Annotated in this window: 52 protein-coding genes and 2 tRNA genes (2 of these 54 only partly in view); 28 read left to right on the plus strand and 26 right to left on the minus strand. The window is 66.3% G+C overall.

The window, feature by feature from the left end; all coding sequences use genetic code 11:
- From ASD35_RS07285 to ASD35_RS07295, 3 genes are all read right to left on the minus strand, one after another.
- A protein-coding gene (locus ASD35_RS07285; protein WP_056874201.1) for a rhamnogalacturonan lyase crosses the window boundary here: on the minus strand, positions 1-279 show its beginning. The gene continues 1,572 nt to the left of window position 1, outside the view; 279 of the gene's 1,851 nt are visible here — the first part of the coding sequence; its start codon is at positions 277-279; its stop codon lies beyond the left edge, outside the window.
- A 92-nt stretch (positions 280-371) separates the two neighbouring features.
- A complete protein-coding gene (locus tag ASD35_RS07290) occupies positions 372-3,527 on the minus strand; it encodes a TonB-dependent receptor (protein WP_056874202.1) in 3,156 nt (1,051 codons plus the stop codon).
- A 323-nt stretch (positions 3,528-3,850) separates the two neighbouring features.
- On the minus strand, positions 3,851-5,209 hold the full coding sequence (locus ASD35_RS07295; RefSeq protein ID WP_056874203.1) for a PD40 domain-containing protein: 1,359 nt from the start codon (positions 5,207-5,209) through the stop codon (positions 3,851-3,853).
- A 131-nt stretch (positions 5,210-5,340) separates the two neighbouring features.
- On the opposite strand from ASD35_RS07295, the gene ASD35_RS07300 reads away from it, so the two are divergent.
- The 4 genes from ASD35_RS07300 to miaB all read left to right on the plus strand — a co-directional run bounded on the left by ASD35_RS07300 (position 5,341) and on the right by miaB (position 8,954).
- The gene (locus tag ASD35_RS07300) at positions 5,341-6,999 is read left to right on the plus strand and encodes a rhamnogalacturonan acetylesterase (RefSeq protein ID WP_056874204.1); all 1,659 of its coding nucleotides are present in this window, start codon (positions 5,341-5,343) and stop codon (positions 6,997-6,999) included.
- Between the two features lie 54 nt (positions 7,000-7,053).
- Positions 7,054-7,130, plus strand: a tRNA-Met gene (locus ASD35_RS07305).
- Between the two features lie 115 nt (positions 7,131-7,245).
- Positions 7,246-7,599, plus strand: coding sequence for a hypothetical protein (locus ASD35_RS07310; RefSeq protein WP_235538262.1), 354 nt, complete (start codon positions 7,246-7,248; stop codon positions 7,597-7,599).
- Positions 7,596-8,954 carry a tRNA (N6-isopentenyl adenosine(37)-C2)-methylthiotransferase MiaB gene (gene miaB / locus ASD35_RS07315; RefSeq protein ID WP_056874206.1) on the plus strand — a complete coding sequence of 453 codons (1,359 nt, stop codon included), beginning with the start codon at positions 7,596-7,598 and terminating at the stop codon, positions 8,952-8,954. Before ASD35_RS07310 ends, miaB begins: the two co-directional genes overlap by 4 nt.
- On the opposite strand, the gene ASD35_RS07320 is transcribed toward miaB, so the two are convergent.
- Entirely contained in the window at positions 8,944-9,219 is a 276-nt protein-coding gene (locus tag ASD35_RS07320; RefSeq protein ID WP_056874207.1) for a hypothetical protein, read from the minus strand. The genes miaB and ASD35_RS07320 overlap by 11 nt on opposite strands.
- A 55-nt stretch (positions 9,220-9,274) precedes the next feature.
- Here ASD35_RS07320 and hemA point away from each other — a divergent pair, with 55 nt between their 5' ends.
- From hemA to ASD35_RS07355, 7 genes are all read left to right on the plus strand, one after another.
- Positions 9,275-10,540: a glutamyl-tRNA reductase gene (gene hemA / locus ASD35_RS07325; RefSeq protein ID WP_056874208.1), complete on the plus strand. Its 1,266-nt coding sequence runs from the start codon at positions 9,275-9,277 to the stop codon at positions 10,538-10,540.
- A gap of 63 nt (positions 10,541-10,603) precedes the next feature.
- A complete protein-coding gene (prfA, locus tag ASD35_RS07330; RefSeq protein WP_056874209.1) occupies positions 10,604-11,689 on the plus strand; it encodes a peptide chain release factor 1 in 1,086 nt (361 codons plus the stop codon).
- Positions 11,686-12,501 carry a peptide chain release factor N(5)-glutamine methyltransferase gene (prmC, locus tag ASD35_RS07335; RefSeq protein ID WP_235538263.1) on the plus strand — a complete coding sequence of 272 codons (816 nt, stop codon included), beginning with the start codon at positions 11,686-11,688 and terminating at the stop codon, positions 12,499-12,501. Before prfA ends, prmC begins: the two co-directional genes overlap by 4 nt.
- A gap of 134 nt (positions 12,502-12,635) precedes the next feature.
- Positions 12,636-13,214: a hypothetical protein gene (locus ASD35_RS07340; RefSeq protein ID WP_157275420.1), complete on the plus strand. Its 579-nt coding sequence runs from the start codon at positions 12,636-12,638 to the stop codon at positions 13,212-13,214.
- Positions 13,215-13,270: 56 nt separating this feature from the next.
- Positions 13,271-13,585 carry a Grx4 family monothiol glutaredoxin gene (grxD, locus tag ASD35_RS07345; protein ID WP_056874211.1) on the plus strand — a complete coding sequence of 105 codons (315 nt, stop codon included), beginning with the start codon at positions 13,271-13,273 and terminating at the stop codon, positions 13,583-13,585.
- Complete coding sequence (locus ASD35_RS07350) at positions 13,582-14,142, plus strand: UbiX family flavin prenyltransferase (RefSeq protein ID WP_056874212.1); 561 nt, start codon at positions 13,582-13,584, stop codon at positions 14,140-14,142. Before grxD ends, ASD35_RS07350 begins: the two co-directional genes overlap by 4 nt.
- 141 nt (positions 14,143-14,283) lie before the next feature.
- Positions 14,284-14,895 carry an OmpA family protein gene (locus ASD35_RS07355; protein WP_056874213.1) on the plus strand — a complete coding sequence of 204 codons (612 nt, stop codon included), beginning with the start codon at positions 14,284-14,286 and terminating at the stop codon, positions 14,893-14,895.
- A 21-nt stretch (positions 14,896-14,916) separates the two neighbouring features.
- Here ASD35_RS07355 and ASD35_RS07360 read toward each other — a convergent pair whose 3' ends face one another.
- Together ASD35_RS07360 and ASD35_RS07365 are read right to left on the minus strand one after the other, a co-directional pair.
- The gene (locus tag ASD35_RS07360) at positions 14,917-15,519 is read right to left on the minus strand and encodes a lytic transglycosylase domain-containing protein (RefSeq protein ID WP_056874214.1); all 603 of its coding nucleotides are present in this window, start codon (positions 15,517-15,519) and stop codon (positions 14,917-14,919) included.
- Positions 15,516-17,261 (minus strand): proline--tRNA ligase, encoded by a 1,746-nt coding sequence (locus ASD35_RS07365; protein WP_056874215.1) that lies wholly within the window; start codon positions 17,259-17,261, stop codon positions 15,516-15,518. The genes ASD35_RS07360 and ASD35_RS07365 overlap by 4 nt, the downstream gene beginning before the upstream one ends.
- Before the next feature lie 141 nt (positions 17,262-17,402).
- Here ASD35_RS07365 and ASD35_RS07370 point away from each other — a divergent pair, with 141 nt between their 5' ends.
- Positions 17,403-17,993: an RNA pyrophosphohydrolase gene (locus ASD35_RS07370; protein ID WP_056874216.1), complete on the plus strand. Its 591-nt coding sequence runs from the start codon at positions 17,403-17,405 to the stop codon at positions 17,991-17,993.
- Positions 17,994-18,047: 54 nt separating this feature from the next.
- Here ASD35_RS07370 and proB read toward each other — a convergent pair whose 3' ends face one another.
- The 4 genes from proB to rplU form a co-directional block, all read right to left on the minus strand.
- Positions 18,048-19,163, minus strand: a complete 1,116-nt coding sequence (gene proB / locus ASD35_RS07375; RefSeq protein WP_056874217.1) for a glutamate 5-kinase — start codon at positions 19,161-19,163, stop codon at positions 18,048-18,050.
- Positions 19,160-20,236 carry a GTPase ObgE gene (gene obgE, locus ASD35_RS07380; protein WP_056874218.1) on the minus strand — a complete coding sequence of 359 codons (1,077 nt, stop codon included), beginning with the start codon at positions 20,234-20,236 and terminating at the stop codon, positions 19,160-19,162. Before obgE ends, proB begins: the two co-directional genes overlap by 4 nt.
- A gap of 137 nt (positions 20,237-20,373) precedes the next feature.
- Complete coding sequence (gene rpmA / locus ASD35_RS07385) at positions 20,374-20,637, minus strand: 50S ribosomal protein L27 (protein ID WP_056874219.1); 264 nt, start codon at positions 20,635-20,637, stop codon at positions 20,374-20,376.
- Between the two features lie 35 nt (positions 20,638-20,672).
- Positions 20,673-20,984, minus strand: coding sequence for a 50S ribosomal protein L21 (gene rplU / locus ASD35_RS07390; protein WP_025564359.1), 312 nt, complete (start codon positions 20,982-20,984; stop codon positions 20,673-20,675).
- 365 nt (positions 20,985-21,349) lie between these two features.
- On the opposite strand from rplU, the gene ASD35_RS07395 reads away from it, so the two are divergent.
- The 8 genes from ASD35_RS07395 (at position 21,350) to ASD35_RS07430 (ending at position 28,068) form a co-directional block, all read left to right on the plus strand.
- Entirely contained in the window at positions 21,350-22,279 is a 930-nt protein-coding gene (locus ASD35_RS07395; RefSeq protein ID WP_056874220.1) for a polyprenyl synthetase family protein, read from the plus strand.
- A gap of 21 nt (positions 22,280-22,300) precedes the next feature.
- Positions 22,301-22,377 (plus strand) — tRNA-Pro (locus tag ASD35_RS07400).
- A gap of 176 nt (positions 22,378-22,553) precedes the next feature.
- Positions 22,554-24,221 carry a type IV-A pilus assembly ATPase PilB gene (gene pilB / locus ASD35_RS07405; RefSeq protein WP_082579972.1) on the plus strand — a complete coding sequence of 556 codons (1,668 nt, stop codon included), beginning with the start codon at positions 22,554-22,556 and terminating at the stop codon, positions 24,219-24,221.
- Positions 24,222-24,240: 19 nt separating this feature from the next.
- Positions 24,241-25,464 (plus strand): type II secretion system F family protein, encoded by a 1,224-nt coding sequence (locus ASD35_RS07410; RefSeq protein ID WP_056874222.1) that lies wholly within the window; start codon positions 24,241-24,243, stop codon positions 25,462-25,464.
- Positions 25,465-25,534: 70 nt separating this feature from the next.
- Positions 25,535-26,473 (plus strand): A24 family peptidase, encoded by a 939-nt coding sequence (locus ASD35_RS07415; protein WP_056874223.1) that lies wholly within the window; start codon positions 25,535-25,537, stop codon positions 26,471-26,473.
- 7 nt (positions 26,474-26,480) lie between these two features.
- Positions 26,481-27,089, plus strand: coding sequence for a dephospho-CoA kinase (gene coaE / locus ASD35_RS07420; RefSeq protein WP_056874224.1), 609 nt, complete (start codon positions 26,481-26,483; stop codon positions 27,087-27,089).
- Positions 27,090-27,103: 14 nt separating this feature from the next.
- Entirely contained in the window at positions 27,104-27,859 is a 756-nt protein-coding gene (gene zapD, locus ASD35_RS07425) for a cell division protein ZapD (protein WP_056874225.1), read from the plus strand.
- On the plus strand, positions 27,856-28,068 hold the full coding sequence (locus tag ASD35_RS07430; RefSeq protein ID WP_056874226.1) for a DNA gyrase inhibitor YacG: 213 nt from the start codon (positions 27,856-27,858) through the stop codon (positions 28,066-28,068). Before zapD ends, ASD35_RS07430 begins: the two co-directional genes overlap by 4 nt.
- Here the strand turns inward: ASD35_RS07430 and ASD35_RS07435 are convergent.
- The 3 genes from ASD35_RS07435 to tal are packed head-to-tail and all read right to left on the minus strand — an operon-like array spanning position 28,065 to position 31,252.
- Positions 28,065-28,685: an HAD family phosphatase gene (locus ASD35_RS07435; protein ID WP_056874227.1), complete on the minus strand. Its 621-nt coding sequence runs from the start codon at positions 28,683-28,685 to the stop codon at positions 28,065-28,067. The two genes, ASD35_RS07430 and ASD35_RS07435, sit on opposite strands and share 4 nt — an antisense overlap.
- Positions 28,682-30,304 carry a glucose-6-phosphate isomerase gene (pgi, locus tag ASD35_RS07440; protein WP_056874228.1) on the minus strand — a complete coding sequence of 541 codons (1,623 nt, stop codon included), beginning with the start codon at positions 30,302-30,304 and terminating at the stop codon, positions 28,682-28,684. The genes ASD35_RS07435 and pgi overlap by 4 nt, the downstream gene beginning before the upstream one ends.
- A gap of 6 nt (positions 30,305-30,310) precedes the next feature.
- Positions 30,311-31,252, minus strand: coding sequence for a transaldolase (gene tal / locus ASD35_RS07445; protein WP_056874229.1), 942 nt, complete (start codon positions 31,250-31,252; stop codon positions 30,311-30,313).
- A 123-nt stretch (positions 31,253-31,375) separates the two neighbouring features.
- Here tal and zwf point away from each other — a divergent pair, with 123 nt between their 5' ends.
- Complete coding sequence (gene zwf / locus ASD35_RS07450; protein ID WP_056874230.1) at positions 31,376-32,824, plus strand: glucose-6-phosphate dehydrogenase; 1,449 nt, start codon at positions 31,376-31,378, stop codon at positions 32,822-32,824.
- 2 nt (positions 32,825-32,826) lie between these two features.
- Positions 32,827-33,687 (plus strand): MurR/RpiR family transcriptional regulator, encoded by an 861-nt coding sequence (locus ASD35_RS07455; RefSeq protein WP_056874631.1) that lies wholly within the window; start codon positions 32,827-32,829, stop codon positions 33,685-33,687.
- On the opposite strand, the gene ASD35_RS07460 is transcribed toward ASD35_RS07455, so the two are convergent.
- The 6 genes from ASD35_RS07460 to ASD35_RS07485 all read right to left on the minus strand — a co-directional run bounded on the left by ASD35_RS07460 (position 33,688) and on the right by ASD35_RS07485 (position 37,713).
- A complete protein-coding gene (locus tag ASD35_RS07460; RefSeq protein ID WP_056874231.1) occupies positions 33,688-34,005 on the minus strand; it encodes an STAS domain-containing protein in 318 nt (105 codons plus the stop codon).
- 2 nt (positions 34,006-34,007) lie between these two features.
- Complete coding sequence (locus ASD35_RS07465; protein ID WP_056874232.1) at positions 34,008-34,646, minus strand: phospholipid-binding protein MlaC; 639 nt, start codon at positions 34,644-34,646, stop codon at positions 34,008-34,010.
- A gap of 95 nt (positions 34,647-34,741) precedes the next feature.
- Complete coding sequence (locus ASD35_RS07470) at positions 34,742-35,611, minus strand: VacJ family lipoprotein (protein ID WP_056874233.1); 870 nt, start codon at positions 35,609-35,611, stop codon at positions 34,742-34,744.
- Entirely contained in the window at positions 35,611-36,102 is a 492-nt protein-coding gene (mlaD, locus tag ASD35_RS07475) for an outer membrane lipid asymmetry maintenance protein MlaD (RefSeq protein WP_056874234.1), read from the minus strand. The genes ASD35_RS07470 and mlaD overlap by 1 nt, the downstream gene beginning before the upstream one ends.
- A gap of 22 nt (positions 36,103-36,124) precedes the next feature.
- Positions 36,125-36,904: a lipid asymmetry maintenance ABC transporter permease subunit MlaE gene (gene mlaE / locus ASD35_RS07480; RefSeq protein ID WP_056874235.1), complete on the minus strand. Its 780-nt coding sequence runs from the start codon at positions 36,902-36,904 to the stop codon at positions 36,125-36,127.
- Positions 36,901-37,713, minus strand: coding sequence for an ABC transporter ATP-binding protein (locus ASD35_RS07485; RefSeq protein WP_056874236.1), 813 nt, complete (start codon positions 37,711-37,713; stop codon positions 36,901-36,903). The genes mlaE and ASD35_RS07485 overlap by 4 nt, the downstream gene beginning before the upstream one ends.
- 288 nt (positions 37,714-38,001) lie before the next feature.
- Here ASD35_RS07485 and ASD35_RS07490 point away from each other — a divergent pair, with 288 nt between their 5' ends.
- From ASD35_RS07490 to ASD35_RS07515, 6 genes are read left to right on the plus strand one after another with little or no spacing between them, the layout of a single operon-like run.
- Positions 38,002-38,472, plus strand: coding sequence for a type IV pilin protein (locus ASD35_RS07490; RefSeq protein WP_157275422.1), 471 nt, complete (start codon positions 38,002-38,004; stop codon positions 38,470-38,472).
- On the plus strand, positions 38,466-39,071 hold the full coding sequence (locus ASD35_RS07495; protein ID WP_056874237.1) for a GspH/FimT family pseudopilin: 606 nt from the start codon (positions 38,466-38,468) through the stop codon (positions 39,069-39,071). Before ASD35_RS07490 ends, ASD35_RS07495 begins: the two co-directional genes overlap by 7 nt.
- A gap of 8 nt (positions 39,072-39,079) precedes the next feature.
- Entirely contained in the window at positions 39,080-39,484 is a 405-nt protein-coding gene (locus ASD35_RS07500; RefSeq protein ID WP_056874238.1) for a prepilin-type N-terminal cleavage/methylation domain-containing protein, read from the plus strand.
- A 5-nt stretch (positions 39,485-39,489) separates the two neighbouring features.
- Complete coding sequence (locus ASD35_RS07505; protein WP_235538264.1) at positions 39,490-40,644, plus strand: PilW family protein; 1,155 nt, start codon at positions 39,490-39,492, stop codon at positions 40,642-40,644.
- A 5-nt stretch (positions 40,645-40,649) separates the two neighbouring features.
- The gene (locus ASD35_RS07510; RefSeq protein ID WP_056874240.1) at positions 40,650-41,255 is read left to right on the plus strand and encodes a hypothetical protein; all 606 of its coding nucleotides are present in this window, start codon (positions 40,650-40,652) and stop codon (positions 41,253-41,255) included.
- Positions 41,256-41,284: 29 nt separating this feature from the next.
- Entirely contained in the window at positions 41,285-45,109 is a 3,825-nt protein-coding gene (locus tag ASD35_RS07515) for a pilus assembly protein (RefSeq protein WP_056874241.1), read from the plus strand.
- A 65-nt stretch (positions 45,110-45,174) separates the two neighbouring features.
- On the opposite strand, the gene ASD35_RS07520 is transcribed toward ASD35_RS07515, so the two are convergent.
- The 7 genes from ASD35_RS07520 to ASD35_RS07550 form a co-directional block, all read right to left on the minus strand.
- On the minus strand, positions 45,175-46,650 hold the full coding sequence (locus ASD35_RS07520) for a glutamate synthase subunit beta (protein WP_056874242.1): 1,476 nt from the start codon (positions 46,648-46,650) through the stop codon (positions 45,175-45,177).
- A gap of 73 nt (positions 46,651-46,723) precedes the next feature.
- Positions 46,724-51,481: a glutamate synthase-related protein gene (locus tag ASD35_RS07525; protein WP_056874243.1), complete on the minus strand. Its 4,758-nt coding sequence runs from the start codon at positions 51,479-51,481 to the stop codon at positions 46,724-46,726.
- A gap of 134 nt (positions 51,482-51,615) precedes the next feature.
- Complete coding sequence (locus tag ASD35_RS07530; protein WP_056874244.1) at positions 51,616-52,305, minus strand: transposase; 690 nt, start codon at positions 52,303-52,305, stop codon at positions 51,616-51,618.
- Between the two features lie 63 nt (positions 52,306-52,368).
- Positions 52,369-53,505, minus strand: coding sequence for a deoxyguanosinetriphosphate triphosphohydrolase (locus tag ASD35_RS07535; protein ID WP_056874245.1), 1,137 nt, complete (start codon positions 53,503-53,505; stop codon positions 52,369-52,371).
- Positions 53,505-54,599, minus strand: a complete 1,095-nt coding sequence (gene aroB, locus ASD35_RS07540) for a 3-dehydroquinate synthase (protein WP_056874246.1) — start codon at positions 54,597-54,599, stop codon at positions 53,505-53,507. Before aroB ends, ASD35_RS07535 begins: the two co-directional genes overlap by 1 nt.
- A gap of 37 nt (positions 54,600-54,636) precedes the next feature.
- A complete protein-coding gene (locus ASD35_RS07545; protein WP_200956010.1) occupies positions 54,637-55,197 on the minus strand; it encodes a shikimate kinase in 561 nt (186 codons plus the stop codon).
- A 2-nt stretch (positions 55,198-55,199) separates the two neighbouring features.
- Positions 55,200-57,166, minus strand: the 3' portion of a protein-coding gene (locus ASD35_RS07550; protein WP_056874248.1) for an Ig-like domain-containing protein. 1,480 nt of this gene lie beyond the right edge of the window; the window shows 1,967 of its 3,447 coding nt (coding positions 1,481-3,447); its start codon lies beyond the right edge, outside the window — the gene reads right to left on this strand; its stop codon occupies positions 55,200-55,202.

A 57,166-nucleotide genomic window follows, 5' to 3' on the forward strand; every position in this document is an offset into this window, starting at 1 on the left:
CGTGTAGAGGCTGTCGGCGCGGCCTTGCGGGTCCAGCAGGTGGGTCAGCGCCTGCGGCTCGCGGTTCAGGCGCTTGCCGTCGCGATAGACGTTGAATTGCACGCCGGCCGGCTCGCTGCCGAGCAGCCGCCAGCTGACGAAGACGCCCGACGGCACTGCCAGCGCGACGGTGCCGCGGTCGAGTTTTTCCATCTGGCGCCCGTCGGCGTGGGCGGCGACAGCGCTGGCCAGCAGCAGGCTGCAAACCAGGCAGCGGTTGAGCAAGGTCAGTGACGTCATGCAGTACGCGATGCCAAAAAAGCGGCCCCTTGCGAGGCCGGGCGCCCGGGGTCAGGCGCAACAGGATGGGCCGCTCCGGCCAGGCCCGGAGATCAGAGCTTGTAGCCCACGGTGATGTAGTAGCGCCGGCCCGACCAGGCGAGCTCGTTGGGGCGGGCGAGGTCGCCAGCGTAGGTCAGCTCGGCCTGGTTGGTGAGGTTCTTGGCCTCGACGGCGAACGTCAGGTTCTTGGTGGGTTTCCATTGGAACTTGGCATCCAGGTAGCCGGTCTTGTCGCGGAAATTCGGGTTGCCCGACACGTCGTTGCCACCGGTGTAGTACTTGCCGCGGTGGTGGTAGGCCAGACGGGCGTTGAACTCGCCGTCGTCGTACCACAGGCCCAGGTTGTAGGCGTCCTTCGACATGCCCGGATAAGGAAGGATCGAACCATCCAGCGGGCTGATCAACTCACTGCCCTGTGCATAGCGGAAGGCCATGCGCGTGTAGTTCACGTCCGCGCCGAAGCCGCTGAGCCAGCCGGGCAGGAAGGTGAACGCCGTACGGCCTGCCAGTTCGACGCCTTGCGTGCGCGCGCCCTCCCCGTTGATGGACGTGCTCACGTCGTACAGGTGGCCGTTGCCGCGGAAGTCGATGCCCCGCAGGATGCCCGTGCGCACATAGGTGTCGATGTCGGTCCGGAAGACCGCCAGGCTCAGCTGGTTGTTGCGCGTGGGGTAGTACTCCACGCTGATGTCGTACTTCGTCGCGCGGTAGGGCTTGAGGTCGGGGTTGCCCACCGTGCAGTCGTCGGTGCCGTCGCCGCCGAACGCCGGCAGGCCGCTGTTCTCGGTGCAGGTGATGTTGGGCGTGATGAGGTTGATCGCGGGGCGGGCCATGACCTTGGCCCAGCCGGCACGCACCAGCAACTTTTCAGGCAGCACCTGCAGCACCGCGTTCAGGCTGGGCAGCGTGTCGCTGTAGGTGTTGTCGACGCTGCGGATGACGTTGGAGCGGATGCGGTCGGTGTTGCTGGCGACGCGGATCTGGTCGCGGTCCACACCCACGGACTTCACGTTGGTGCGCGTGTAGCGCAGGCCGATGTTGCCGTCCAGCGCCATGCCGAGCAGCTCGGTGCCCCAGTCCAGCCGCACATAGCCGGCCTTGATGCTTTCCTTGATGTCGAACGCCGGAAGCTGCGGATAGGTCTTGCCGTCGCTGCCGATGGTGTCGTAGAGGTACTTGTAGTTGAAGGCGCTGGTGTCGAACGCGCCGGAGCTGGCAGCCGCCGCGAAGTTCGGCGCCGCGAAGCTGCTGGGCACGCCGGAGATGTCTTTGTAGCCGCTGAAGAAGGTGCCGGGCGAGCGGCTCATCAGCGACTTGATGATGTCCTGCATCTTCGCGCCGTTCACATAGGACTGGCGGAAGCCGCTGTTGATGAAGGTCTGCGTGTCGTCCGGGCGTTGCGCGGTACCGGTGTAGAGCGGATCGAAGACGATGGTCTGGTTGACGTTGGCGGTGCGCGTCGTGATGTCGACCGCCTCGTCCGTGTTGGCGAGGTCCCCGCCGTTCTGGACGATGTAGCCGCCGGCGCCGTACTGCCGCGACTTGGACTCGCGCGCCTGCGCACCCCACCACAGACTCTGGAAGAAGCTGTGGTCGAAGTTGTACTGGAAGTCCAGCTTGCCGCCCCGCTCCTTGTTGAACGTGGCGGAGGGCCGGTATTGCAACTGCGCCTGCACGTAGGAGCTGGCATCGTCGGGGCTGTAGCCGCTCGGGAAGGTGAAGTGCGGCAGGTGTGCGCCATCCAGCTTCACAACCAGGCCCGGCGCGTTCTGCGTCAGGACGATGTTGTTGCTCTGGCTGAGGTAGTCCGACTTGGCGTCGTTCAGCAGACCCTCGATGCGCCACTCGTTGTTCTTGAACTTGAAGCCGGCGCTGGTGTACTCCGACTTGATGTCCAGCGCGAAATCACGCGCCGAGGTGCTGAAGGCGCCCTGGCCACCTCGTCCCGCGACGTTCAGGCAGTTGCCGACGGTGTACTGTGTGACGTGGTGGTCTTCGACCACCATGCCTGCCGGCGTCGCGGTGGCGGCCACGTCGGTGCAGGTGCCCGCCGTGGCCACGGTGCCGTTGGCGGCATAGACCGGCGCCTTGTTTGGCGTGGCAAGGCGGTTGATGGCCGTGAAGTCCGTGCCGTAGTTGATGTCGTTGAGCCGCTGCTTCTGGTCGTTCGCCTGGTAGCTGACGTAGGCATCCAGCGCGTCGCTGAACTTGTACTGCGCCGTCACCTCCGCCGAGCTGCGCTTGTGGTCGCGCGTCCAGATGCCGTAGCGGGCGATGCGCGGCGCGTAGTCGAACCACTGCCGCTGGCAGTCCGCTTTGTCGGCCGCCGCGGTCAAGGCGTTGCAACCCAGGACGGTCGACACGGCTGCAGCGGTCGGGTTCACGCTGGTGAGGGTCTTGTCCGCCGACATGTCCCAGTCGCGCAGGAAGGTCCAGGAGGTGTTGCGCGAGAAGTCGCCACGGGTATAGATCTTGTCGTAGACCAGGTTGGCCATCAGACCCAGGCGACCGTCGAGGAACTTGTCGGCCAGCAGCAGCGTGGCGCGCGGCTGCACGCCGCCACGCAGGCTGCCCTGCTCGCCGGACAGCGAACCGGCCACAGTGCGCTTGGTGAAGTCCAGCGGCTTGCGGGTGGTGATGCGCACCGTGCCGCCGATGCCGCCTTCGGTCAGGTCGGCCGTCGAGCCCTTGACCACGTCGATGGACGCGATCAACTCGGAAGCCAGCTCGCGCAGCTCGGCGCCGCGGCCGGCCGTGCCGCTGGTGCCCAGCACCGACATGCCGTTGATCTCGACCCGGTTCAGGTCGGGCTCGACACCACGGATGGACACCTGCGAGCCTTCGCCAAACTCGCGCGACAGCTGCACGCCGGTGATGCGCGACAGTGCCTCGCCGACGTTCTTGTCGGGGAACTGGTCGATGTCTTCCGCCACGATGCTGTCGGTGACGGTGGAAGCATTGCGCTTGCGGTCGATGGCGCTCTGGATGGAGCGGCGGATGCCTGTGACGACGACGGTTTCGAGCTGGTTGCCCTTGTCTGCGGGTTTGGCGGCAGGTGCGGAAGCGGCGTTCGCAGGTGCCGATGCGGCGGCCGCTGGTGCGGCGGCCTGCTGGGCCTGGACCTGGCTGGCCAGCGCGGCCGAGACGGCCAGGGCCAGCGGGCTCCAACGTGAAACCGGCGCGCGGCCGCGATTCGTTTTCAGCATTTCGTCAATCTCCAGGAATATCAAGCGCTGGAGCACGCAAAGGTGCTCTTTCTGTATGCCCCAGCTCAGTCTAGGAGGCTGATTACTGGCTGTCTCCACCGCGCAGGAAAGAATCACGGCGGTGATTGCTTGAGTTGGCAGAAACCCTTAGCCAGCAATATGCGCGGCGCCAAGCGCCGCGCGATCGCAATGGCGACGCGGCACAGCGGCCGCCCTCCCCTCCGCACGGCGGCGGCGCCTTGGCGAATATTGAATATCGGCTTGCAAGAACTTCCGAATATTCAAATTTGCATTTCGAGTTTCACTTTGGAGCGGCTGAAATATCAGCGCTTGCGTGCCAACCAATCCTGCGGCACCGGCACCACGCAGATATTCATCTCGCGCCCGTCGGCCGACAGCAGCGCCGACTGGATCTGGATCTTCTTGCCGTCGGGGCTGAAGGTGGGGTGCGGGTGGTCCCGCGCCGTCGTCTTGTGGCCGGCGCTGAGCAGGATCATTTCGCGGGTGCGGCGGTCAATCAGGTACAGACCGCGCTCGAAATCGTCGCCGACGGCGAAGCGACCGTCATAGGAGCCATGCACATGCCACAGGCCGCTGCCCTTGGGCGTCTGGCCGGCAATCGTCATCTCGCGCGTGCGCAGGTTGACGATGGCCAAGCCTGTGGGCTTCTCGCGCGTGCCGGTGTTGCCCCAGCCGTCTTCCTGACCGGGATTGGCGCCCTCGACGGCCGTGCCCGCCGGCCGGTTGGGGTCGACGACACCCGGGACGGGGCGGTGGCCCATGATGGCCAGTGCCACCTCGTCCTTGCCGATGAAGGCTTCGTGCGTGACCCACTCGTAAGGCGCCTCCGGGTAGAGCGGGCGCAGGCCCGTGCCGTCGCCCTTGACCGTCCAGGTCCGCTGCGGCGACTTGCCGCCGGTCTCCCAGCTGAACACCAGTTCGCCCGGGTTCCAGCTGTTGCTCTGGATGTGGCCGATCTGGAAAGGTACGGACACGACATGCTTGATCTCGCCCGTCTGCACGTTGATCTTGCCGATGGCGTGCGGCCCCGCGCCCATGCCGCGCGGGCCGAAGGGCGGTTCGATCTTGGTGCCGGCCGGCAGCCGGGCTCCCGCGTAAGCCTTGCCCTGGATGCGGAAGTAGAACCACTGGCCGTCGGCGTCCAGCGCGTTGTCGCCATAGGCCTCCAGCTCCGCCGGCAGCGTGGCGAAGACGCGCTGGTAGGCACTGACCGGCTTCATGGCGCCGGTCGCGCTGTCGGCGAACACGCGGTCCAGGTCCACCTCAACGGCCTGCCGGACCTTGTCGTTGCCTGCACCGCCCGGCTCCTTGCGCAGGAAGTAGAGCTTGTTGCCACCCGACTGCGCGAGGTTGAGCATGCCCTCGTAGCCGCCCTCTGTGACCTGCACCAGGTCGCCCGTCGTCTCGTTGACGGCGATGGCCTCGCCCTTGACGCGGTTGGAGCGGAACACCAGCCACTGGCCGTCGGCCGTCCACTGCGGGTGGCTGGGGTAGATCTTGGCGTCGCCGCGCGGCTGCGTCGTCAGGAAGGTCAGCGGCGTGCCGGTCACCGGGTCGGGCACGACGCGCTTCTCGGAGGGAAAGCGCTGGCCGATCTGGGCCCACGCGGGTGCCAGGGCCAGCACGAGGCTCAACAACAGGGAGGTCTTGCGCAACGACATGGATGGGGCTCCGTTTGAGTCGCCGGACTCTAGGCCGCGCTCTGTTGCGCGATGTTGCTGGCCACGAATCGCTCAAGAACTTGCGCCGTCGCCGCCAGCCGAGGCGGCAAAGCGCTCCTAGCATCCGCGCCATGAATGCCCTGACCACCCGCCGCGCCGCCGCCTTGCTGCTCGCCCTGTCGCTGCTCCCAGCCCATGCGCAGGAGTTCACCGCCACCACCGACCCGGCGCGCGCCCAGATCACGCTGCCCGAGCCCGCCAAGCCCGATCTGCCCTCGCTGATCCTCATCGGTGACTCCACCGTGCGCAACGGCCGGGACGACGGCCAGGGCAAGGGCGCCGAAGGCCAGTGGGGCTGGGGCAACCCGATCGCCGCCTACCTCGACCTCAACAAGATCAACGTCGTCAACCGCGCCGTCGGCGGATTGAGCAGCCGCACCTACCGCAGCAGCGGCCATTGGGAGCGCACCAAGCCCTTCATCAAGAAGGGCGACTGGGTCGTCATGCAGTTCGGCCACAACGATGCCAGCCCGGTGAACGACAACAGCCGCGCCCGCGGCGTGCTGCGCGGCACCGGGCCCGAGAAGGAAGACATCAACAACTTGCTGACCGGCAAGCCCGAGACGGTCTACACCTACGGCGCCTACCTGCGCGGCTACATCGCCGAGATCCGCGCGGCCGGCGCCACGCCCGTGGTCTGCTCGCCGGTGATCCGCAAGCGCTGGGAGGCCGACGGCGTGAAGGTCATGCGCGCCGGCGGCAACTTCGCGGCCTGGGCCGCCGAAGTCGCCAAGCAGGAGAACGTGGCCTTCATCGACCTCAACGAATGGGGCGCGCTGCGCTACGAGGCGCTGGGCAAGGAGGCGGTCGAGAAGTTCTTCCCGGCGGACATGCCGCAGGAGACGGTGCACACCAACTGGCTCGGCGCGGCGATCAACGCCCAGCTCGTCATCGCCGGCCTGATCCAGAACAAGGTGCTGCCCGACGCCGTCTACACGCGCCGCTTCGCGCCCGATGGCTCCGACGAGCGGCCCGTGGTCGACGCCCGCAAGGTCAAGGTCGAAGCACCCCGCGACCCCAAGCTGCCCAGCCTCGTGCTGATCGGCGACTCCACCGTGCGCAGCGGCGGGCAGAACGGCGCCTACGGCTGGGGCGAGCGCCTCGCGGCCTTCTTCGACACGCAGCGCATCAACATCGTCAACAACGCCATCGGCGGCCGCAGCAGCCGCACGTTCTTCACCGAAGGCCGCTGGGCCTCGGTGCTGGAGCAGCTCAAGCCCGGCGACACGCTGCTGATCCAGTTCGGCCACAACGACGGCGCCCGCATCGGCGACCCCGCCGGCAAGAACCGCGGCTCAGTCCCCGGCGTCGGCCCCGAAGCGGTGGAGGACACCCGGCCCGACGGCACGAAGGAGATGGTGCAGAGCTTCGGCTGGTACCTCGCGCGCTACATCAACGACGCCAAGGCCAAGGGCGCGAACGCCGTGGTGCTGTCGCCCATCCCGCACAAGGACCGCTGGAAACCCGAGCAGCCGCGTGACTTCGAGAACTACGCCGCCTGGGGCGAGCAGGTCGCCCGCGCCAACGGCGCCCAGTTCATCGACCTGACGATGCTCATCACCGACGCCTACCGCAAGGTGGGCGCCGAGCGCGTCGAGGGCTTCTTCTCCGATGCCCGCACGCACACCAACGACGCCGGCGCCGTCTTCAACGCCACCCAGGTCGTCGAAGGCCTGAAGCGCCTGCCGGGCCAGCCGCTGCAGGGCTTCCTGCGCCCCGCGGCACCTTGATCTGCGCGACACACTTGCCAGGCTCAAAAAACTTCGCTTAGAATGGCGGGCTCAGGCGCTTTAGCTCAGTTGGTTAGAGCGATGGAATCATAATCCACAGGTCCGGGGTTCGAGTCCCTGAAGCGCCACCAAAATCCGGAACGGCCCGAGCATCCCTCGGGCCGTTTTCATTTCCGCAGCAGCTATTCACAAGTGGCTGCCGCCGCAGCCACTGGACATGCCATGTACCGCTGTGTTCTCCCACTGATGCTCGCCGTCAGCAGCCTGCCCGCACAGGCCCAGCAGCACCGCTTCTTTCCCGCGCACGCGCTGCGCGGCGAACTGGTGATCACGCAGTTCCCCGACGCCAAGCTCAACGGCAAGCCGGCCCGCCTGGCGCCGGGCAGCCGCATCAAGGGTGACACCAACCTCTGGATACCGCCCGCAGGCCTCACGGGCCAGAAGCTCACCGTGCACTACACGGTGGAAAGCAGCGGGCTGATCATGGACGTCTGGGTGCTGAACCCCGTCGAGCTGGCCAACAAGCCCTGGCCGACGACACCGGCGGAATCGGCGCGCTGGCAGTTCAACCCCGGCAACCAGACCTGGATCAAGCAATGAGCGGCGACACGACGGGCAAGAAGGTCTACATCAAGACCTTCGGCTGCCAGATGAACGAGTACGACTCGGACAAGATGGCCGACGTGCTGGGCGCCGCCAAGGGCTACACGCCCACCGACGACCCCGAGCAGGCCGACCTCATCCTGTTCAACACCTGCTCGGTGCGCGAGAAGGCGCAGGAGAAGGTCTTCAGCGACCTCGGCCGCGTGAAGCACCTGAAGGCCAAGGGCGTCATGATTGGCGTCGGCGGCTGCGTGGCCTCGCAGGAGGGCGCCGCCATCATCGAGCGCGCGCCGTATGTGGACGTCGTCTTCGGCCCGCAGACGCTGCACCGCCTGCCGGCCATGCTGGAAGCCCGCCGCGAGACGCGCCGCCCGCAGGTGGACATCTCCTTCCCCGAGATCGAGAAGTTCGACCACCTGCCGCCGGCCAAGGTCGAAGGCGCGTCGGCCTTTGTGTCCATCATGGAAGGCTGCTCCAAGTACTGCAGCTACTGCGTGGTGCCCTACACCCGCGGCGAGGAGGTCTCGCGCCCGTTCGACGACGTGCTGACCGAGATCGCCGGCCTGGCCGACCAGGGCGTCATGGAGATCAACCTGCTGGGCCAGAACGTCAACGCCTACCGCGGCAAGATGGGCGACACCAGTGAGTTCGCCGACCTGGCGCTGCTGCTGGAGTACGCGGCCGAGATCCCCGGCATCCGGCGCCTGCGCTTCACCACCAGCCACCCCAACGAGTTCAGCCCCCGACTCATCGAGGCCTACGGCAAGATTCCGCAGCTCGTGAACCACCTGCACCTGCCCGTGCAGCACGGCAGCGACCGCATCCTGATGGCGATGAAACGCGGCTATACGGCGCTGGAGTTCAAGAGCACGGTGCGCAAGCTGCGCGCCATCCGCCCGGACCTGCGCCTGGCCAGCGACTTCATCGTCGGCTTCCCCGGCGAGACCGACGAGGACCACGCCAAGCTGATGAAGCTGGTCCAAGACATCGGCTTCGACGCGTCATTCAGCTTCATCTTCAGCCCCCGCCCCGGCACGCCGGCCGCGGCGCTGGAGGACACGACGCCCTACGAGGTCAAGGTGAAGCGCCTGCAGGAACTGCAGGCCGCCATCGAAGCGCACGCATTGACGATCTCGCAAGGCATGGTCGGCAAGGTCGAGCAGGTGCTCGTCACCGGCACCGCCCGCAAGGACGCCAGCGAGCTGATGGGGCGCACCGAGTGCAACCGCATCGTCAATTTCCCCGGCTCGCCGCGGCTGATGAACCAGCTCGTGGACGTCCGCATCACGACCGCCTTCGCGCATTCACTGCGCGGCGAGGTCGTGACCACCGAGGACGTTCTCAGCGCTTGACGCTCAGCAGCCACCACTGCGGCAGCGCCACGCCCAGCACCAGCAACGCGTAGCCCGCCATCTTGCCGTCCCGGCCCAGCAGGACCAGAGACACGATCACGGCGGCGCTGCCGCCGGCCGCACCCCAGGCCCACAACCGCGGCCAGCGCAGCGACTTGGCCTCGCGCCGCCACAGCCCCTTGATCGCCAGCGCCAACAGCGCCGCCAGCCCCCAGGCGGGTGCAAACAGGTTGGCAATGTGCCAAAAGGCGTCGAGAGGGCTCATTCGGGCTTGACCGGCGTCAGTAGCGGCAAAGCCGCGAATCCTACAATTCACCTCCATGTCGGTCTTCGCTCTCGGCCTGAACCACCACACCGCCCCGCTCGACCTGCGCGGGCGGTTCGCGTTCACGCTGGAGCAACTCGCGCCTTCCCTCACCGGCCTGCGGCAGAAACTGCCTGGCGCGCCGGAAGCGGCCATCCTGTCCACCTGCAACCGCACCGAGGTCTACGTCGCCGCGCCGCAGACCCAGGTGCAGCCTGCCATCGCCTGGCTGGCACAGACCGGCGGCGTCGACCCCGGCGCGCTGCGCGAGCACGCCTATGTGATGCAGGGCAGCGCCGCCGCCCGCCACGCCTTCCGCGTGGCCAGCGGACTGGATTCCATGGTGCTGGGCGAGCCGCAGATCCTCGGCCAGATGAAGCAGGCCGTGAAGGAAGCCGAAGCTGCCGGCGCCCTCGGCACCACGCTGCACCAGCTGTTCCAGCGCAGCTTCTCGGTCGCCAAGGAAGTGCGCAGCTCCACCGAGATCGGTGAGCACTCCATCAGCATGGCCGCTGCCGCCGTGCGCCTGGCCGGTCAGCTGTTCGAAGACCTCGCCAAGACGCGCGTGCTCTTCGTCGGCGCGGGCGAGATGATCGAGCTGACCGCCACGCATTTCGCCGCCCGCACGCCGCGCCACATGGCCGTGGCCAACCGCACGCTGGAACGCGGCGAGAAGCTGGCCATCCGCTTTGGCGCCGAGGCCGTGCGCCTGTCCGACCTGCCCGACCGCCTGCACGAGTTCGACATCGTCGTGTCCTGCACCGCCTCCAGCCTGCCGCTGATCGGCCTGGGCGCCGTCGAGCGCGCGCTCAAGAAACGCAAGCACCGCCCGATGTTCATGGTCGACCTGGCCGTGCCGCGCGACATCGAGCCCGAAGTCGCCCAGCTGGACGACGTCTACCTCTACACCGTCGACGAGCTGGCCCAGCAGGTGCAGACCGCCGGCGAGAAGCGCCAGGCCGCCGTCGAGCAGGCCGAGGCCATCGTCGAGACCGGCGTGCAGAGCTTCATGCACTGGCTGGACCAGCGCCACACGGTCCCGCTGATCCAGGCCCTGCACGCCCAGGCCGACGACTGGCGCGCGCTGGAGATCGCCCGCGCCCGCAAGCTGCTGGCCAAGGGCGCAGACGTGGACGAGGTGCTGGACGCCCTCTCCCGTGGCCTGACGCAGAAGCTGCTGCACGGCACGCTGGCCGAGCTGAACGCCAGCGACGGCGAGCAGCGCCTGCAGCTCGCGCAGACCGTCTCGCGCCTGTTCCTGCGCGGCGGCAAACAGTCTTAGCGGCGCTCACCGCCGCCGCCCGGCGCCTGTTGCGCCGCCCCTGACTGTTCTCCGGTTCCCGCCATGAAAGATTCCCTGCGCCAGCAGTTCGAACGCCTTGCCTTCCGCCTCGCGGAGCTGGACGCCCTACTCGCGGACGGCAGCGCCGCCGCCGACATGAAGCGCTACCGCGCGCTGACGCGGGAGCAGTCCGAGGTGGCCGGCCTCGTCGAGCGCTACCGCCGCTACCAGCGGCACGAGGCCGACCTGGCCGCCGCGCGCGACATGCTGGCCGACCCCGAGATGGCCGAGATGGCGCGCGAGGAGATCGCCACCGCGGAAGCGGCCCTCGCGGCGCTCGACGTCGAGCTGCAGCTCGCATTGATCCCCAAGGACCCCGACGACGAGCGCAACGCCTTCCTCGAGATCCGCGCCGGCGCGGGCGGCGACGAGTCGGCCCTGTTCGCCGGCGACCTGGCGCGCATGTACCTGCGCTTCGCCGAAGGCCAGGGCTGGCGCACGGAGATCCTGTCCGAGAACGTGTCGGACCTGGGCGGCTACAAGGAACTGGTGGTGCGCATCGAGGGCGATGGCGTCTACGGTCGCCTGAAGTTCGAGAGCGGCGGCCATCGCGTGCAGCGCGTGCCGGCCACCGAAGCCCAGGGCCGCATCCACACCAGCGCCTGCACGATCGCCGTGATGCCCGAGCCCGACGAGACCGAGGCCATCACGCTGAACCCGGCCGACCTGCGCATCGACACCTTCCGCGCCAGCGGTGCGGGTGGCCAGCACATCAACAAGACAGACTCCGCCGTGCGCGTCGTCCACCTGCCGACCGGCATCGTGGCCGAATGCCAGGACGGCCGCAGCCAGCACAGCAACAAGGCCAAGGCGCTGCAGGTCCTTCAGGCACGCATCCAGGACAAGGAGCGCAGCGAGCGCGCTGCCAAGGAGGCCGCCACGCGCAAGGGGCTGATCGGCACCGGTGACCGCAGCGACCGCATCCGCACCTACAACTTCCCGCAGGGGCGGCTGACCGACCACCGCATCAACCTGACGCTATACAAGCTCGGCCAGATCATGGACGGCGACCTCGGCGATGTCATCCAGGGGCTGCTCGCCGCGCAGGCGGCCGAGCAGCTGGCGCAGTTGGAAGAAGGCCGCGCGTGACCGCCGGTCTGACGGTGGACGAAGCGCTGGCCCTCGCCCGCCGGCTGGGCGTCGAGCGCGGCGACGCGCAGTGCTTGCTGAGCCACCTCACCGGCCAGGACCGCGCCTGGCTCATCACCCACGGCGACGCACCCGCACCCGGCGCCGGTGCCGCGCTGCACCGCCTCGCCGCCGGCGAACCGCTGGCTCACCTGACCGGCTGGCAGCCCTTCCACGGCCTGATGCTGCGGGTCACGCCGGCCACGTTGATCCCGCGGCCGGACACGGAAACACTGGTCGACTGGGCGCTGGCCCTGCTGGCCGAGCTGCCGGGCCAACCCGGCCTTGTCGACCTCGGCACCGGCAGCGGCGCCATCGCACTGGCCGTCAAGGCGGCCTGCCCGCGCGCCCTCGTGAGCGCCGTCGATGTCAGCGCCGACGCGCTGGCGGTCGCCCGCGGCAACGGCGAGCGTCTCAACCTGGCCGTGGATTGGCGCCACGGCAGCTGGTTCGAGCCGCTGGCCGGCCGGCGCTTCGACCTCGTCGTCAGCAACCCGCCCTACATCGCGGGTGACGACCCGCACCTGCCGGCGCTGCGCCATGAGCCGATCACCGCGCTGACGCCCGGCGGCGATGGCTTCGCCGACCTGCAATCCCTCATCGACGCTGCACCGCAACACCTCGCCCCCAACGGCTGGCTGCTGCTGGAGCATGGCTGGGACCAGGCCGATGCGGTGGCGCAACAGTTGGCCGCCCGAGGTTTCGCCGACGTGGCCTTGAAACGCGACCTCGGCGGCCGGGCGCGCGCCAGTGGCGGCCGCTGGCGCGGCTGAAGCCTGGCTTGCCGGGGCGCGAACGCACGCCATGTTTGCGTGATCTTTTGCCGCCCGTTCTTCATTCACGGGAACCCAGAGGCGGCGTAGTATCGAATCCCGGTGCCGCTCGTTGCACTGCGCAGGAGTCGATCATGGCCCGCCTCACAAGCGCTGCAGTTCTGAGTCTCTCTGCCCTTTTCACGCTGCCCGCATGGGCCGACGCTGAAGCCAGCGCCAACCCGCGCTGGCAGGCACGATTGCAACTCAGCAGTGCCGACGCCGCCTCCGACGCCACGCCCCACCTGGGCGGCTCGCGCATCCTCAGCGCCAACCTGCTGGGCGACTACTACCTGACCCGCTCGGGCTTCTCCAGCCTGCAGGGTGGCCTGCGCGCCACTGGCGGCCTGCTGCTCGGCCCGCTGTCCATGTCGCAAAGCAGCGGCGGCCTTGCCCTCGGCAGCGGCCCGGTGTCGGCCGGCCGGCGCAACCTGTCGCTCAACCACATGGACGCCTACTCGCTGGAGCCCAGCGCCAACCTGTCCTACGTCGGCATCGGCTACACCGGCCGCGTGCAGGGCAGCGGCTTCGCGTTCAGCGCCGACTTTGGCCTGATGTCGGGCTCGTACAGCGGCCTGCGCCTGGGTCGCAGCAGCGCCCAGGGCTTCGAGGATGCGATGCGCGACCTGCGCTTCAAGCCCTTGCTGCAACTGGGTCTGGCGTACAGCTACTGACGTCGACCCCGTAGCGTCTCGGATAATCGGGTTTTCCCATCGAACCCGAGACAGCCATGAGCGACGTTCAGCAACGCATCGACGACCTCGTCAAATCCAACCGCGTCATGCTCTTCATGAAGGGCACGGCCCAGTTCCCGATGTGCGGCTTCTCCGGCCGCGCCATCCAGATCCTGAAGGCCGCCGGCGCCAGCGACATCAAGACCTTCAATGTGCTGGAAGACGAGCAAGTGCGCCAGGGCATCAAGGACTACGCCAACTGGCCCACCATCCCGCAGCTCTACATCAATGGCGAGTTCGTCGGCGGCTCGGACATCATGATGGAGATGTACGAGTCGGGCGAACTGCAGCAGGCGCTCGCCACGGCGTGACCCGCCTCGTCGTCGGGCTGACGGGCGCGACCGGGGCGGCCTACGCGCTGCGCCTGTTGCGCCGTGCGCGCGAGCTGGGCGTGCAGACGCACCTGGTCGCCACACCCGCCGGCATCCTGAATGCCCACCATGAGCTGGGCCTCGACCGCTCCACGCTGGAGGCCGAGGCCGACCACGCTTATGCGCCCGGCGACATCGGCGCTTGCATCGCCAGCGGCAGCTTCGGCACCCGCGCCATGGTCGTCGCGCCCTGCTCGATGAGGTCGCTGGCCGCGATCGCCCACGGCCTCGGCGACAACCTGCTGACCCGTGCCGCCGACGTGACGCTCAAGGAGCGTCGCCGGCTGATCCTGATGGTGCGCGAGACGCCGCTGAACCTGGCCCATCTGCGCAACATGGTGGCGGTCACGGAGATGGGTGGCATCTGCTTCCCGCCGCTGCCGGCCTTCTATCACCACCCGAAGAGCATCGAAGAGATCGTGAACGAAACGGTGGAGCGGGTGCTGGAGTTGAGCGGCATCGCCCAGGCGCAGCCCAAGGCTTGGACAGGGCTATAGGCGATCTGCGCCCGTCGCGGCGAAAAGGTGCAACGGTAAGGCTTTGTTCAGCCAGGTTAATGGCGCAAGGATTGCTCACAGCTCAACACGTTTGTCCGTGAAGGAATGCCTAGAGTCGCGCAATCCACCACGAGACCACCGATGACGAGACTGTCGCCCCTGATCGTTGCCAGCAGCGTCCTGTTGCTGAGCGCTTGCGCCACCAAGGAATTCGTCAAGGAGACCGTCGCGCCGGTGCAGACCAGCGTGGACGGCCTCGGCACCCGTGTGCAGGCCCATGACGACAACCTCAAGGCCCTGGACGGCCGGCTGCAAGGCAGCGAGGCGCGCATCGTGACTTTGGAGCGGGAGGCGGCGGCGCGAGCCCAGGAAGCCGCCAATCTGCCCAAGCCGCCCGGCTTGCTGATGAGCACGGTGCTGACCGATGACAAGATCAAGTTCAAATCGGGCCGCTTCCAGCTCACCGAACAGGCCGGCCAGGAGCTCGATCAACTCGTCGCCAAGCTCAAGGCCGACAACCAGCCGGTGTTCATCGAAATCCAGGGCCACACCGACGCGACCGGCAGCGACGCGGTCAACCAGCAACTGGGCCTCAAGCGGGCCGAAGCCGTGCGCATGCATCTCGCCCGCGCTGGCGTGCCGCTCGCGCGCATGGCAACGATCAGCTACGGCGAATCTGCGCCCCTGGCCGACAACAACAGCCGCGAAGGTCGCAGCACGAACCGTCGGGTTCAGCTGATCGTGATGCGCTGAGCTGAGCTGAAGGGGAGCGCTTCAGCGCTCCCCCGGCATCAACCACTGCCTGCGCGACGCGAACACCGCGTTCGGATACTCGGCGCGGCCACGGCTGCCGTTGTAGCGGCCCAGCGCCAGGAAGAGGTCGCCCTTCTCGATGTCGAGGTAGTGGCGGAGGATCACGCAGCCGAAGCGCAGGTTGGTCTGCATGTGGAAAAGCCGTGACGCGTTGCCGTCACCGATGGCGCGCGTCCAGAACGGCATCACCTGCATGTAGCCGCGCGCACCGGCCGTGCTGATCGCGTACTTGCGAAAGCCGCTCTCCACCTGGATGAGGCCGAGCACCAGGCTGGGCTCCAGGCCTGCGCGCTTGGCTTCGTACCAGACCGTCTCCAGGAACTCGATGCGGATCTGCGTCTCGGTCTTGCGCTTCTTGAGCCGCTCGCTCATGGCGCCCAGCCAGCGCAGGTAGGCCATGCGCGCCTCGACATCGTCGAACCGCGGCCGCGGCGGCGCGTTCTGCGCGATGGCCGCGCCCAAGGCCGAGCGCACCGCGTCAGCCAAGGGTTCCTCGACCTGGGCACCTGCCCGCGCGCCTAGCGGCGCCGCGAGCAGGCCCAATACCGCAAGGCGGCGTTTCAAAGCTTCAGCAGACCCTTCAGGTGGCCGACAACGCTCGAGACGGCCAGTTTGGTCGCCGCCTCGTCGCGCCGGCCTTGATACTCGACCTGGCCTTCCTTCATACCCCGATCAGACAGCACGACGCGGTGCGGCACGCCGATCAGCTCCCAGTCCGCGAACATCGCGCCGGGGCGCTCGCCACGGTCGTCCAGCAGCACGTCCACGCCAAGCGCCTTCAGCTCGTCATAGAGCTGGTGCGCCGCGGCCTTGACCTCTTCGCTGCGGTCCATGCCGATGGGGCAGATGACGGCGGTGAACGGTGCGATCGCGTCCGGCCAGATGATGCCGCGGGCGTCGTGGTTCTGCTCGATGGCGGCGCCCAGGATGCGCGTCACACCGATGCCGTAGCAGCCCATCTCCAGCAGCCTGGGTTTGCCGTTCTCGTCGAGGAAGGTCGCGTTCATCGCGGCCGAGTACTTGGTGCCGAGATAGAACACATGGCCGACCTCGATGCCGCGCTGGATGGCGAGCAGGCCCTGGCCGTCCGGCGAGGGGTCGCCGGCGACGACGTTGCGGATGTCGGCGATGACATCCGGCTCCGGCAGGTCGCGGCCCCAGTTGACGCCGGTCAGGTGGAAGTCGGCCTCGTTGGCCCCGCAGACGAAATCGCTCATGACCACGACCGTCCGGTCGGCGACGATCTTGACCGGCTTCTTCAGGCCGATGGGGCCGAGGTAGCCCGGCTTGCAGCCGAAGTGATCCACGATCTCACCCGCGGTCGCGAAGCGGAAGCCGCCTTTGAGGCCCTCCACCTTGCCGGCCTTGACTTCGTTCAGGTCATGGTCGCCGCGCACCAGCAGCAGCCAGACCTGGGTCTTGGCGATGTTGCCGTCCTTGTCCAATTCGTCGGTGGCCAGCACCAGCGATTTGACCGTCTGCGCAAGCGGCAGGCCCAGCAGCGACGCGACTTCCTCGCAGGTGGCCTTGCCGGGCGTGGGCGTCTTGGCCAGCGCCTGCAACGCGTCGGCGCGTGCGGGCAGCAGCGCCACGGCCTCGGCTAGCTCCATGTTGGCGGCGTAGTCGCTGGTCGGGCAGTAGACGATGGCGTCTTCGCCGGTGTCCGCGATGACCTGGAACTCGTGAGAGCGGTCGCCGCCGATGGCGCCGGTGTCCGCCGCGACGGCACGGTACTGCAGGCCGAAGCGATCGAAGATCTTGCAGTAGGCCGCGTACATGTTGTCGTAGCTGCGGCCGGCCGCCTCTACATCACGGTCGAAGGAGTAGGCATCCTTCATCGTGAACTCGCGGCCACGCATCAGGCCGAAGCGGGGCCGGCGCTCGTCGCGGAACTTGGTCTGGATGTGATAGAAATTTTTCGGCAGCTGGCGGTAGCTGCGCAGCTCCTGGCGGGCGATGTCGGTGATGACCTCCTCGCTCGTCGGCTGCACGATGAAGTCGCGGCCATGGCGGTCTTTCACGCGCAGCAGCTCGGGGCCCATCTTGTCGAAGCGGCCGGTCTCCTGCCACAGCTCGGCAGGCTGGATGACGGGCATCAGGCACTCGACGGCGCCGGCGGCGTCCATCTCCTCGCGGATGATCTTCTCGACCTTGCGGATGACGCGAAGTCCCATCGGCATGTAGTTGTATATCCCGGCGCCCAGGCGCTTGATCATGCCGGCGCGCATCATCAGCCGGTGGCTGACAACCTCCGCATCGGCGGGCGCTTCCTTGAGGGTGGAGACAAAGAACTGCGAGGCTTTCATGGGTAGACCCAAATGCGAAGGCCGGGTGAAAACCCGGCCGAAGTCACGACAAAACAGGGGCAAATCTTCGGGTTAGCGAGGGCAACGCCGCAATCGCGGCCCGATGCAATAATCGAACCAACTAGAGATTTGAGGTTGATTATGCTCGACCGTGAAGGCTTCCGCCCCAACGTCGGCATCATCCTGCTCAACCAACGCAACGAGGTCTTCTGGGGCAAGCGCATCCGGACGCACTCGTGGCAGTTCCCGCAAGGGGGCATCAAACACGGCGAGACGCCTGAGCAGGCGATGTTCCGAGAGCTCCACGAAGAGGTGGGGCTCACGCCAGAGCATGTGCGCATCCTTGCGAGGACGCGCGACTGGCTGCGCTACGAGGTGCCCGAGCACTTCATCCGGCGCGATGCACGCGGCCATTACCGGGGCCAGAAACAGATCTGGTTCTTGCTGCAGATGCTCGGCCGCGATTGCGACATGAACCTGCGCGCCACCGACCACCCGGAGTTCGACGCCTGGCGTTGGAACGAGTACTGGGTGCCACTGGAGGCGGTAATCGAGTTCAAGCGCGGCGTCTACGAGATGGCGCTGACGGAGCTGGCGCGCTATCTGCCGCGCATCAACCACCACAACCGCTATCTGCGCGCAGGCATGCGACCGGCGCATCGGGAGCGCAACAGCGGGCCGATGCCGCTGGAAGCGACGGCGACGCCGCCGGAAGGCGAGTCGCAGGGCTGAGTCCGACTACGCTCACATCGCAAGCGATATGAGCTGCGCCGCAATTGGCTCCTCCTAGCGGAGGACCAAATTGTCGCGGTGGATCAGCTCCGGCTCGGCCGCATAGCCGAGCAACCCCTCGAACTCCGATGACGGCTTGCGGGCGATCAACCGCGATTCAGCGCCGGAGTAGTTCGCCAGGCCACGCGCCAGCTCGGTGCCGTCCGGCGCCAGCACGGCGATGACGTCGCCCCGGTGGAAGTCGCCCTGCACCTCGGTGACGCCGATGGGCAGCAGGCTCTTGCCCTCGCCACGCAGCTTCACGACGGCGCCAGCGTCGACGCGAACGGCGCCGCGCATTTGCAGGTGGTCCACCATCCATTGCTTGCGCGCCGCCAGCTTGGGCGTGGCGGCATGCAGCGCCGTGCCGATCGCCTCGCCGCGCGCCAGGCGCAGCAGCACGTCGGGCTCGCGCCCCCAGGCGATGACGGTGCCCGCCCCGCTGCCCGCGGCGCGCTTGGCGGCGAGGATCTTGGTGATCATGCCGCCACGGCCGATGCTCGAGCCGGCGCCGCCGGCCATCCGCTCCAGCTCGGGATCGCCGGCCTGGGCGTTGTCGATGAAGCGGGCGGTCGGGTCCTTGCGCGGATCTGCCGAGTACAGGCCGCGCTGGTCGGTCAGTATGACCAAGGCGTCAGCTTCCACGAGGTTGGCCACCAGCGCGCCCAGCGTGTCGTTGTCGCCGAACTTGATCTCATCATTGACGACGGTGTCGTTCTCGTTGATGACCGGCAGTACGCGGTGCGCCATCAGCGTCAGCAGCGTGGAGCGGGCATTGAGATAACGCTCGCGGTCGGCCAGGTCGGCGTGGGTCAGCAGCACCTGGGCGCTGTGCATGCCGTGTGCGCTGAGCTGACTCTCGTACATCTGCGCCAGGCCCATCTGTCCGACGGCCGCCGCAGCCTGCAATTCATGCAATTCCTTGGGCCGCGTCGTCCAGCCCAGGCGCTTCATGCCCTCGGCGATTGCGCCGCTGGACACCATGACCAGCTCGCGCCCTTCATTCGCTAACGCCGCGAGCTGGCGGCTCCAGTTCGCAATCGCTTCGGCATCGACACCGCGCCCCTCGTTGGTGACAAGGCTGGAACCGACTTTGACAACGATGCGGCGCGCGCTGGACAGCAAGCTCATTCGGCGGCTGAGTCGGTAGGACGAGGGGAATCGAAACGGATGTCGGGCTCTTCGAGCACACGCTGCTGGGCGGCGACATGGTCGTAGATGGCATGGATCAGCGGCTGGCAGCCTTCGCGGGTCAGCGCCGAGATCTCGAAGACCGGCCCCTTCCACTTGTAGCGCTTGACGAAGTCCTTCACGCGCGCGGCGCGCTCTTCGATGGGCACCATGTCCAGCTTGTTCAATACCAGCCAGCGCGGCTTGGCGTGCAGTTCAGCGTCGTACTTCTTCAGTTCGGCGACGATGGCCTTGGCTTCCTTGACCGGGTCGACCTCGGGATCGAAGGGCGCCAGATCGACAACGTGCAGCAGCAGCCGCGTGCGCTGCAGGTGGCGCAGGAACTGATGGCCAAGGCCGGCCCCTTCGGCAGCACCTTCGATGAGGCCAGGGATGTCGGCGACGACAAAGCTCTTTTCCGGCCCGACACGCACGACGCCGAGATTCGGATGCAGCGTCGTGAAAGGATAGTCGGCGATCTTGGGCTTGGCGTTGGACACCGCCGTGATCAACGTCGACTTGCCGGCATTCGGCTGGCCCAGCAGGCCCACGTCGGCCAGCACGCGCAATTCCAGACGGATCTTCTTGATCTCGCCCGGCCAGCCGGGCGTCTTCTGGCGCGGGGCGCGGTTGGTGGATGTCTTGAAATGCAGGTTGCCGAAGCCGCCATCGCCACCCTTGCAGATCAGGATGCGCTGGCCGGGCTCGAGCAGTTCGCCGATGACGGACTCGGTTTCGAGGTCCGTGATGATGGTGCCGACCGGCATGCGCAGCACGATGTCGTCGGCTGCCGCGCCGAAGCAGTCGGAGCCGCGCCCGGCCTCGCCGTTGCGAGCCTCGTGGCGGCGCGCATAGCGGTAGTCGATCAGCGTGTTCAGGTTGCGGTCGGCTTCGGCCCAGACGCTGCCGCCCTTGCCACCGTCCCCCCCGTCCGGCCCGCCGAAGGGAATGAACTTCTCGCGGCGAAAGCTCGCGCAGCCCGCACCGCCGTTACCGGCGGCGACATCGATGGTGGCTTCGTCAACGAATTTCATGGCGGGTTGCCATCGTAATGGCGGAGGTTGTGACCAGCATGCCGTCGTGTGGCGCGCCAGACTTCAGAAATGACAAAGCCCCGGCGAGCCGGGGCTTGAGGGTGTCGGGCGATGCGCTCGCCCTCAACGGCTGCCGTTCAGGCGGCCAGCGGCGTGATGACCACCGTCGAACGGTTGCTCGCACCCTTGACGGTAAAGCTGACGTGGCCATCGACCAGCGCGAACAACGTGTGGTCCTTGCCCATGCCAACGTTCACGCCAGCATGGAACTTGGTGCCGCGCTGGCGCACGATGATCGAACCTGCGGAGATCAGCTCGCCGCCATAAGCTTTGACGCCCAGCATCTTGGGCTTGGAGTCGCGGCCGTTCCGTGTGGAACCGCCGCCTTTTTTCTGTGCCATGAGTAGCTCCTAGAAATTAGCGAAAGACGACTGGATCAGCCGTTGACCGCGCTGATTTCCAGCTCGGTGTAGTTCTGGCGATGGCCCTGGCTCTTCTTGTAGTGCTTGCGACGGCGCATCTTGAAGATGCGAACCTTGTCGTGCTTGCCATGGCTGACGACCTTGGCGCTGACGGTGGCGCCAGCGACCAGCGGAGCGCCGACGGTCAGGCCGTCACCGCTGCCAACTGCCAGCACTTGATCGAGGGTGACCTCAGCGCCGACTTCCGCGTCGAGCAACTCGACCTTGATCTTTTCGCCAGCAGCAACCTTGTACTGCTTGCCGCCGGTTTTGATGACCGCGTACATGTTCTTCCTTTCGCACCCGTGAGGTGCATTCACCCGGCTCCAGCAGCTTGGCGCTCCGCCATGCGGTAACGCTGCCGCCCTCGTCGGGCCTTTTTGTCGGTTTTGTTCTCCCGCAGCCCAGGCGCCGAGGCGCACGAGTTGCAAAGAGCCCGCGAGTATACCCGCAGTCTTGAATGACTGGCAATGACCGTCCTCCCTGTTGCGAGACAGGCGTTCCGCCGGCCCTTCAATGCCGGCCGAGGCCGAGGAGCGCAAATGCGGTTTCTATAATGCCCCGATCCCTAGCTTGAGAGTCCAGAGTGCGCGTCGAGACTGCCTCGCCCCCACCCCAAGTTGCCGAGGCCCTTGCGCTGCTCGCCGCCGAGATGGCCCAGGTCGATGGCGTCATCGCGCAGCGCCTGAGCTCCGAGGTGGCGCTGATCGATCAGATCGCCCACTACATCGTCCATGCCGGCGGCAAGCGCATGCGACCCAAGCTCGTGCTGTTGTTTGCAAACGCGCTCGGCTTCGAGGGCACTGCACGGTTTGAACTGGCAGCCGTCGTCGAGTTCATTCACACGGCGACCCTCCTCCACGACGACGTCGTCGACGAGTCGTCGCTTCGACGCGGCAAGCCGACTGCGAATGCGCTGTTCGGCAATGCGGCGAGCGTGCTAGTCGGCGACTTCCTTTACTCGCGCGCCTTTCAGATGATGGTCTCGGTCGATCGCATGCGCGTGCTGGAAGTGCTGGCCGAGGCGACCAACGTCATCGCGGAGGGCGAGGTCTTGCAACTGATGAACATGCATGACCCGGACATCAGCGTCGAGAGCTACCTGCGCGTGATTCGCTTCAAGACCGCCAAGCTCTTCGAAGCCAGCGCCCGCCTCGGCGCGGTACTTGCAAACGCGACGCCGGAGGTCGAGGAAGCTTGCGCAGCTTATGGCCGTGCGCTGGGCACAGCCTTCCAGCTCATTGACGACGTGCTCGACTATGAAGGCGATGCCCACGAGCTGGGCAAGAACATCGGTGACGACTTGCGCGAAGGCAAGACGACGCTGCCGCTGCTGATCGCCATGGAACGCGCCCTGCCCGAGCAACGTGCGCTGCTGCGCCATGCCATTGAGGAAGGCGAGCAAGAAAAGCTGCAGGAGATCGTCGGCATCGTTCGCTCTACGGGCGCCCTGGAGTCCACACGTGAGGCCGCGCGCGCCGAAGCAAGACACGCAAGCGACTCTCTTCAGTCGCTACCTCGCAACAAGTGGACAGAATCTCTGCTAGAATTCGCAATTCAGTCGGTTGAGCGCCACTCTTAAGTGGCTCGCAACGGAAGACATCGGGGTGTAGCTTAGCCTGGTAGAGCGCTACGTTCGGGACGTAGAGGCCGGAGGTTCGAATCCTCTCACCCCGACCAAGTCTTCACCCTCGGGATGGGGGTCCGCGAGATGCGGCAAACGTCACGCCGCGCCGCTGAATTTCCCTGCCCTACGCTGGCACAATCGATCGACTTCACTCTGCCGTCGCCGACGCACACCCGTGGAAACCACGCTCGCCGAGCCGCTTCAATCTGCCCTGTCGGGGGTTGCGCGCATGCTCGTGCATGCAGGCAAACTGCCGGCGAAGGCTGCTGAAGAACTCGTCAAGCAGGCGCGCGACAAGAAGGTCAGTTTCGTCAATGCGGTTATCGCCAGCGGTCAGGTGTCGCCGTCCGACTTGGCGCACACGCTGTCCAGCGCGCTGGCGCTGCCGCTGCTGGACCTTGCCGCCATCGATCCGCAGCGCATGCCGCAGAACGTCATCGACGCGAAGCTGACGCTGCAGTACCAGGTCGTTGCGCTGTCGAGACGCGGCAATCGCCTCTTCGTGGGTGGCGCCGACCCGACCGATCTCGAAGTCATCGAGCGCATCAAGTTCGCCACACAGCTGCAGCCTGAATGGGTCATCGTCGAGCACGACAAGCTGACGAAGATGCTCAGCAGCGTCGGCGTCAGTGCAACTGAAACCTTGGAGTCGATCGCCGGCGGCGACTTTGACTTCGACATCGCCGAGGAAGAATCCGCTCCACAGCCGGAGGCGGCCGAGCTGGGCGATGTCGAGGACGCGCCCGTCGTGCGCTTCCTGCAAAAAATGTTGGTCGACGCGATCAACCTGCGCGCGTCCGACCTGCACTTCGAGCCGTACGAGTTCCACTATCGCGTGCGCTTTCGCGTCGACGGCGAACTGCGAGAGATCACCCAGCCACCGATCGCCATCAAGGACAAGCTGTCCTCCCGGATTAAGGTGATTTCGCGCCTGGACATCGCGGAGCGCCGCGTGCCTCAAGACGGCCGCATGAAGCTGAAGTTCGGTGCGAAGTCCATCGACTTTCGCGTCAGCACGCTCCCCACGCTGTTCGGCGAAAAGATCGTCATCCGTATCTTGGACTCCTCGTCAGCGAAGCTGGGCATCGATGCGCTGGGCTACGAGAAGATCGAGAAAGAGCGGTTGCTGGCGGCCATCTACCGCCCCTACGGGATGGTGCTCGTGACCGGCCCGACGGGTTCGGGCAAGACGGTGTCGCTTTATACCTGCCTGAACATCCTCAATCAGCCGGGTGTCAATATTTCGACGGTTGAAGACCCGGCCGAAATCAACCTCCCGGGCATCAACCAGGTCAACGTCAACGACAAGGCCGGGCTCAACTTTTCGGCCGCGCTGAAGTCCTTCCTGCGCCAGGATCCCGACATCATCATGGTCGGCGAGATCCGCGACCTTGAGACCGCTGACATCGCCATCAAGGCGGCCCAGACCGGGCACATGGTGATGTCCACGTTGCATACCAACGACGCGCCCAAGACGCTGACGCGCCTGCTGAACATGGGTGTGGCACCCTTCAACATCGCGTCGAGTGTGCTGTTGATCACTGCGCAGCGCCTGGTGCGGCGGCTTTGTGAGAACTGCAAGCAGCCCGCCGACTATCCGCGCGACGCACTGTTGAAGGCCGGCTTCAGTGAAGAAGACTTTGATGGGAGCTGGAAGCCGTATCGGGCCGTGGGATGCAACAACTGCACAAATGGTTACCGCGGCCGCCTTGGCCTTTACCAGGTCATGCCCATCACCGAGCCGATCCAGCGCATCATCCTGGCCGAGGGAACGGCGATGGACATCGCCGAACAGGCCAAGAAGGAAGGCGTGCGCGATCTGCGCCAGTCGGGCCTGATCAAGGTGCGCGGCGGCGTCACGTCGCTCGAAGAAGTCCTGTCCGCCACCAACGAATAAACAGTCGCGAGGAGAGCGCATGGCAACTGCCACCGCCGCAGTAAAAGGCGTCAAGGAGTTCGTCTTCGAGTGGGAGGGCAAGGACCGCAACGGCAAGATCGTCAAGGGCGAATTGCGTGCGGGGGGCGAAGCAATGGTCAGCGCCACGCTGCGCCGCCAGGGCATCCTCGTCAACAAGGTCAAGAAGCGCCGCGTCAGCGGTGGAAGCTCGATCAAGCAGAAGGACATCGCCGTCTTCACGCGGCAGCTCGCCACGATGATGCGTGCGGGCGTGCCGCTCCTGCAGGCCTTTGACATCGTGGGACGCGGCGCGACCAACCCACGGCTGGCACGGCTGTTGAACGACATCCGGCAGGACGTCGAGACAGGTACCAGCCTCTCGGCGGCCTTCCGCAAGCATCCGATGTATTTCGACGCGCTGTACTGCAACCTCGTCGAGGCCGGCGAGACCGGCGGCATCCTTGAAGCCTTGCTGGACCGGCTTGCGATCTATCAGGAAAAGACGGTCGCTCTCAAGAACAAGATCAAGTCCGCATTGACCTACCCGATCGCGGTCATGGTCGTGGCCTTCATCGTCGTCGCGGTCATCATGATTTTCGTCATTCCCGCATTCAAGGAAGTCTTCACCTCCTTCGGGGCCGACCTGCCGACTCCGACCCTGATTGTCATCGCCATGTCCGAGTTCTTTGTGGCGTGGTGGTGGGCCATGTTTCTTGGCATTGGCGGCGGCGTCTACTTCTTCATCCAGAGTTGGAAGCGCTCCGAAAAGGTGCAAAAGCGCATGGACCGGATATTGCTGAAGATCCCCGTGTTCGGCGACTTACTGTACAAGTCCGCCGTCGCGCGCTGGACGCGGACCCTATCGACAATGTTCGCCGCGGGCGTGCCTCTCGTCGAAGCGTTGGATTCTGTCGGTGGCGCATCGGGCAATGCGGTGTTCCAGGAGGCCACGGAGCAGATCCAGCGCGACGTCTCCACCGGGTCCGCGCTGACGACCTCCATGCAGACCGCGGGCATCTTTCCCACGATGGTGCTGCAAATGGCCTCCATCGGCGAGGAGTCAGGTTCCCTGGACCACATGCTCGCGAAGGCCGCCGAGTTCTACGAGGACGAAGTGGATGAGGCGGTGAAGGCCCTGTCCAGCCTGATGGAGCCCTTCATCATCGTCATCCTCGGCGGTTTGATCGGCGGCATCGTGGTGTCTATGTACCTGCCGATCTTCAAGATTGGCGCGGTTGTCTGATTGCCCCCGGTAGGGCGGCTCAATGCGGGTAGATTCCCGCCTCCCTTATCCACCCGTCGCGCCGCCCACCATGCCCCTCGCTTCAATCGACTGGTCCGTCTGGCTTTCCCCCTGGTTGTTGGGCGTTCTGGGCCTGTGCATCGGCAGCTTCCTGAACGTCGTCATCCATCGCCTGCCGCTGATGCTGGAGCGCCAGTGGTTGCATGAATCCGCGGCGCAGTTGACTGATGCGGCAGCGATGGCCCGCGTGGCCGGCGTGCCGTCCGCGGACGCCGAGAAGCTGGCCAAGGCGGTGGACGCCTATGGCACCAGGATCGAGGAACTGCCGCCTTTGGGCATCTCCAAGCCGCGCTCGCGCTGCCCGCATTGCGGCCATCAGCTGCGCTGGCATGAGAACCTGCCCCTCGTCGGCTGGTTGCGCCTGGGTGGCAAATGCGCCGCGTGCAAGGCTCCGATTTCCAAGCGGTACCCCCTCGTCGAGCTGTCCACCGGCCTCGCGTTCGCCGCGCTGTCCTGGCGCTTCGGCGCCCAGCCGACGACGCTGCTGTGGTGCGGCTTCGTGGCCGCACTGATTGCGCTGGCAATGATCGATTGGGACACGACGCTGCTGCCCGACGCCATCAACCAGCCGCTGCTGTGGACCGGCCTCATCGCAGCGTTGATGGGCTGGACCATTCCGCTCGACAAGGCCTTGATCGGCGCGCTGGCGGGCTACCTGTCGCTGTGGTCCATCTACTGGCTGTTCAAGCTCGCCACCGGCAAGGAGGGCATGGGCTTTGGCGATTTCAAACTGCTCGCCGCGCTGGGGGCCTGGCTGGGTTGGCAGATGATCCTGCCCATCGTGCTGGGCGCCTCGGCCATCGGCGCCATTGTCGGCATCATCATGAAGATGACGGCCGGCCTGCGCGAGGGCCGCTACGTGCCCTTCGGCCCCTTCCTCGCAGGCGGGGGGCTGGTCGTGCTGTTCGCAGGCCAGCAGACGGTCCTGGGCTGGCTCGGCTGGGCGTGAGCCACGCATGAGGGTCGGCCTCACCGGCGGCATCGGCTCGGGCAAGAGCACGGTCGCCGGTTTTCTGCGCGAGGCAGGTGCTGTCGTTGTCGACACGGACGCCATCTCGCGCGGGCTCACACTGGCCGGGGGTGCAGCCATGCCGGCGATCGCGCAAGCCTTCGGTGCAGCATTCGTGTCGACCGACGGCGCGCTGGACCGCGAGCGCATGCGCGCCCTCGCCTTCTCCGACGCCTCTGCGAAGCGGCGACTGGAATCCATCCTGCATCCGCTGATCACCACTGAAGCCCTCGCCCAGGCCGAGGCCGCAGCGGGCGCACCGCTGATCGTTTTCGACGTCCCTCTGCTCGTCGAGTCCGGCCGCTGGCGGCCCCGCGTCGCCCGCGTGCTGGTCATCGACTGCTCGACCGAGACGCAGTTCGCCCGCGTGCTGCAGCGGCCCGGCTGGACGCACGAGCGCATTGAAGGCGCCCTTGCCGCACAGGCCAGCCGCCAGACGCGCCGTGCGGCGGCAGACGCCGTGCTGTGGAATGACGGCATTGCGCTTGTCACGCTCAGAAACCAAGTTCTGATGCTGGCCGCACGCTGGGGCTGTGAAACAATCGCCGCGCCCTGACTGAAGTCCCCGCCGTGGTCTTGTACGAGTACCCGTTCAACGAAAGCATCCGCACGATGCTTCGCCTCGAACACCTGTTCGACCGTCTCGGCACGCTGATGGCGCGCGAAGCCGCGCTCGACCATCACTTCGCCCTGGTCACGCTGTTCGAGATCCTCGACGTCGCATCGCGCGCCGACCTGAAGAGCGACCTGCTCAAGGAACTCGAGAAACACAAGGCGCAATTCAACGCCTATCGCGGCAGCCCAGGCGTCGACGAAGCACGGCTGGACGAGGTTGTCGCGCGCATCGACGGCGCTTTCCAGCGCCTCAACGCGCTGGCCGGCAAGACTGGCGTGGCGCTGACGGGCAACGACTGGCTGATGAGCATCCGCAGCCGCATCAGCATCCCGGGCGGCACTTGCGAGTTCGACCTGCCGGCCTACTACAACTGGCAGCAGATGCTGCCGGTGCGCCGTCGCAAGGACCTGATGAGCTGGGCGCAGTCGCTGATGCCGATGGCCGAGGCGCTGCAGGTGCTGCTGGGCATGCTGCGTGACTCCGGCGCGCCGCACAAGGTGGCGGCCACGGCCGGCCAGTTCCAGCAGAGCCTGGCGGCAGGTCGCGTCTACCAGTTGCTGCGCATGCGCATCGACCCCAGCCTCGGCCTCATCCCGGAGATCTCGGGCCACCGGCTGATGATCTCCATCCGGCTGATGCGCCAGGACGAGGAGGGCCGGCTCAAGCTGGCCCAGGAAGACACCAGCTTCGAACTCGCGCTGTGCCAATGAAGACGAATGTCCAAGGGGAGCGCATCGTGCGCTGCCCGCAATGCGGTGGCGAAAGCGTGTTCGCGCCGAGCAACAAGTGGCGCCCGTTCTGCAGCGAGCGCTGCCGCCAGATCGACCTGGGCGCGTGGGCCAGCGAGAGCTTCCGCGTGCCGGCCACACCGCCGCAGGACCCCGATGAATTCGGGCCCAACGGCGAGCCGCTGCACTAAGCGCTCAGCAGCCGGCGGGACACCAGTTCGCGCCGCGCGCTGGCGGCATCGGTGAACAAGAAGGACTGCCAGTCGCGCGACAAGGCCGCGTCGACGTTGACTGGATGGTCATCGATGAAAAGCAGTTCTTCAGGCTTCGCGCCGAAGTGCCGCTCCGCCAACGCGAAGATCTCCGCGCCCGGCTTGATCTGCTTGACCCGGCCGGAGAACAGGCCCGACTCGAACCACTCGGTCAGTGGATAGGTCGCACTGAGATGGTCCGCGTAGGGCTCGGGCATGTTGGACAGGAAGTGCAGCGTGTGCCCCGCGGCCTTCAGGTCGCGGATCAGCACGACCGTCGCCGGGATGGCCATCAGCTCGTCCGGCACCGCGCGCACGACGGTCTCGACCTCGCCCCGCAGCCAGCCGGTGCGGGCGGAGATGCGGCGCACCACTTCGTCCGTGCCGATCAGACCCTGGTCGAACAAGCCCCAATCCCCGCCGTAGTTCTGGAAGAAGAGCGACGCCGCCTGGGCGCCCTGCTCCAGCGTCTCGATGCGATGCGGCAGGACCCGCGCGAGAAAGCTGGCCGGGTGCCAGCGGAAGACGACACCGCCGAAGTCGAAGACGATCTTCATGCGACCACCAATCGCGTCAGCAGCCCTGCGGTCGAGCCATCCAGCCCGACGGTGTCGCCGCTCTCCAGTCGCGGCAGCAGCTGGTTGCACAGCGCTTTGCCGAGTTCCACGCCCCACTGGTCGAAGCTGTTGATGCCCCAAAGCGCGCCGGTCACGAAGACGCGGTGCTCGTAGAGCGCGATCAGCGCGCCCAGCGAGCGCGGCGTCAGCGCATCCAGCACCAGCGTCGTGCTTGGCCGGTTGCCGGGGAAGCTGCGGTGGCGGGACAGCACGTCGCGGTCCAGCGTCGCGGACGCGGTCGGCGCCTTTTCGGCCAGCGCCTCGGTGGCGGTCTTGCCTTGCATCAGCGCCTGGCTCTGCGCCAGGCAGTTGGCGAGCAGCTTGCGGTGCTGGTCGGCAAGCTTCTCGGCCAACTCACCGCTCGCGCCATGGTTGGGGCGCTTCACCGCGATGAACTCGACCGGGATCACGTCCGTGCCCTGGTGCAGCATCTGGAAATAGGCATGCTGGCCATTGGTGCCGGCCTCGCCCCAGACGACCGGGGACGTGCCCAGCGACAGCGCGTGGCCGTCCAGGTCCACGCCCTTGCCGTTGCTCTCCATCTCCAGCTGCTGCAAATAGGCCGGCAGCCGGCGCAGGCCCTGGTGATAGGGCGCGACGCTGCGGCTCGTGAAACCATGGAAGTTGCGGTACCAGACGTCCACCAGGCCCAATAGCACCGGCAGATTCCGCTCCAGCGGCGCAGTCGCGAAGTGCTGGTCCATCGCATGGGCGCCGGCCAGCAGCTCGCGGAAGTTGTCGGCACCCACCGCGATGGCGATGGGCAAGCCGATGACGGACCACAGCGAATAGCGCCCACCCACCCAGTCCCAGAAACCGAAGGCGGTGTCGATGCCGAAGGCGGCGGCCGCGGCGGTGTTGCTGCTTGTCGCGACGAAGTGACGGGCGATGTCCGTCCCGCCGGCCGCGAGGAACCAGGCCTTGGCGGCCTGCGCGTTGGCCAGCGTCTCCTGCGTCGTGAAGGTTTTAGATGCGATGACGAAGAGCGTGTGCTTGGGCGCCAGCGCCGCCAGCACCGGCGCCAGGTCATGCCCGTCGACGTTGGAGACGAAGTGCAGCTTCAGGTCACGGCGGCCGAAGGCCTGCAGCGCCTGCACGACCATGGCCGGGCCGAGGTCGCTGCCGCCGATGCCGATGTGCACGACGTCGGTGATGTCGCCGCGCTCGCCGCGGCGCACGCTTTCGGCAAAGGCCAGCATGGCGTCCAGCGACGCCTGCACCTCGGCGTTGAATGGCGCGCCGCTTCCGGCTGGCGCGCGCAAGGCGGTGTGCAGCACCGCGCGGCCTTCGGTGTGGTTGACCGGATCACCGCGCAACAGGGCATCGCGTCGCGCTTCCAGGCCGCAGTCGCGGGCCAGGGCCAGCAGCAGGGCCAGCGTGGCCGCGTCGATGCGGTTCTTGGACAGGTCGGCAAAGACCTCGGGCGCTTCGAACGACAACGCGCCGAAGCGGCCCGCGTCGGCCACGAAGGCCTGGCGGATGTCGAAGCCGCGACCGCTCGCGGCGTAGTGGGCCTGCAGTTGGGCCCAGACGGGAGACAGGTCGCAGCGCTTGGCCATGGTCAGTCAGGCGGCTTCGATCAGTTTGTCGAGCTTGCCAGCGTCGACGGCGAACAGGCGGATGCCTTCGGCCAGCTTCTCGGTCGCCATCGCATCCTCGTTCAGCGCAAAGCGGAATGCGGCTTCGTCGAGGTGAATGGCCGGCATGTCGGGCGCCTTGGCCGGGTCGAGCGCACGTTCCAGCTTGGCGTCGATCGCCTGCAGTTGCGCGAGCAGGTCGGGGCTGATGGTCAACAGGTCGCAGCCGGCAAGCGCCCGGATCTGGCCGATGTTGCGGAAGCTCGCGCCCATCACCTCGGTCTTGATGCCGTGCTGCTTGAAGTAGCCGTAGATCTGCGTCACCGATTTCACGCCGGGGTCGTTGACCCCGGCCATTGCGGCCTCGTCCCACGAGGCGCCGGCGGACTTCTTGTACCAGTCGTAGATGCGGCCGACGAACGGGGAGATCAGCTGCACCTTGGCTTCACCGCAGGCCACGGCCTGGGCGAAGGCGAACAGCAGCGTCAGGTTGCAGCGGATGCCTTCGCGCTCCAGTTCAGCGGCGGCCTGGATGCCTTCCCAGGTCGACGCGAGCTTGATGAGCACACGCTCGCGGCCAATGCCGGCGGCTTCGTACAGCGCAATGATGCGGCGCGCCCGCGCGAGGCTGGCAGCCTTGTCGAAGGACAGGCGCGCATCGACCTCGGTCGACACGCGGCCGGGCACGACCTTGAGGATCTCCAAGCCGAACCGCACGAGCACCTGGTCGACGATTTCGTCCAGCGGTTTGCCGCGGTGGGCCTCGACGGTCTCCTTCAGCAGCGGCGCATAGTCGGGCGACTGCACGGCTTTCAGGATCAGCGAAGGATTCGTCGTCGCGTCACGCGGCGCGAACTGCGCGAGCTGCAGGAAATTGCCAGTGTCGGCGACGACGGTGGTGAAGGCTTTGAGCTGGTCGAGCTGGTTCATGGTGGGCCTGTGTTCGGGTCGATTGGATTGACCCGGCGAAGAAACTGCTGCATAGTATTTCACGAAACTAAGTTACACAACGGTTAGCGTCTCATGGGAGGACGCTGGCCTGGAGACCCGTAGATGTCCTTTGATCTCGTGTTCTTTGGCGGCACCGGCGACCTGACATGGCGCAAGCTGATGCCCGCACTGTTCCAGGCTTTCCGGCATGGCAAGCTGCCCGAAGACGGTCGCATTCTCGCCGTCGCGCGTGACGACCAGACGGACGAACGCTATCGCGAGTGGCTCAAGGAGCGCTTCCGTGAGGTCGACGGCGCCAAGCGTCCCAATGACGAGGAGTTCGAGCGTTTTGCGGCGCTGATCCACTACCGCCGCATGGACCTTTCCCAGCCCGACCACTACCAAGGGCTGAAGGAATGGCTGGACGCACGCAATGCCGACACCGTCGTGCTGTACCTCGCGACCAGCCCCCATCTGTTCACCGGCATCTGCCAGCAGCTCGGTGCGGTCGGCCTGAACCACGACAAGGTGCGGGTGGTGCTGGAGAAGCCGCTGGGCCACGACCTTGCCAGCGCACAGGAGATCAACCGCGCGGTGCGCAGCGTCTTCGCGGAGAGCCAGGCCTTCCGCATCGACCACTACCTCGGCAAGCCGTCGGTGCAGAACCTGATGGCGCTGCGGTTCGGCAATGCGCTGTTCGAACCGCTGTGGCGCCGGGAGAGCATCGCCAACATCCAGATCACGCTGGCCGAGCGCCTGGGGGTGGGCACGCGCGGCGCCTTCTACGACGGCACAGGTGCGCTGCGCGACATGATCCAGAACCATGCGCTGCAGCTGCTGACGATGATCGCGATGGAGCCGCCGAGCAGCAACGACGCCGACGCCATCCGCGATGAGAAGCTCAAGGTGCTGCGCTCGCTCAAGCCCTTCACGCCGGAAAGCGTCGCGCGGGACGTGGTGCGCGGCCAGTACCGCGCCGGCAGCATCGAGGGCACGGCGGTGCCGGGCTATCTGGAAGAGGTCAAGGTGCCGCCGGACAGCGCCTGCGAGACCTTCGTGGCGCTCCGCACCGAGGTCAACAACTGGCGCTGGGCCGGGGTGCCCTTCTACCTTCGCACCGGCAAACGCCTGGCCGAACGCGATGCGCAGATCGTTGTCAACTTCCGCCCGGTGCCGCACAAGATCTTCCCGGGCGGCGCCAGCCAGCCCAACCGCCTGGTCATCAAGCTGCAGCCCGAGGACGGGCTGGAGCTGCAGTTGCTGGCGCAGAAGGGCGCCGTCCACGGCGAGCAGCTGACGCCGGTCTCGCTGGACCTGGACTTCGACAAGGCCTTCGCCACCCAGCGCGTCGGCGCCTACGAGCGCCTGCTGCTGGATGCGATCGCTGGCCGACTGAACCTGTTCGTCCGCAGCGATGAGCAGGAGCAGGCGTGGCGCTGGGTGGAACCCATCCTCGACGCCTGGGAGACCGACACCAGCGGCCCGCGCCCCTATTCCGCCGGCTCCTGGGGCCCGGCGGCGGCCAGCGCCCTGGTGGCGCGTGACGGTTTCTCCTGGGCTGAAGAACAGTGAGCATCCTCGAACGCGTGAAGGCGGCGCTGCCTGCCCTTCCCCCGGCCGAACAACGCGTCGCCAAGCTGCTGCTGGCCGATGCGCGCAGCTTCGCGAGCCTGCCGGTCAGCGAACTGGCTGACCGCTCGCACGTGTCCAAACCGACGGTGGTGCGCTTCTGCCGCAGCGTGGGCTACGACGGCCTGGCCGATTTCAAGCTCAAGCTCGCCGGCAGCGTCAACGAGGGCGTGCCGTTCGTGCACCGCGCGGTGGACGAGGACGACAAGCCGCAGGACATCATCGTCAAGGTGGTCGACAACGCGGTCGCCGCGCTGCTGCACTACCGCAACGACGCGGCCAGCCATGCCTTCGAGCGCGCCATCGATGCGCTGGCCGATTCGGCCCGCCACAACCGGCGCATCGAGTTCTATGGCGTCGGCAACTCCGGCATCGTGGCGCAGGACGCCCAGCACAAGTTCTTCCGCCTGGGCGTCAACACGGTGGCCACCAGCGATGGCCATGTGCAGCTGATGAGCGCGACCATGCTGCAGCCGGGCGACTGCGCCGTCATCATCAGCAATTCCGGCCGCAGCCGCGACCTGCTGGATGCCGCGGACATCGCACGCAAGAAGGGCGCGACCATCATCATCATCACGGCCAGCGCTTCGCCGCTCGCGCAATTGGCGCTGGGCCCGAGCCAGATCCTGCTGGCCGTCGACCACCCGGAGGACTTCGACCGCTACAGCCCCATGGTGTCGCGGCTGCTGCATCTCATCGCGGTGGACATCCTGACGACGGGCGTGGCACTGCGCCTGGGCCAGCACCTGCGGCCCGTGCTGCAGGAAATCAAGAAGAACCTGCGCGCCAAGCGCTACGCAGGCTGATCAGCCGCCAGCGGCAGGCTGCTGAGGTGCCCACAGCAGTTCGGCCACGCCGTAGACGCGGGCGAGCTCGCGCAGCTTGTCGGGCGCGTCATCTAGTTTGAGCGTGGCACCCTGCTCGCTGCATTGGCGGGCGGCCGACAACAGCAGGCTGAGCGCCGACGAATCGAAATCCTTCAGGCTGGCGGCCGAGAGCCGCACCTCGCGGCCGGCCGCAGCCAGCACCTGGGCGGCCTCGGCGCGCAGGGCCGGCGACATCTGCGCCCAGGCGGCGCGGGCGCCGTCCATGCGCAGCCGCGGCGGCAGCTTCAGGCCGCTCAAGATCAGCCCTTGGCGGCCGGTGCGCCGGCCTTGGCGTTCTTGTCGGCCAGGCTCTTGATCAGGCCGTCGATGCCGTTGGCGCCGATCTCCTGAGCGAAGCTGTTGCGGTACTGGTCCGCCAGCCAGATGCCAAGCACGTTGACGTCGTAGATCTTCCACTCGGCGCCGGCCTTCTCGAGGCGGTAGTCGAGCTGGATGGGATCTCCCTTGCCGCGGATCTCGGTGCGTACAACGACTTCGGTGGCGCCCGACTCGGCGCGCAGCGGCTTCAGGCCGATGGTCTGGTCCTTCACCTGCGTCAGCGCGCCGGCATAGGTGCGAACCAGCAGCGTCTTGAACTCGGCCTGCAGCTTGGCCTGCTGGTCGGGCGTGGCCTGGCGCCAGAAGCGGCCGACGGCGGAGGCCGTCATGCGCTGGAAGTTGACATGCGGCATCACCTTGGCGTCGACCAGGGCAATGATCTTGCTGATATTGCCGGCCTGGATGTCCTTGTCGGCCTTGACGGCCTCGATGGTTTCGAGCGACAGCTGGCGGATCAGTTGATCGGGGGCACCGGCTTCGGCGGCGTGGGCGGCATGCACCAGGCCAAGGCCGAGGGTGGTCACGGCGAGCAGGCGGCGCAGGGAGGTCAGCAGAGTCATGGTTCGCTTTCTCAAGAACGGGGACTGCCGCTCAACGCGCCAGCCCCGGTTATGGTTGGCTCATCCCGCGTGAACCGCGCAATGAACCCGGTGGTTCACCGGGACGCGGCAGAGGCCGGGTCGGCGGGCTTCTTCACGGTCGCAGCGGGCTCCGAGGCGGCCGGCTCGGGTGCCGAAGCCGCCGACGCCTGGGCAGCCGGGGCCGGGGCGCCATTGCCGGGCACCAGCACTTCTACCTCGTCGTCATCATCGAAGCTGCCGCGCCGCTGGAGGTAGGCGTCGCGGTAAAAAGTGTATTTATCCAGTGCAATGCCTTCCAGCATGTCGCCGGCGCGCAGGAAGTTCGCACGCGTATTGACCAGGTTCAGCGCCGTGATGGCGACCTGCTTGCGGCCATCGTCGAACAGCACGGCTGGCGAAGCCTGCCAGTCGATGGGCAGCGCGATGGAGTCGCGCACTGAGGACGGACCGAACACCGGCCAGACGATGTAGGCGCCGGTGCCCATGCCCCATTTGCCCAAAGTCTTGCCGAAGTCCTGGCTGTTCTTCTCCAGGCCCACCTCGGTGGCGATGTCCAGGACACCGGCCAGGCCCAGCGTCGAGTTGACTGCGAAGCGCATGCCCTGCTCGACGCCAGCCTTGAACCGCCCCTGCAGCACCAGGTTCACGGACGACCAAGCGTCGCCGATGTTGCCGAAGAAGTTGTCGATGCCGGTGCGGATGGGCGCCGGGACGATCTCGGAATAAGCCGTCGCCACGGGCTTGAGCAGGTTCGCGTCCAGGCTCTCGTTGAAGGCGAAGACCTTGCGGTTCCACGACTCCCACGGGTCCAGCCGCTGGCCCTTGGAGCCCATGACCTTGTCGACCGCGCGCTCCAGCCGCGTGCCGACGCCCTTGACCGTCTGGCAACCTGCCAGGTTCAGCACCAATGCCAGCAGGGCCAGCGTTCGGATCCAGCGGCCCATCACGGCTTGCCTCCCGAAGCCGGCGTGGCACTGCCCATGTCGGAGGCCTTGCTGTTGATGAACTGGCCGATGAGGTTCTCCAGCACGACGGCGCTCTGCGTCTGGCGGATGACATCGCCGCCGGCGAGGTTCTTCTCGTCGGCCCCCGGCTCCAGGCCGATGTACTGCTCACCCAGCAGGCCGGACGTCAGGATCTTGGCCGAGCTGTCCTTCGGGAACAGCGCGCCCTTGTGCAGGTTGATCACCACCTTGGCCTGGAAGGTCTTGTCGTCAAAGCTGATCGACTCCACCCGCCCGATGACCACGCCGGCGCTCTTGACCGCGGCGTTGGGCTTCAAGCCGCCGATGTTGTCGAAGCGCGCGGACACCTGGTAGGTGTCGTCGAAATTGAGGCTGAGCAGATTCCCGGCCTTCAACGCGAGGAAAAGCAACGCCGCGCCGCCCAGCAGCACGAAGAAACCCACCCAGGCGTCATGTCGAGAGGCTTGCATGTGTACTCCCTGACTCCATCATTCAAATCGAAAACATCATCGCGGTCAGCATGAAGTCCAGCGCCAGCACGGCGAGGGACGACAGCACGACGGTGCGCGTGGTGGCCGCCGACACGCCTTCGGGCGTGGGCTTGCAGCCGTAACCCTGGAGCAGCGCGACGAAGGTCACCGTCACGCCGAACACCAGGCTCTTGACGACGCCGTTGCCGACGTCCGCGAACACGTCGACGCCGCCCTGCATCTGCGACCAGAAGGCGCCGGAATCGATGCCGATCAACGGCACCGCCACGAGCCAGCCGCCGATGATGCCGACCGCCGAGAAGACTGCCGCAAGTAAGGGCATGGCGATGAAGCCGCCCCAGAAGCGAGGCGCGAGCACGCGCTGCACCGGGTCGACCGCCATCATCTCCATCGCGGTCAGCTGCTCGCCAGCCTTCATCAAGCCGATCTCCGCCGTCAGCGACGTGCCCGCGCGGCCGGCGAACAGCAGCGCCGTCACGACCGGCCCGAGCTCGCGCACGAGGCTGAGCGCCACCAGCAGGCCGACCGCCTCCGCCGAGCCATAGCGTTGCAGCGTGTAGTAGCCCTGCAGCGCCAGCACGAAGCCGACGAAGAGGCCGGACACGCCGATGATGGAAAGCGACCGGTTGCCCAGATAGAAGACCTGCTCCCGGACGAGGACGAAGCGCGCCAGCGCCTTGGGCGAGCGGGCCAGCAGCGCGAAGAACAAGCGCGCGGCGCCGCCGATGTCCGTCAGCGTCCAGCGCAGCCCCGCGCCGATGCGGGCGGCAAAACCCATCATGCCGACACCCCGAAGTCCTCGGCCACCGGTTTGGCCGGCTGGTGGAAACGCACCGGGCCGTCCGCCTCGGCACCGACGAACTGGCGCACCAGCGGATCCTCGCTGTGGCGCAGTTGGTCCGGCGTGCCCTGGGCGACGACGCGCCCGTTGGCGATCATGGCCACCTCGTCGGCAATCTCGAAGGTCTCGTGCAGGTCGTGCGACACGATGACGCTGGTCAGCCCCAAGGCGTCGTTCAGGTCGCGGATCAGCCGCGCGGCGACGCCGAGCGAAATCGGGTCCAGCCCGGCGAACGGCTCGTCATAGAGCACCAGGTCCGGGTCCAGAGCAATGGCCCGCGCCAGCGCCACGCGGCGCGCCATGCCGCCGGACACCTCGCTGGGCATCAGGTCGCGCGCGCCGCGCAGGCCGACGGCATTGAGCTTCATCAGCACCAGGTCGCGGATCATGGCCTCGGACAGGTCGGTGTGCTCACGCAATGGGAACGCGACGTTCTCGAACACGCTCAGGTCGGTGAACAAAGCGCCGAACTGGAACAGCATGCCCATGCGGCGCCGCACGGCATACAGGGCCTCCAGGTTCAACGGCGCCAGATCCTGGCCGTCGAACAGCACCTGGCCCGAAATCGGCCGCAATTGCCGGCCCAGCAAGCGCAACACCGTCGTCTTGCCGCCGCCCGAGGTGCCGATCAGCGCCAGCACCTTGCCACGCTCGAGCTTCAGGTTGACGCCATCAAGGATCACGCGATCGCCATAGCCGCAGCTGACGTTGCGCAGTTCGATCAGGGGTGCGGTTGCCAAGGGGTTCACGCAAGCGGGCCGAAGCCGGGCGGGAGAAAGGGCGCCATGATAGGGGAAACACCGAAGCCCTTCGGGTTCTTCCCAGGGATGAGGGCGCGAGCATCGAAGGACCCGATGTCCCATGGATCGCGGCGATTGCGTTACGTCACATTACGCGTGTAACGGCGAGATACGAGGCCGTTTTGCCTCGAACGTGCGCAAGTTCACGGAACGATGCGCCGCTGCGACCAGCGTTCGCAGCGTAGCGACAAGCGGTCAACCCGCTTTGGCAGCGGATACCAAAATATTCCCACTCCCATGCAGAACACCGCCATGTTTCCTCAACGCTTCCAGCACGCCCGCGGTTTCACGCTCATCGAAGTGATGATCACCGTGGCCATCATCGGCATCCTCGCTGCGGTGGCCATTCCCCAGTACACGTCCTACGTGACGCGCAGCCGTCTCACCGACGCGAGCACCGGCCTGGCGACGATGCGTGCGCAGATGGAGCGCTACTTTCAGGACAACCGCACCTACGCGAACAGTGGAACGTTCGTCTCGCCTTGCAACAACAGCAATGTCGCGTCACGCACCTTCGGCAATTTCGTCATCGGCTGCACCACGGCCAATGCCACAGAATTCACACTGGAAGCAGTTGGCAGCGGCCCGGTCAGCGGCTTCAAATACACGATCAATCAGCAGGATCTGCGCGCGACGACGGCCGTGCCGACGGGCTGGGGCAGCAACTGTTCCGGCAAGTGGATCATGAAGAAGGGTGAGTCATGCTGAACGCCCGCCACCGCGGTTTCAGCCTCATCGAGTTGCTGGTCGCGGTCAGCGTGCTGGCCATCCTGATGGCCATGGCGATCCCCAACTTCACCACGTGGATCCGCAATGCGCGGGTGCGCACGGTGGCTGAGTCGCTGCAGTCCAGCATTCGGCTGGCCCAGGCCGAGGCACAGCGGCGCAACCAGACGGTGGTGCTGTTTCGAACGAACAGCAAGGACTGCTTGCCCACCTCGACGGCGGACGCCGCTGGCGCGCAGTGGCAGATCCGTTCGGTACCCAACCCGTTGATGACCGACGACATCCCCGTAGCCATTCAGTGCGGCGTGCTCACCGACGTTTCTGCCGGCGTGAACCTCACCTCGCCGACGCCGGGCACAGGCACCGCGGTGTGCTTCGCCGGCGACGGACGGCAGACGACGCTCACCAATCCGACCTCCATCGGGCTGGACTGCACTGCTGCTGCGACCACGTACCTTGTGGCGCCTGCCGCGAGCAGCGCAGAAAACCGGCCCTTGCAGTTGGACGTCTCCCTGTCCGGCGCTGTCCGGATGTGTGACCCCGGCAAAGCCAGCACCGCACCCGACAGCTGCAGACGATGAGCACTCCCGTGAAGCATCCCAAGACACCGCCGTCCCGCGGCTTTTCACTCATCGAGATGTTGGTCGGCATCTTGATCATCTCGTTCGGGCTGTTGGGCCTGATCACCTTGCAGGCGCGGGCGCTGCAGGCATCCACGACGAACGAGGATTCGCAGCGGGCGGCGCTGCTGGCCAACGAAATGGCGGCCCTCATGATCAATGCGAACAGCGTGAACCTTGACGCTGCGACCGTGGTGAAGCCGTGGGCCGCACGCGCCTCGGACCCCGCCAGCGGCGGCATGCCCAGTGGCAACGGCGAGGTGACCGTGAACGGCAACACCGCACGCATCACCATGACCTGGAAGCCCACCGGCACCACCGGTGATGCCAACGACAACTATCGCTACGTCACCACTGTGGTGATCCCCCAATGAGAACCGTGCCACGCCGCTACCGCGGCTTCTCTTTGCCGGAACTGATGGTGGCGGTGGTCATCGGCCTGGTGCTGACGCTGACGATCTCCACCATGGTGGCGCGCCAGGAAGCGGTGCGCCGCGGTGTCACGTCCGGCAACGACCTGACCAGCAATGCGGCCTACGTGTCCTATCTGCTGGACCAGGAACTGCGCAGCGCCGGTGCCGGGTTCAGCCAGGCGGTGGCCAGCAACTATGGATGCACCTTGCTCGTGTCGCGCGACAGCAGTCAGTTGTTGCCGTCGCCAGGCGCCTTCCCCACCCCCTTCGCTACCGTGCCGCAGAGCCCCGTTCTGGCACCCCTGATGGTGTTTGCCGGTGCAGGCGCGGGCGGTTCGGATGTCATCTCAGTCGCGACGGGCAATTCCGGATTGGCCGAGGCGGCGCTGTCGGTCGTTCCTGGGACGGCGGCCGCAGGCCAGGTGAGGTTGACCAACACGCTGGGCGTTCGAGGCGGCGACCTGGTGCTGGTGTCGCAACCCCGGGCCGCTCCCCCTCTGAACTGCATGCTGCAGCAGGTGGGCGCGGGCTTTGCAGGCGGCTCCGCCGAGGTGTTGACTTTTGGTGGGCAATATGGCGCCAACGTCATCAACGGCGTGGCGCTGGCTGACTTCGCGGTCGGCAACACGACGGTCTCGCTACTGGGCAATGTGACCGGCAACCGCCCGCGCCTGCAGTTGCTGGGCATCGGTGCCAACAACACCCTGGTGGCCTACGACTTGCTGCAACTGACCACCGGCAGCCAGGCGCTCGCCGAAGGTGTGGTGGACATGCGCGTGCGCTATGGCGTCGCAACCCTGCCGCTGAACCCGTTGCCGGCGAATCGGACCGTCGCCAACTGGGTAGCGCCCACAGCGAACGGCTACACCGCCGCGGCGCTGCGCGCCGGCACTGCGGCGGCGCAGGCCAACCTTCAGTCCATCCTGGCCGTGCGCGTCGGGCTGGTGCTGCGCAGCGACCTGGCCGAGAAAGATGCGGTCACGAATTCGACGCTCACGCTGTTCGGCGACCTGCCGACGGCGCTGCGGCACACCTTCACCGTGCCGACCGGCACGACCACCCAGCGCTACCGGACCGTCGAGTTCACGGTGCCGCTGCGCAATGTTCGGTTCTCCCGCTAGCCGTGATGACACACCGCTCCACCCGTCACACGCACCCGCGTCACCAGCGCGGCATCGTGCTGGTCTTCGCGCTGATCACGCTGGTCATTCTGATGATCGGCGCCGTGGCCATCTCTCGATCGCTGAACAGCAGCCAGTTCACGCTGGGCAATATCGGTTTCAAGCGTGACCTCACCAACCAGGGCGAGCGGGCGCTGCAACTGGCCATGACCGCCGTGCGTGCCGGCGGCGCGCTGGCGAGCGAGGCGACGCGCAATACCGCGTTACCGGCTGCCAACTACAGCGCCAGACTGCTGCCCAGCAACGCCCAGGGCATTCCCGTCGCGCTATTGAACGACACGGAGTTCGCCAAGGTCGCCAGCGCAGAGGACATCGATGTCGGTGGCAACACGGGCGTCAAGATCCGCTACGTCATCGACCGCATGGCCCTCACGGAAGGTGCCTGCACGCCGAGCACCTGCACGATGGCCACGCAGCCGGTGTTTGGCGGGGCGTCGAACGAGCCCCCCAAGCCATCTCCGCCGGCGCAGCCCATCTTCCGCATCACGCTGAAGGTGACCGGCCCGCGCAACACGGTGTCGTTCTTCCAATCCACGTTCACCACCAATTGAGGCATCGCCCCGGCATGTCGAGGTCACCCATGAACGCAGTCCGCTCAGCCCATGCGCGCGGCTGGCTCGCCGCAGCCAGCCTGATGTCCATCGCCGCCACGACGACAGCGCAGGTCCGATTGGGAGACCAACCGGTGTTCTCCGCCGTCAACGTGCCGGGCAACCTGGCGCTGGCGCTGTCCGTCGAATTCCCGACCGCCATCAGCGTCGCCCACCCCGGCCGCACCTATTCCGCTGCAAACACCTACATCGGCTATTTCGACCCGCTGAAGTGCTATGCCTACCGGTACACCGACGGCACCAGCACCGACAACTATTTCTATCCAGTGGCCAAGGCGCCCAACCGCACCTGCACCGGTCAGTGGAGCGGCAATTACCTGAACTGGGCGTCGATGCAGACCATCGACCCCTTCCGCTGGGCGCTGACCGGCGGCTACCGTCTCATCGACACGCCGTCACTGACGGTGCTTGAAAAAGCCTGGGCGACCAACCAGGGCGGCACCAACAACTTCCCGGACAGCAGCGTATCGACCAACGCAACGGTGTCTGGCGCGACACCGTTCTCGACAGCAGTGGGTATCTCCACTCGCATCTGGTCGCTGGGCAACAAGATGCGCTTCATGACGTCGACGACGAACACGCCGGCGCCCAACTACGGCAATGCCGCCACGCACTACTCAGGGGTCAACTACCAGCACGGCACGCTTTACGAGGTCTTCATCCGCGTGAAGGTCTGCGAGACGTCTCTCGGCCTGGACGCCATGGAGAGCAACTGCACCCTGTACGGCAACGGCAATTACAAGCCGACCGGCCTGATGCAGCAGTACTCGGACAAGATCCGCTACAGCGCCTTCGGCTATCTCAACGACAGCCGCATCTCCAACAACATCATTGCGCGAGATGGCGGCGTCCTGCGCGCCAAGCAGAAGTTCGTCGGCCCCACCATGCCGGTGCCCGGTGGGCTTCCCGTCACCAACCCAAAGACCGAATGGGACGCCTCGACCGGCGTCATGTTGACCAACCCCGACTCAACCGACGCGACCGCGTTCGGCGCCGCCGTGAGCAACAGCGGGGTGATGAACTACCTCAACAAGTTCGGTGAGATCAACCCGAGCGCCGCCAGCACCTACAAGACCTATGACCCGGTGGGCGAGCTGTACTACGCCGTCCAGCGCTATCTGCGCAACAAGGGCAACGTGCCGGCGTGGACGGATCCCGGCGCTGCCAACGCCGCCACCCTGGCGACCTGGGCGGACGGCTTCCCGGTCATCAGCACCTGGGACGACCCGGTGCAGTACTCCTGCCAGCGCAACTTCATCCTCGGCATCGGCGACGTCAACACGCACGCCGACCGCAACCTCCCAGGCGCCACCGGGGCTTCCGAGCCTGCCAAGCCCGCCGAAGTCCTCAACGACACCGCCGTCGATGCCCTCGCCTGGACCAACCGCGTCGGCGTCCTGCAAGGCATGGGCAGCAGCTTGGGCGCGACTCAGCCTTACGGTGGCTGCTGCACGAACAACGGGGCACTGATGGCCGGCCTGGCCTATTGGGCCAACATCAGCGACGTGCGGCTGGACATGCCCGGCACGCAAACCATCCAGACCTACTGGCTGGACGTGATGGAGAACGGCTACAACGGCAACCACAACCAGAACCGCTACAACCAGTTTTACCTCACGGCCAAGTACGGCGGATTCAAGGTGCCAGACACCTACAAGGATGAGACCGCAACCGCGGCGCAATTCGCCAATGGTGCCGGCGCTGAGGGGAGGAACTGGTGGTACACCACCACCGACACCACGCCGGACGGCGGCCCGCGGCCGGATAACTACTACACCGCCGCCCGCGCCGACCAGATGGTCGACGGCCTTAAGAAGACCTTTTCCAGCATTGCGTCGCAGCTGAGCGCTTACTCGACATCCTTCGTCACGTCCGTGCCGCAGATTTCGACGCTGGGCGTGTCTTCCTATGCGTCCAAGTACGACGCCAAGACCTGGACGGGCGACGTCGTGGCCAGCTTGGCCACCATCGACGCGGAGACCGGAAAACCCAACCTGGAGACCCGCTGGAGTTTTGCCGACAAGTTGGCGACACAGGCGGCCAACACGGGCTGGGATACCAGGCGGAACATCGTCACCTACAACCCGGCGACCAAAGCCGGCGTGCCGTTGCGCAGCGACAGCATCTCGACTGCCCAGCTCGCACTTTTGAACACCGACTACGTCAGCGGCGACGACTCCCTGAACTATCTGAACTACCTTCGCGGCGATCGCACCAACGAGCGCTCGTCCACGGTCACCAACTCAACGCGCGCGTACCGTGACCGGGCGTCACCGGTTGGCGACATCGTCAACGCCAAGGTTCGCCCGGTGGGCCCGCCTTCGGCCCCTTACTCGGCGGTGAGCAACCCGGGTTACGACACCTTCAAGACGACCTACGCCAATCGCACGCCCATGGTGTACGCAGGCTCGAACGCCGGCATGCTCCATGCCATCGACGGCAACCTGACGGGCAGCACCGCAGGCCGGGAAGTCTTCGCCTACGTGCCGGGTGCGACGTTCAACGGCCCCACTTCCACCCCCAACGTCAATGGGTTGGCTTCGGTAGGCAAGCCGGAGTTCTCCCATCACTTCCTGGTGGACGCCTCGCCGTTGGCCGTGGACGTCGACCTGGGCCGCACTGCCGGCGGCAGCGGCACAGATTGGCGCACGCTGCTGGTAGGCGGCCTGGGCAAAGGCGGCAAGGTCATCTACGCGCTGGACATCACCAACCCCGCCTCCGTGACCAACGAGTCGACCGCGGCACAAAAGGTGTTGTGGGAATTCACGGACACCGATCTGGGTTACACCTACGCCCAGCCGGTGGTTGTGAGGACGCGCAAGTACGGTTGGGTGGTGGTTGCCGCTTCCGGCTACAACAACAGCAATGGCAAGGGCTACTTCTTTTTCATCAACCCGCGCACCGGCGCCTTGCTTGAGAAAGTGGCTACCGAGTGCAGCACCTGTTCGTCGAGCGTCCAAATGGGCCTGGCGCACATCAACGCCTTCATCATCAACCTGGGCGAAGGGGTGGCCGACGCCATCTACGGCGGCGACTTGATGGGCAACCTGTGGCGGCTGGACGTCTCGGGCACTTCGGGCTATCCGGCGCCAGTCAAGTTCGCCACGCTGACCGGTTCGGACGGCAATGCGCTGCCTATCACCAGCAAGCCGCTGCCGGTGGTGCAGCCGGGTACCAACCGGCGCTATATCACGGTCGGGACCGGTCGCCTGCTGGACTCCAGCGACCTGAACAGCGCCCAGGCGCAGCGCTTCTTTGCCATTCTGGACGGCACCAACGCGTTCTTCAGCACTGCGGCCGACCTGCCTTCCGGTGCGAGCTTCCCATTGACCGTGTCCAACATGCGTCAGCTCACCGACCTGAATACGCCAATCACGCTGGATCTGCGCACACAGGTCGGCTGGTACCTCGATCTGGGCGTGTCTGCCGGCGGGCCGGGCTGGCGCGTGCTGTCCGACCCTGTGTCCTACTACGGCATCGTGTCGTTCGCGGCCACGGCGCCCAGTTCGGGCGACGCCTGTTCGCCCAACGGTAACAGCCGTGTCTTTGCCATTGATCTGGGCTCCGGCGCGTGCGCGCTCAAGGGCTCAGGCGCTTCCTGCTACGTCAGTCCACCTGACGGTGTCGTCGTGGACGTGCAAATCGTGGCCGACCCGCCGATCGACGGCGACCCCAGCAAAGTCCGCGTGGTCTTTGGCGATGACAAGGGCAAGACGGGCGGTCAAGAGGTGACGCCGCCTGGCGCGATCGGCCTGCAACGCCTGAACTGGCGCGAGATCATCATCCGGAACTGAGCTCGACACCCGCCATGAAGAAAGCCGCCCTCGGGCGGCTTTTCCATTTGTGAGCCCAGCGCCGTTCAACGCGGCAAGCTGCTCGCCCCCATCAAATACTCGTCCACCGCCTTGGCCGCCTGCCGTCCTTCACGGATGGCCCAGACGACCAGGCTCTGCCCGCGACGCATGTCGCCAGCGGCGAAGATCTTGTCGACATTCGTCTTGTAGGCATTGACGCCTTCGGTCGACGCCTTGCCGTTGCCACGCTGGTCCTTGTCGACACCGAAGGCGTCCAGGATGGTCGCAACGGGCGACACGAAGCCCATGGCGAGGAAAGCGAGGTCGGCCTTCAGGATCTGCTCGCTGCCTTCAACCTCGATCATCTTGCCGCCCTGCCATTGCAGGCGCACGGTCTTGACGCCGGTGAGCTTGCCCTTCTCGCCGATGAATTCCTTCGTGGCGATGGCGAACTCGCGCTCGCAGCCCTCTTCATGGCTCGACGAGGTGCGCAGCTTGATGGGCCAATAGGGCCAGGTCAGGGGCCGGTCTTCCACTTCCGGCGGCTGCGGCAGCAGCTCGAATTGCGTCACGCTCTTGGCGCCGTGGCGGTTGCTGGTGCCGACGCAGTCGGAGCCAGTGTCGCCACCGCCGATGACGATGACATGCTTGCCGTCGGCACGGATCTGGTTCTTCAGCTTGTCGCCGGCGTTGACCTTGTTCTGCTGCGGCAGGAACTCCATCGCGAAGTGCACGCCGGCCAGGTCGCGCCCGGGCACGGGCAGGTCGCGCGACTGCTCGGCGCCGCCGGTGAGCAGCACGGCGTCGAACTGGCTCTTCAGGTCGTCGGCGGAGATGGTTTCCTTGGCCCAGTTGGTGACCTTGGAGCCCTCGGGCAGCGCAGCGACCAGCACGCCGGTGCGGAACTCCACACCCTCGGCCTTCATCTGCTCGACGCGGCGGTCGATATGAGACTTCTCCATCTTGAAGTCCGGGATGCCGTAGCGCAGAAGGCCACCGACGCGGTCGTTCTTCTCGAACACGGTGACGCTGTGGCCCACACGCGCCAGCTGCTGGGCCGCGGCCAGGCCAGCGGGGCCGGCGCCGACGACGGCCACCTTCTTGCCGGTCTTGACCCTGGGCGGCTGCGGCTGCACCCAGCCTTCGGCCCAGGCGCGGTCGATGATGGCGTGCTCGATGGACTTGATGCCCACCGCGTCGTCGTTGACGTTCAACGTGCAGGCCGCCTCGCAGGGCGCGGGGCAGATGCGGCCGGTGAACTCGGGAAAGTTGTTGGTGCTGTGCAGCACCGTGATGGCGTTCTTCCAGTCTTCCGGGCGGCTCTTGTAAACGAGGTCGTTGAAGTCCGGAATGATGTTGTTCACCGGGCAGCCGTTGTTGCAGAACGGCGTGCCGCAGTCCATGCAGCGCGCGCCCTGCTGCTTGGCCTGCTCGACGTTCAGGCCGATGACAAATTCCTTGTAGTTCTTGACGCGAGCGGGGACGGGCTCATAGCCCTCTTCCACACGCTCGTACTCCATGAAGCCGGTGACCTTACCCATGCTTTTTCCTTAATCAGTTGAGGACAGAGCTACTTGCTTCGCTCGATCGGTCTGTCCCGCAAGTACTTTGAACTCAGACCTTGGCTGCTGCAGGCGCCTTGGCCTGAGCGATGGTGGTGGCGGCTTGCTTGGCGGCGTTGAGTTCGCCCAGGGCGCGGCGGTATTCGTTCGGGAACACCTTGATGAACTTGGCGCGCGCCTCGGCCCAATGGTCGAGGATGTCGCGCGCGCGCTGGCTGCCGGTCCAGCGGTGGTGGTCTTCCAGCAGCTTGCGCAGGATGGCCTCGTCGGTCTGGGCCTCGCGGTCGACGCCGTCGACACCCTTGGTGCGGTGCCAGATGGCCTTGTCGACATTGGCCTCCTGCTCCTGCGCGGTCATCAGCTTCTCCAGCGAAACCATGCTGGTGTTGCAGCGCTTGGCGAAATGGCCGTCCTCGTCATAGACGTAGGCGATGCCGCCGCTCATGCCGGCGGCGAAGTTCCGGCCGGTTTTGCCCAGCACGGCGACGGTGCCGCCGGTCATGTACTCGCAGCCGTGGTCGCCCGTGCCCTCGACAACCGCCGTGGCGCCCGACAGGCGCACCGCAAAGCGCTCGCCGGCCACGCCGCGGAAGAAGGCCTCGCCGCGGGTCGCGCCGTAGAGCACGGTGTTGCCGACGATGATGTTCTTCGTCGCGTCGCCACGGAAGTCGATGCTGGGGCGCACGACGACGCGGCCGCCGGACAGGCCCTTGCCGGTGTAGTCGTTGGCGTCACCGATCAGGTAGAAGGTGATGCCCTGCGCCAGGAAGGCGCCGAAGCTCTGGCCGCCGGTGCCCTCCATCTGGATGAAGATGGTGTGGTCGGGCAGGCCTTCCGGCTTGCGGCGGATCAGTTCGCCGGACAGCATGGCGCCCACCGTGCGGCGCACGTTGGTCACTTCCTGCATGAACTGCACCTTCTCGCCCTTTTCGAAGGCGGGCAGGCACTTCTCGATGAGCTTGACGTCCAGCGCCTTGTCCAGGCCATGGTCCTGCACGTCGTTGTGGATGCGGGCCACGTCGGCGGGGACGACCGGGCGGTGGAAGATACGGCTGAAATCCAGGCCCTTGGCCTTCCAGTGGCTGATGGCCTTCTTGGTGTCCAGCCAGTCAGAGCGACCGATCAGTTCGTCGAACTTGCGCACACCGAGCTGCGCCATGATCTGGCGCGCTTCTTCGGCGACGAAGAAGAAGTAGTTGACGACGTGCTCGGGGCGGCCGGTGAACTTCTTGCGCAGCACCGGGTCTTGCGTGGCCACGCCCACCGGGCAGGTGTTCAGGTGGCACTTGCGCATCATGATGCAGCCCTCGGCGACCAGCGGCGCGGTCGCGAAGCCGAACTCGTCGGCCCCCAGCAGCGCGCCGATGACGACGTCGCGGCCGGTCTTCATCTGGCCGTCGGCCTGCACGCGCACGCGGCCGCGCAGGCGGTTGACGACCAGCGTCTGCTGCGTCTCGGCCAGGCCCAGCTCCCACGGCGTGCCGCAGTGCTTGATGGAGGACCAGGGCGAGGCGCCCGTGCCGCCGTCGTGGCCGGCGATGACGATGTGGTCCGCCTTGGCCTTCGCCACGCCGGTGGCGATGGTGCCAACGCCCACTTCGGACACCAGCTTTACCGAGACGTCGGCGCGATTGTTGACGTTCTTCAGATCGTGGATGAGCTGGGCCAGATCCTCGATGGAATAGATGTCGTGGTGGGGCGGCGGGCTGATGAGGCCCACGCCCGGCACCGAGTGGCGAAGGAAGCCGATGTACTCGGACACCTTGCCGCCGGGCAGCTGGCCGCCCTCGCCGGGCTTGGCGCCCTGCGCCATCTTGATCTGGATCTGGTCCGCGCTGACCAGGTATTCGGTCGTGACACCGAACCGGCCGGAAGCGACCTGCTTGATCTTGGAGCGCAGGCTGTCGCCTTCGTTCAGCTCGTAGTCGGCCTCCATGATCTTGTGGCCCAGCACGTCGCCGATCTTGGCGCCCTGGACGATCTTGATGCCTTTGAGCTCGTTGCGGTAGCGGGCCGGGTCTTCACCGCCCTCGCCCGTGTTGCTCTTGCCGCCGATGCGGTTCATCGCGACGGCCAGCGTGGCGTGGGCCTCGGTGGAGATGGAGCCCAGCGACATCGCCCCGGTGGCGAAGCGCTTGACGATGTCGGCAGCCGACTCGACCTCTTCCAGCGGCACGGCCTTCGCGGGGTCGAACTTGAACTCGAACAGACCGCGCAGCGTCATGTGGCGCTTGCTCTGGTCGTTGATGATCTGGGCGTATTCCTTGTACGTCTCGAACTTGCCGCTGCGCGAGCTGTGCTGCAGCTTGGCGATGGCGTCCGGCGTCCACATGTGCTCCTCGCCGCGGGTGCGCCAGGCGTATTCACCACCAGCGTCCAGCATGCTGTCCAGCAGCGGGTCGTCGCCGAAGGCAGCTTCGTGCATGCGGATTGCCTCCTCGGCCACTTCGAACACGCCGATGCCGCCCACCTGCGTCGGCGTGCCGCGGAAGTACTTCTCGACGAAGTCGCGCTGCAGGCCGATGGCCTCGAAGATCTGCGCGCCGCAGTAGGACATGTAGGTCGAGATGCCCATCTTGGACATGATCTTCGACAGGCCCTTGCCCACGGCCTTGATGTAGTTGTAGCGGGCTTGCTCGGCGGTCAGCTTGGGCGGCAGCTCGTCCTTCATCGCCTCGAGCGTTTCGAGGGCCAGGTAGGGGTGGACGGCTTCGGCGCCATAACCGGCCAACACGGCGAAGTGATGCACCTCGCGCGCGGTGCCGGTCTCGACGACCAGGCCGGCCGTCGTGCGCAGGCCCTCGCGGACGAGGTGGTGGTGGACGGCGGACAGGGCCAGCAGCGCGGGGATCGCGATGCGGTCCTGGCTCAGGTGGCGGTCCGTGATGATGAGGATGTTGTGGCCTGTCTTGAGCGCATCCACGGCCGAGGCGCACAACGAGGCGAGCTGGGCTTCGACACCGGCACGACCCCAATCGCGCGGGTAGGTGATGTCGAGCTCGCTCGGCTTGAACTTGCCGTTGGTGGGCACCTCGATGCCACGCAGGCGCGCCATGTCGTCGAAGTCCAGGATGGGCTGGCTGACCTCCAGGCGCATCGGCGGGTTGATGGCGTTGATGTCCAGCAGGTTCGGCTTGGGCCCGATGAAGCTGTTCAGCGACATCACGATGTTCTCGCGGATCGGGTCGATCGGCGGATTCGTGACCTGGGCGAACAGCTGCTTGAAGTAGTTGTACAGCGGCTTGTTCTTGCTCGACAGCACCGCGAGCGGTGAGTCGTTGCCCATCGAGCCGATGCCTTCTTCGCCATTCGCAGCCATCGGAGCGAGCAGGAACTTGATGTCTTCCTGCGTCGTGCCGAAGGCTTGCTGGCGCTCCAGCAGCGACGTGCCGAAGCTGGGGCGAGCCGCTTCAGGCACGGCGATGTCGTCCAGCTTGACGCGGACGTTCTCGATCCACTGGCGATAAGGGCGCGCGTTGGCGAACTGGTTCTTCAGCTCCTCGTCGTCGACGATGCGGCCCTGCTCCAGGTCGATGAGGAACATCTTGCCGGGCTGCAGGCGCCACTTCTTGACGATCTTGCTCTCGGGGATGGGCAGCACGCCGGATTCGGAAGCCATGACGACGAGGTCGTCGTCGGTGATGCAGTAGCGGGCCGGGCGCAGGCCGTTGCGGTCCAGCGCGGCACAGACCTGGCGGCCGTCGGTGAACGCCATGGCGGCGGGGCCATCCCAGGGCTCCATCATGGCGGCGTGGTACTCGTAGAAGGCGCGGCGGCGCTCATCCATGCCTTCGTGCTGCTCCCAGGCCTCCGGGATCATCATCATGGCGGCGTGGGCGAGCGGATAGCCGGCCATCGTCAGCAGTTCGATGGCATTGTCGAAGGTCGCCGTGTCGGATTGGTGCTCGAAGCTGATGGGGTAAAGCTTCTTCAGGTCGTCCCCCAGCACGGGCGACTTCATGACGCCTTCACGGGCACGCATCCAGTTGAAGTTGCCCTTGACGGTGTTGATCTCGCCGTTGTGGCAGACCATGCGGTAGGGGTGGGCCAGCGGCCACTCCGGGAAGGTGTTGGTGGAGAAGCGCTGGTGGACGAGCGCGATGGCGGAGACGACACGCGGATCGGCCAGGTCCTTGTAGTACTTGCCGACCTGGTCGGCGAGCAGCAGCCCCTTGTAGATGACCGTGCGGCAGCTCATGCTGGGCACGTAGTACTCGCGGCTGTGCGTGAGCTTGAGCGCCTGGATGGCACTGGAAGCGGTCTTGCGGATGACGTAGAGCTTTCGCTCCAGCGCGTCGGGCACGATGATGTCCGGGCCGCGGCCGATGAAGATCTGCCGGATCACCGGCTCCTTTTCGCGGACGGTGGGGGACATGGGCATGTCCATGTCCACCGGCACGTCACGCCAGCCGATCAGAACCTGCCCTTCTGCCTTGACGGCGCGGGCCAGTTCCTGCTCGCAGGCCAGTCGCGAGGCGGCCTCCTTGGGCAGGAAGATCATGCCGACGCCGTACTCGCCGGGCGGCGGCAGGCTGATGCCCTGCTTGGCCATCTCGGCGCGGTAGAACTCGTCCGGGATCTGGATCAGGATGCCGGCGCCGTCACCCATCAGCTTGTCGGCACCGACCGCGCCACGGTGATCCAGGTTCTCGAGGATCTTCAGGCCTTGCTGGACGATGTTGTGCGCCTTCAGGCCTTTGATATGCGCCACGAAGCCCAGGCCGCAGGCGTCTTTCTCATTCGCTGGCCGGTACAGCCCGTGTTCTGTGAGGTCTTGGATTTCGGACTGAATCTGCGCGGCGTGGCTCATGGCGCCCTCCTGGGAAACGACAGGGCGGGAGCGTAATGCAGTGCAGCAAATGCGGCAACTTCATTAATATGGGGTCAGAGTCGATTTATTTTTGCTCTGAAGACTCATGAAAAATAAATGGGGCCATAGTCCCGCTAAGTTGTTTTGCGCGGGCGGCCGCGCGGACGTTTATGGACCACCGCGGCGTGTTCAATTGACAGCGGTTTCAAGAAGGCCTCGCTGCCAATCGGCCGCCCGCGCAACGCAGCATCGGTGAAATGGGCCTTCTCAGCAGCAGGCACGCCTTCGGCCAGGAATTCGCGATAGGCGTGCTCACGGTCGAAAGGTGTGTTGCCCAACGACCAATACATCTCATGCTCCGCGACAAGCGGGCTGCGAACCAGCCCGAGGTGGTGGGCCGCGCTGGACCATGGCCACTGGGCAGGCTCCGCACACAATCCGGCGCGTACTGGATTCATCTCGATGTAGCGCATGCACGCCAAGAGGTGCCGCTCGCCTTCGATCAGCCCCGCCCTGAAACGCCCCTCCCACAGGGTGCCACTGCGTTGGTGACGGGCGTTGAACCAGCCGACATAGCGTCGGCCGAGCGACTGCATCATGCGGCTGAGGGCCTCTGCCGTCGGCGGCGTGGCGAGCAGATGCAGATGGTTGTCCATCAGCACGTACGCGTGAATGGCCACGCGGTACTGCGCGGACGCCTCCTTCAATGTCGCCAGCAAGTGCTCGCGGTCGAAGTCACTGTAGAAGATGGCCTGGCGGTTGTTGCCGCGCAAGATGATGTGATGGGGCTGGTCCGGCAGGATCAGGCGGGGGAGGCGAGCCATGGTGCGTCCTTGCTAGGCGACGCGCCAGGATAATCGACTCCGACCCCATTTTGGACGACACGGTCAGAACAGCGTCTTGCCGGTCAGCCGCTGATGCTCGCGGATCGCGAAGCGGTCGGTCATGCCGGCGATGTAGTCGGCGCACGCCCGCTCGCGGTCGGGCCTTTCGGCAAAGTCCGCCGGCATCTGGGCCGGCTCGGTCGAATAGGCCGCAAACAAGTCACGCAACACTTGCTCGGCTCGCGCCCGCGTGGACTGGACCTGGGGATGCCGGTACAGATTAGCGAACAGGAAGCGCTTCAGCGCCGTGCTCTTCGTGCGCATGTCCGCGCTGAATCGAAGCAAGGGCTTGTCGCACCGGCGAACGGCATCCGAATCGGTCGGCGCTGCCTCGCCCAGCGCGGCGCGGGTGGCGTCGATGATGTCGTAGACCTGGGCCGACAGCATGCGGCGGATGGTCTCGAACAGGAGGCGCTTGCCGGCAAGGTGCGGGTGGGCGTCGAGCGACGAGCGCCAGTGCTCGCGCACCAGTTCGACCTCCAGCAACTGCTCCAGTTCGATCAGCCCCGACCGCACGCCATCGTCAACGTCATGCGCGTTGTAGGCCACCTCGTCGGCGAGGTTGCAAAGTTGCGCTTCGAGGCTGGGCTGGCCGCCGTGCAGAAAGCGCGTCGCGATGCCACCCGGCTCGGTCGATTCGAGGGCCTCCGCATTGCGGCGGGAGCAGTGCTTGAGGATGCCCTCGCGCGTCTCGAAGCACAGGTTGAGGCCGCCGAAATCCGGGTAGCGCTGCTCCAGTTGGTCGACGACGCGCAGCGACTGCAGGTTGTGCTCGAAGCCCCCGTGTTCGCGCATGCATTCGTCCAGCACGTCCTGGCCCGCATGGCCGAACGGCGTGTGGCCCAGGTCGTGCGCGAGCGCGACCGCTTCGACGAGGTCCTCGTCCAACCCGAGGCTGCGCGCGATGGAACGGCCGAGTTGCGCCACCTCCAACGAATGCGTCAGCCGTGTGCGGAACAGGTCGCCCTCGTGGTTCAGAAAGACCTGGGTCTTGTAGACGAGGCGCCGGAAGGCGGTGCTGTGGATGATGCGGTCGCGGTCGCGCTGGAATTCGCTGCGCGTCGGCGCCGCGGGTTCCGCCAGCCGCCGGCCGCGGCTGTGCGCCGGGTCGGCGGCGTAGGGCGGGCATCCCGCCGTCATCAGGCCGCCCCGTGCGCCGTCAGCGTTTCGACGATGAGGGCATCGGGTACCGCATGCAGGCCGGCCTGGCCAAGGGCCTCGATCAGCACGAAGCGGATGGCGCCAGCCTCGGCCTTCTTGTCGACCCGCATCAGTTGCAGGTAGCGCTCAGCGCCCAGCCGGGGCGGCTGGACCGGCAGGCCCGCACGCTCGATCAAAGCACGCAGCCGCTCGACGAAGCCGGCCGGCATCAGCCCCAGGCGCTGCGACAGATCGGCAGCCAGCACCATGCCGCAAGCGACGGCCTCGCCGTGCAGCCATGCGCCATAGCCCAGGCCCGCTTCTATCGCATGGCCGATGGTGTGGCCGAAGTTGAGGATGGCGCGCAAGCCCTGCTCGCGCTCGTCCTGACCGACGACGTCCGCCTTGATCTCACAGCTGCGCCGCACCGCGTAGCCGAGCACCGCCTTGTCGCGAGCCAGCAGCGCGCCCAGGTTGTCCTCGATCCAGCACAGGAAGCCGGCATCGGCGATGGGCCCGTACTTGATGACCTCGGCCAGGCCGGCACGCAGCTCGCGCTCGGGCAGGCTGTCCAGCGTGTCGAGGTCGGCAATCACGCGCTCGGGCTGGTAGAAGGCGCCGAGCATGTTCTTGCCCAGCGGATGGTTGATCGCGGTCTTGCCGCCGACCGAGGAATCGACCTGCGCCAGCAGCGTGGTCGGCACCTGCACGAAAGGCACGCCGCGCATGTAGATGGCGGCCGCGAAGCCGGTCATGTCGCCGATGACGCCGCCACCGAGCGCGAACAGCACCGTCTTGCGGTCCAGCGCCTCGCCGAGGAGGTGGTCGCAGATACGGTTGAGGCTCGCCCAGTCCTTGTGCTGCTCGCCGTCGGGAAGCACCACGAGGTCGACCCGGGTGTAGACGGCCTGCAGCCGTTCACGCAGCCGTTCGGCGTAGAGCGGTGCGACGGTGTCGTTGGTGACGATGACCGCCACCGCCGCCTTGGGCAGGCCCTGCCAGCTGGCGGGCTGGTCCAACAGACCCGAGCCGATGCGGATGTCGTAGTTGCGGTGGTCGGGAAGCTGGATGCGGACGGTATCGGTGGCAGGCATGCGGCGAAGTGTAAGAGCCGCCCTCCACCGCCAGCCGTCAAAGGGGCTCGGCGCCCACCGTCGCAGCGACCCGCGTGGGGTCGAGCAGGCCGGCTAGCTCCAGCTGCATCAGCGCCATGTTGACCAGCGCATGCACCGACGGCCGGGCGCTCTCCAGCACATAGTGCGCGCAGCGGCGGTAGAGCGGGTCGCGCTGGTGGTGCAGTTCCCGCAGCCTGGCCAGTGGGTCGCGCACCTGCAGCAACGGCCGCGTGGTGTCATGGCGCAGACGGCGGAACAGGTCTTCCGGTGTGGAGCGCAGATAGAGCACCGTCGTGCCGCCGTGCAGCAGCTCGCGGTTGCGCTCGCGCAGCACCGCACCGCCGCCGGTGGCCAACACGCAGTCGCCGGGCCGCGCGATCAGGTCGCCGATGACTTCCGTCTCAAGGTCGCGGAAAACATCTTCGCCGTGGCGCTCGAAGAACTCCCTGATGCTGCCGCCGATGCGCGCCTCGATCTCGTGGTCCGAATCGACAAAAGGCACGCCGATCTGGCGTGCCAATTGTCGACCGACGGTGGACTTGCCACCGCCGGGCATGCCGATGAGGGCGAGTTTCACTTTCAGGGGCAGCTGTTCTTTTTCTCGACTGTGAACGAGAACGAAGTGCCAGTGCCGCGTGGACTCGTGAAGGTGACCGTCACGGAGCCAGAAATCGCGGTATCGAAGTTGTAGCCAATGCCCACCAGATTGGCTTGGCTGGTGTTCGGCACGGGTGATCCGCCGGCCAACGATACCGAGAAGCCGGTGGTGGCCGTTGCTACCGTGACCACCGTGCCGGCGGGCATCGGGTTCAGGCGCGGCAGCACGATGTAGCTGGCGGCGAGGCTCGGGTCTGCGCTCGCACTGCTCAACAGGCCCGGATTGGCGTCGGCAGCGAGCAGAGTGAAGGTGTCGCTCGCTTTAACACTGCAGATGGTGTCCCCACCGGCCACACGGTAGTTCGTCACCTGCGATGTGCTCGGTCCCGTTTGCATCGGCAATGTGCTGTTGGCGTACGCCACGCGAGAGTCGCCGCCCGGCCACAGCGGACGTGCCGTGGACGTCGACAACACCGTTTCCACGGCGCGGCGCACATAGATCTGGCCGGAGCCTGTCCACTTGCCATCGCAGGTGCCCGGCACGCTGGGGCTGTAGGCGTTCAGGCCAAAGATCGCCACGGTCGTCGGCGGCACGCAGGTGCTGCTGGTGTTGCCAGGCAGGTTGACGCCGAGGAACTCGTCGAAGCTCGCGTCGAAGATGCCGTCGTAGTTGCGATCCTTGAAGATGTTGCCCAGGTCCTGGAACTCTTCCCCGCTGTCGTAGATGTTGTTGCCGTTCTTGTCGATGAAGGACTCCTCACCCAGGGCAAACGCCACGACGGTGACGCGGCCGTCGACGGGCTTGGGCTGTGCGGAGACGAAATTCGACGTCGCCTGCGAGATGCCGTTGGTCTGCGAGATCAGCTTGTTCGACTCCACCTGGCCACCTTCGGCGACGAAGTTGATCGTCGTCCCAATCGGCACCGGGTTGCTGCTGCGGTCGGCCGCGATCAGCGTGTAGGTGTTGGGCACATTGTCGATGTTGTAGCCCTCGATGTTGATCGTTTGCTGCGACATCGAGAAGTTCAGCTGCGACGGCAAACCGATACCCACGCTCAGGTTGCTGGACACAGTGGCGATGTTCTCGCCGCTGAGCTTGGCATGCACGCGCACTGGCGTCGGCTGGGTGCCCGAGTTCACCCGAACCTGCACGCGCCCCAAGGCGTTGGAGGTCTGCGTGAACGGGCTGGGCGACAGCGGATCGACGGACTCGACGCCGCGCCCTTCCATCGTCACCCCACCAGCGCCGGTCTGAAGGCGCAGCTCCACGACCTTGTTGGGCAGCGGGTTGCCGGCCGCGTCGCGCACCTCGAACGTGATGATGGACGATTCGGTGAAGCCCGAGCCTTTCAGGAAGATCTGCTCAGGCACCGACGAGATGAAGGCCAGGCTCACCGCCGCGGGTGCGGAGATCGGCAGTGTCAGTTGCCGCGCGGTCGAGGTGCCGTCGATGACGACCTGCAGCAGGTCCGTGGGCTGCACAGCCCCGCAACCGTTGTCGCGGTATTGCAGCGTGACCGTGTTGCTGGTCGCGGAAATGCTGGCCGGTGACACCGTAGCCTTACCCGCGGCAGCGCACGAGGACGAGACGCTGAGCTTGACCGGTGAATCCACTGCTGCACCGGTCAATACGATGGTCAGTGTGTCCTGGCCGTAAGCGGACAGCGAGCCCGGGCCCGTGAAGCTGACGATGGTGGCGTTCGTCGCCTGAACCTGGAAGCCTTGCGTCGCCGACAAGGTCGTGCCGGCGTATTGCACCGTGGCCGTCACCTCGTCGGCGCCCGCGGATGCGGACGTCGCAGGAGACAGCAGCGCGACGGCCTTGCCGGTGGCATCGGTCAACGCGGTGCCGACATTGGTGCGACCGAGGCCGCGGATGACGGCAAAGGTGACCACCTGGCCTGCAACGGGCAGACCGCGCGAATCCGTCAACGTGGCAGTCACCGTGG

This window comes from Pelomonas sp. Root1444 (assembly GCF_001426885.1).
Classification (GTDB): Bacteria; Pseudomonadota; Gammaproteobacteria; order Burkholderiales; family Burkholderiaceae_C; genus Pelomonas.

Bases quoted from the DNA above. Each gene is read 5' to 3' on its own strand.
- aroB (WP_056874246.1), bottom strand. From the start codon at position 54,599: ATGCCTGCCACCGATACCGTCCGCATCCAGCTTCCCGACCACCGCAAC.
- ASD35_RS07310 (WP_235538262.1), top strand. From the start codon at position 7,246: ATGCTCGCCGTCAGCAGCCTGCCCGCACAGGCCCAGCAGCACCGCTTC.
- rplU (WP_025564359.1), bottom strand. From the start codon at position 20,984: ATGTACGCGGTCATCAAAACCGGCGGCAAGCAGTACAAGGTTGCTGCT.
- ASD35_RS07290 (WP_056874202.1), bottom strand. From the start codon at position 3,527: ATGCTGAAAACGAATCGCGGCCGCGCGCCGGTTTCACGTTGGAGCCCG.
- ASD35_RS07295 (WP_056874203.1), bottom strand. From the start codon at position 5,209: ATGTCGTTGCGCAAGACCTCCCTGTTGTTGAGCCTCGTGCTGGCCCTG.
- ASD35_RS07520 (WP_056874242.1), bottom strand. From the start codon at position 46,650: ATGGGTAAGGTCACCGGCTTCATGGAGTACGAGCGTGTGGAAGAGGGC.
- ASD35_RS07530 (WP_056874244.1), bottom strand. From the start codon at position 52,305: ATGGCTCGCCTCCCCCGCCTGATCCTGCCGGACCAGCCCCATCACATC.
- ASD35_RS07320 (WP_056874207.1), bottom strand. From the start codon at position 9,219: ATGAGCCCTCTCGACGCCTTTTGGCACATTGCCAACCTGTTTGCACCC.
- pilB (WP_082579972.1), top strand. From the start codon at position 22,554: ATGCTCGTGCATGCAGGCAAACTGCCGGCGAAGGCTGCTGAAGAACTC.
- ASD35_RS07470 (WP_056874233.1), bottom strand. From the start codon at position 35,611: ATGGGCCGCTGGATCCGAACGCTGGCCCTGCTGGCATTGGTGCTGAAC.
- ASD35_RS07355 (WP_056874213.1), top strand. From the start codon at position 14,284: ATGACGAGACTGTCGCCCCTGATCGTTGCCAGCAGCGTCCTGTTGCTG.
- miaB (WP_056874206.1), top strand. From the start codon at position 7,596: ATGAGCGGCGACACGACGGGCAAGAAGGTCTACATCAAGACCTTCGGC.
- ASD35_RS07465 (WP_056874232.1), bottom strand. From the start codon at position 34,646: ATGACTCTGCTGACCTCCCTGCGCCGCCTGCTCGCCGTGACCACCCTC.
- ASD35_RS07435 (WP_056874227.1), bottom strand. From the start codon at position 28,685: ATGAAGATCGTCTTCGACTTCGGCGGTGTCGTCTTCCGCTGGCACCCG.
- proB (WP_056874217.1), bottom strand. From the start codon at position 19,163: ATGAGCTTGCTGTCCAGCGCGCGCCGCATCGTTGTCAAAGTCGGTTCC.
- ASD35_RS07340 (WP_157275420.1), top strand. From the start codon at position 12,636: ATGGCCCGCCTCACAAGCGCTGCAGTTCTGAGTCTCTCTGCCCTTTTC.
- coaE (WP_056874224.1), top strand. From the start codon at position 26,481: ATGAGGGTCGGCCTCACCGGCGGCATCGGCTCGGGCAAGAGCACGGTC.
- ASD35_RS07300 (WP_056874204.1), top strand. From the start codon at position 5,341: ATGAATGCCCTGACCACCCGCCGCGCCGCCGCCTTGCTGCTCGCCCTG.
- ASD35_RS07490 (WP_157275422.1), top strand. From the start codon at position 38,002: ATGCAGAACACCGCCATGTTTCCTCAACGCTTCCAGCACGCCCGCGGT.
- pgi (WP_056874228.1), bottom strand. From the start codon at position 30,304: ATGGCCAAGCGCTGCGACCTGTCTCCCGTCTGGGCCCAACTGCAGGCC.
- ASD35_RS07515 (WP_056874241.1), top strand. From the start codon at position 41,285: ATGAACGCAGTCCGCTCAGCCCATGCGCGCGGCTGGCTCGCCGCAGCC.
- ASD35_RS07370 (WP_056874216.1), top strand. From the start codon at position 17,403: ATGCTCGACCGTGAAGGCTTCCGCCCCAACGTCGGCATCATCCTGCTC.
- hemA (WP_056874208.1), top strand. From the start codon at position 9,275: ATGTCGGTCTTCGCTCTCGGCCTGAACCACCACACCGCCCCGCTCGAC.
- ASD35_RS07535 (WP_056874245.1), bottom strand. From the start codon at position 53,505: ATGACGGCGGGATGCCCGCCCTACGCCGCCGACCCGGCGCACAGCCGC.
- obgE (WP_056874218.1), bottom strand. From the start codon at position 20,236: ATGAAATTCGTTGACGAAGCCACCATCGATGTCGCCGCCGGTAACGGC.
- ASD35_RS07430 (WP_056874226.1), top strand. From the start codon at position 27,856: ATGAAGACGAATGTCCAAGGGGAGCGCATCGTGCGCTGCCCGCAATGC.
- ASD35_RS07525 (WP_056874243.1), bottom strand. From the start codon at position 51,481: ATGAGCCACGCCGCGCAGATTCAGTCCGAAATCCAAGACCTCACAGAA.
- ASD35_RS07510 (WP_056874240.1), top strand. From the start codon at position 40,650: ATGACACACCGCTCCACCCGTCACACGCACCCGCGTCACCAGCGCGGC.
- ASD35_RS07415 (WP_056874223.1), top strand. From the start codon at position 25,535: ATGCCCCTCGCTTCAATCGACTGGTCCGTCTGGCTTTCCCCCTGGTTG.
- ASD35_RS07495 (WP_056874237.1), top strand. From the start codon at position 38,466: ATGCTGAACGCCCGCCACCGCGGTTTCAGCCTCATCGAGTTGCTGGTC.
- mlaE (WP_056874235.1), bottom strand. From the start codon at position 36,904: ATGATGGGTTTTGCCGCCCGCATCGGCGCGGGGCTGCGCTGGACGCTG.
- mlaD (WP_056874234.1), bottom strand. From the start codon at position 36,102: ATGCAAGCCTCTCGACATGACGCCTGGGTGGGTTTCTTCGTGCTGCTG.
- prfA (WP_056874209.1), top strand. From the start codon at position 10,604: ATGAAAGATTCCCTGCGCCAGCAGTTCGAACGCCTTGCCTTCCGCCTC.
- tal (WP_056874229.1), bottom strand. From the start codon at position 31,252: ATGAACCAGCTCGACCAGCTCAAAGCCTTCACCACCGTCGTCGCCGAC.
- rpmA (WP_056874219.1), bottom strand. From the start codon at position 20,637: ATGGCACAGAAAAAAGGCGGCGGTTCCACACGGAACGGCCGCGACTCC.
- ASD35_RS07410 (WP_056874222.1), top strand. From the start codon at position 24,241: ATGGCAACTGCCACCGCCGCAGTAAAAGGCGTCAAGGAGTTCGTCTTC.
- ASD35_RS07365 (WP_056874215.1), bottom strand. From the start codon at position 17,261: ATGAAAGCCTCGCAGTTCTTTGTCTCCACCCTCAAGGAAGCGCCCGCC.
- grxD (WP_056874211.1), top strand. From the start codon at position 13,271: ATGAGCGACGTTCAGCAACGCATCGACGACCTCGTCAAATCCAACCGC.
- ASD35_RS07395 (WP_056874220.1), top strand. From the start codon at position 21,350: ATGGCCCAGGTCGATGGCGTCATCGCGCAGCGCCTGAGCTCCGAGGTG.
- zwf (WP_056874230.1), top strand. From the start codon at position 31,376: ATGTCCTTTGATCTCGTGTTCTTTGGCGGCACCGGCGACCTGACATGG.